Genomic DNA, 57,671 nt, shown 5'->3' with positions numbered 1-57,671 from the left:
AGACCACGACCATTAAAGGCGTTGAAGCGAACCTGTCCATTGCTAAACTGATCATTTGACAGGGTAACAATCGTGTTTTTGTTATAGGCACCTACAACCCGTGAATTCCAGGAGAAACTACCGGTCTGGATTACATCGCCACCAAAGGATAGTTCAAACCCGCTATTACGCATCGACCCAACGTTGGCCAGAATCGAGTTGGTAAAGTACGTAATACCATCCGAAGGTACAGAGTACGGATAGAGCATGTCTTTGGTCAACTTATTATAGTACTCAAGCGTACCAGAGAAGCGACCACCGATCAATTGGAAGTCCAAACCAACATTCGATGTAGTCAGTACTTCCCACTTCAGGTTTGGATTCGCGTTCTGCGTAATGCCATAGCCTGGCAGGAAGTCACCCAGCGTACCATCGTAGTAGGTACCTTTCTGGCCATACAACTGAATGGAGTTGTAGGCAGCAATACCTTCCGAGTTACCTGTTTGTCCGTAACCAACACGAAGTTTCAGGAAGTTGAGGGTGTTGCTCTTCGGAAAAAAGGACTCGTTGGTAATGGTCCAGCCTGCACCCACCGATGGGAACACACCCCATTTGTTATTAGAACCAAATTTAGAACTACCATCCCGGCGAACTGTAGCCGTCACGTTGTACTTGTCATTCAGATTCAACGTAGCACGACCAAAGAAGGAAATCAACTTCGAGTTATTGCGGTATGAGTTAGCATAGTTGTTAGCAGGGCTAACCAGCGTACCTGAGCCTAGACCCAGGTTGCTATAATTGATATCAGGCGTCACAAAACCACTGTTGGCTGCACGAAAGCCGTCATTATCAAAGTTCTGATATGAATAACCCGCTAATACCGAGTAGTTGCTGTTCTGGCTTCCAAATCCTTTGGTATAGTTAGCCGTCAATTCCAGCAATTTCGTATTCTTCTCCTCAAAACTCCGGCTAGCACGACCATTATTAGCGGCAAAGGCTTTGATAGCTGGATTGGTGTAGAAGTTATTGACGGTGTTATCCCGCTGTATCTGACCATTAACACCCAGTGTCAGTCCGTCCAGCACCTCGTAGCGCAGGTTCATACCACCCTGCAAATACCGCTGTACACCGTTGTTGATAACGTTCTCCAGCATAGCAACCGGGTTGAAGAGGTCAAAACTACCACCAACCTCATAATACGACCCGTCAGCATTGCGGACAGGCAATGTTGGCAGGAACGTAACGGCGCGGCCGATGATGCCACTGTCATACTTTTTGTTTGTTTCGGAGTATGACAGATTATACTGAATGTTCAGTCGGTTGTCGAATGCCTTCTGATCGAGGTTAATACGACCTGTTATACGATCCAGACCAGTATTTTTGATGATACCTTTCTGATCAATATAGTTGAGTGAACCACGATAGCTGAACGTTGGTGAACCACCTGCAATAGAAAGATCATGATTATTGACGGTTCCGTTCTGTGTAACTTCCTTCGTCCAGTCGGTATTGTAATTTCCAGCGGGGAAACGCTGTAAATCACTTAATGCCGAAGCTCCTTTAATTTGAGTAACGGCATCCCGATAACCTTGTGCGTCCAGCATTTCATATTGACTGGATATGGTCGATACACCAATGTAATTATTAAATGATACAGTCGTTTTGCCCGACTTACCGCGTTTGGTAGTAATCAGGATAACGCCGTTAGCAGCCCGTGAACCATATATAGCAGCAGCAGAGGCATCTTTCAATACGTCCATCGACTCAATGTCGGAGGGTGAAATGGTGTTGATGGGAACACCAATCATCCCATCCACTACATAAAGTGGATCGCTACCACCAGCCAGCGAGGTATAACCACGCAAACGAACCGTTGGCTGTTGGTTAGGATCGCCCGAAGGAGCGGTGATAACCAGACCAGCTACTTTACCCTGAATAGCCTGAAGCGGGTTGGGGTTAACCCCAGCATTAAAATCTTTCGCGGTAACCTGTACCACTGACCCCGTCAGATCTTTCCGTTTGGCAGTACCATAACCTACCACCACGACTTCTTCCAGTGCTTTTGTGTCGTCAGACAGTTTCACATCGACAGCCGATTGGTTACCAACCGGAATTTCCTGCGACGTAAAACCAATAAAACTAAACACCAACGTTGCATTATCAGGTACATTGGCGATGGAGTACTTGCCTTCAGCGTCAGAATTTGTACCACGTTGCGTCCCTTTAATCTGCACGCTCACCCCAGGTAGCCCTGACCCGGTGGGGTCAGTTACTCGACCCGTTACGGTACGTCCCTGCGCCCAGGCTGCTGAGTTGCTCAGCAACATTGCCATCACCAGCATAGATAGGAAGTAAGAAAGCCCCTTCCAACCAGACTGCTGGGGTTGAGATAACTCAACCTGACCTACGTAACCACTAGTGTGGTTGAATTTGTAGGATTTGTCCATCATAGGTTTCCAATAAAAGTTAAACATATATTAGGTTCGATAGTCGAGTTGAGTAGGCTATACTTCTCATATAAATAGGTGAAATTTTAACCTATAAGTCACTGATTGTGACTTAATCGTAGTATCCTGCTGAGAATTTATAGCATGTAAACTCGAACTAGTTAGCAAATTACATCATGTTATTGCCAAAATACAAGAAACCTTAGGTTAAAATCTGATAAGTGTCTGTCAATATCGAGTCATAATATTTGTTAATTACCGATAATATATTGAATTATTTAAATTTGTTGTAGAATCATATAAATCTTAAAGTATTGATAATTAATGTTTTAAAATAGAGTTAATCGTGTCACATTTATAGATTTTTGGATGAGAATTCATGCCATTTCCAACGACTTTACCTAAAATATTGTAGTCAAATACACCTATTTTTGTGCCATATATTTATTTCCTGGCTCTGCCGAGTGTTTTTGCAATATCTATGAGAGCGGAATCATTAAAAAAATTGGCTAGCCAATTGGCTGGTGACTTATTTGACGACAATACGTACCGGACGCTCTACGCTACGGATGCTTCAGCTTATCGGGAAGTGCCTACAGCCGTAGTTATCCCTAAAACTCTGGATGATTTAAAGACATTAATTGCCTTTGCTCAGGAGCACAAAACATCACTTATTCCGCGAACAGCCGGTACGTCGTTAGCCGGTCAGGTCGTTGGTAGTGGTATCGTGGTCGACGTTTCCAGGCACTTTACGAAGATACTGGAAGTCAACCCCGAAGAGCGCTGGGTACGTGTGCAGCCCGGCGTTGTGCGTGATGAACTAAATCAATTTTTGAAACCGTACGGCCTTTATTTTGGTCCCGAAACGTCGACAGCCAATCGGGCCATGATCGGTGGAATGGTCGGAAATAATTCGTGTGGTTCTAACTCAGTCGTGTACCGTGCTACACGTGAACATACGATTGCGGTTAAAGCTTTATTATCAGACGGTTCTGAAGTCGAATTTGGGCCAACAAGTGGCTGGGATTTCACAAAGCAGGTAAGCGAGGCAAGCCGCAGAAATGGTTCTGCTACGTTAGCGGATAAGATTCTGCTGAAAACAAACGCCATTCTATCGAATCCGGCTAATCAGGAAGAGATACGTCGGAATTTTCCCAAAAAGACGATTGAACGACGTAACACGGGTTATGCGCTTGATACGTTGCTTGACATGGCTCCTTTTACCTCTGAGGGCGAGCCGTTTAATATGGCCAAATTCATTGCGGGCTCTGAAGGTACACTTTGTTTCCTGACTGAAATCAAGCTGAATATAGTACCGCTGCCTCCGAAAGAAAGCGGGCTTGTGTGTGTTCATTGTCACTCCATCGATGAAGCGCTACGTGCTACGTTGGTTGCCTTGAAATACAAGCCTTACGCCGTTGAACTGATCGACGATATCATTCTGGAGCGGGCCGATACAAATCCGGAGCAACGGAAAAACAGTTTCTTCGTCCAGAAAACACCTACCGACCATTTCCCGATTATTCTGGTCGTTGACCTCTCTCGCGATACGCGCGCTGAGATTGAAGCGCTTACGGCTGCAATGGTTGCCGAGATGCAGGAGGCTGGTATGGGTTACCACTATCCGTTGCTGTTTGGCGAGGATTCTAAAAAAATCTGGACGCTACGTAAAGCCGGTCTTGGTCTGTTGGGTAATCTCCCCGGCGACGAAAAAGCGGTGGCCGTTATTGAAGATACGGCAGTGGACGTAGTAGATTTGCCCGACTTTATTCGGGATTTCAACGAGATTTTGCAAAAGAACAACATGCATGCCGTTCACTACGCTCACGCCGGTTCGGGTGAATTGCATCTGCGACCAATTCTTAATCTGAAAACGGCTGAAGGCCATCGACAATACCGACTCATTGCCGAAGAAATTGCTACGTTGGTAAAAAAATACGACGGTTCATTGTCGGGTGAGCATGGTGACGGGCGTTTACGAGGTGAGTTTATTCCGCAGATGGTGGGCGCGCACAACTATGAGTTGATGCGGCAAATCAAGCATACCTGGGACCCAAACGGCATTTTCAATCCGGGTAAAATTGTCGAAACGCCACCCATGGATACGTTTCTGCGGTATGAGGCTGGTCAGCAGACGCCGACATTTCAAACGTATTTCCGCTACAAAGACCAGACCGTGCTGCAACACGCTGAACAATGCAACGGCTCAGGCGACTGCCGAAAAACGGAGGCATCGGGCGGAACTATGTGCCCCAGCTACATGGCTACCCGTAACGAAAAAGACACAACTCGCGCGCGGGCCAATATTCTGCGGGAAATGTTGACACGTTCCCCGAAAGAAAACCGCTTTGATCACCAGGAAATCAAGGAAGTTTACGATTTGTGTCTGTCGTGCAAAGCCTGCAAAAGCGAATGCCCTTCGAACGTCGACGTAGCAAAACTCAAAGCTGAGTTTCTCCAGCATTATTATGACGCCAATGGCGTGCCGATACGTTCCTGGCTCATTGCCAACTTTGCCCGGCTGTCGAGTATCGCTTCTTTTGTTCCCTGGGCCTGGAACGGTATATTGGGTACGCCCGCTCTCCGACGTATCGCCAACCGTGTTGTCGGATTTCACCCCGAACGTAGTATGCCGTCAATGGGTAGTACTACGTTAAAGCGTTGGGCTGGTAGTAGAAAGCAGAAGTCAAATTCTGCTACGTCCCGTACACTGCTTTTGTTCTGCGATGAGTTTACGAATTTTAACGACGTAGAAGTCGGGCAAAAAGCCATTCAGTTGTTTGAGCGATTAGGATACGATGTCGTTATCCCCGAGCATGGTGAGAGTGGCCGGGCGGCTCTGTCAAAAGGTATGTTGACTTATGCCAAAACGCTGGCCGAACGTAACGTGAAGCTTTTGAAGGACGTAGTGACTGCCGAGACGCCACTGGTTGGTTTGGAGCCATCGGCCATTCTGACGTTCCGGGATGAGTACCCGGATTTGGTTGATGAGTCACTGGTTGCCGACGCAAGACGTATCGCTGATCACGCATTAACGTTCGAGGAATTTATCAGTCGCGAGATGGAGGCTGGGCGTATTCGAACTGATCAGTTCACAACGGATACCCGACTCGTTAAACTGCATAGTCATTGCCAACAGAAAGCTGTTTCATCGCAGGTGCCCGGTAAAAAGGCGTTATCCCTTCCTAAGAATTATAACGTTCAACTGATTCCATCAGGCTGTTGCGGCATGGCTGGTTCATTTGGCTATGAAGCGGAGCATTATGACGTATCAATGAAGGTAGGCGAATTAGTGCTGTTCCCAACCGTACGCCAACAGCCCGACGACGTATTGATTGCGGCCCCTGGTACGTCCTGTCGGCATCAGATTAAAGATGGTACGCATCGAGCTGCCAAACACCCCGCTGAAATTTTATTCGAAGCATTGGCATAACGTAACTTTTTCGCCAAGTGATTTCCCAGAGCGATAAGACGCCTGAACTCGCTACTTTTGAGTAGCCCAGTTTACTGGGAAGAGGTCACTGGTAAATACACCCAGAAAACGGACCCTTCGCCAAGCTTACTGGTGGCCGTAATATAACCGCCGTGATTGTTGACCACCTGCTGACAGATGGCTAGCCCGATGCCCGTTCCTGAATACTGATGCTTACCGTGCAGGCGCTGAAAGATCTGAAATATTCGCTCTACATGCTGCTCATCAAACCCAATGCCCTCATCGCAGATACTGATCTGGTGGAACATGGTTGATGTACTTTTGGGTTTAAAGCCCACAGGTAAGGCACTTTTAGCCACTTGTTCACTGCTGACTTCTACCTTAGGCGGTTGATTGGGGCGACTAAACTTGAGGGCATTTGAGAGAAGATTCTGAAATAGCTGCCCTAGCTGCCCGGCATCCCCGTTAACGATGGGTAAGGGCCCGACGTCTACCTGAGCATTTGCCTGGCTAACTGACCAGTCGAGCATGGTCAATACATCTGTAACTACACTTGCCAGCGAGACTGGACTGAATGATTGCTGATTGGCTGATAGGCGGGAATAATCCAGCAAATCTTTAATCAGTCTGGACATACGGGTGCTTGCACTGCTGATGCGCTGGAGATAATCAATGTTGCTTGGGCTTAACTTGCCCTCCAGATCGGTAGCCAGTAGCGTACTAAACGACTGAATTTTACGCAGAGGCTCCTGTAAATCATGGCTAGCGATGTAGGCGAACTGTTGCAGATTGTCGTTAGAGCGATTCAACTCGTCAATCTTGTTCTCAAGCTGAAACTGCAACTGTCTCAGATTGGTAAAATCAGTAAAGTGGATCACTACCTCCTCATCCAGCTTAAAGGTACTCATCAAATTGTATAAATCGAGCCCGTCTTTGTCGTAGTGAATTTCAAAGGTAAGCGGTTGGCCCGTTTTATAGGTTTCTACTGGCTTGGTAAAGCTGGCCGTTTCGAAATAGCCAGGGAAAACCTCGCCCACCCTTTTGCCTTGCAGCCCCTGAGGTGTAGTGTTGGCATAAAAGGCATAAGCCTGGTTGGTGAGCTGAAAGCGAAAGTCGATGATTTCGCCGTTTTCAAAAATGGGCTTTAATACCTGCAATGGTTCTTTAAACAAATTGATGATGGTTTGCAGATATTGGTTAGCCTCTGCTACTTCCACCAGTTGCCGCTCATTGGTCACATCTTCAACCGTGTGAATAATAAAAACAATTTCTCCATCACTGTCTATTACCGGCTTATTGACTGGCCGCCAGGAACGCCACTCTAATACGCCAGTTTGGATATTAGGCCATTGGTGATGCTGATCGGTCATGAAATGGATTTGTTTTGTCTGTACGACCTGTGTCAGCGATTGCAGGAGTTGTTCAGAAATGCCCTGATTGTTCTTTTGCTTGAAGTATGCCTTGAACAGGCCGTTTCCTACCAGAAAATCGCGTTGAATACCCAAAGCAGCCAAGTAGTCGTCTGAGACGGCCGCAATTGTAAAAGAGGGATCAGGCAACAGAATCAGATGCTTGCCCGGCATCGCATTAATCAGTGGCAAATGGAAGGCTAAGCCACTACTATTAGTTGAGGATTTACGCATCAGCAACTGCCTTTCATTAATAGGTTCTACTATTCATTCTGTGTAGACTTACAGGACGCTGAGGACGCTGTCCATACTCATCTTGGCCCTAAATTATGGATAAGTTCGTATTTTAAGAAACGTTTATACAGGCATGAACGGCCAATAGAAGCACTGCGTACGAAGGCAGTAATGGCAACTGGTATTTTGGCTGATCAGTATCTGCTGCCCATGCAATCACTGCATTATCACCAAACTAGTGCTGAACCTGTTTAAGCTTTTGTTTAGATAGGTTTTTGTCATTCTGACGCAGAAAGAATGACAAAACAGTCATTTTTGATCTATTCTCGAAAGTTTAAACAGGTTCATTACGTCTTCAATGACTAAGTCATATTACTGTCGTGGGTGGGCATGGTACTGGCCGGAATATCTACCGATGGCTGCTTACATTGCTCAAATGCAAATAAAAGTGACAGAATAACGACTACATTATAAACCCACCTCATTGAAAGCATTTTTCTTTTTGTTGTACCTAACGTTGTACCAAAGTGATATCTAGAATAGAAGAAGCCGACCAATATCTCTATTAATCGGCTCATTGTCAATTGGTTAACTTTGAGCGGGAAATGGGTCTCGAACCCACGGCCTGCAGCTTGGGAAGCTGCCGCTCTACCAACTGAGCTACTCCCGCATAACGAAACAAATTTGAACGATTTACATCGAAATGTCAAGTCCTTAAACGATTTATAGCGTTACAAGCAATTGCTCAATTTGTTGATAAACGTAATCTAACTGCTCGTCGCTGGTGCAATAAGGTGGAATCAGATACAATACGTTCCCCAGTGGGCGCATCAGTATACCTCGTTCCAGAAGAAAGGTATACGCTACGTCGCGAATACTGTTAAAATAAGATGTTTGCTCACCAGCTTTCAAATCAAAGGCGAGTAATGAGCCTCGTTGCCTGATATTTTCAACAGTTGGATACGTAGTAAGTCGTTGAGCGAAGTCGGCGTTACGTTGCGCAATACGTTGAATACTATGTTGCGTATCGTTACTTAACAGCAAATCCATACTGGCGAGCGCAGCCGCACAGGCAAGCGGATTAGCCGTAAACGAATGCCCATGGAAAAGGGTTTTAAACTTATTGTCAGACAGAAACGCGTCGTAAATGGCTTGCGTACAGGTTGTTACGCCCAATGCCATTGTGCCTCCCGTAAGCCCTTTGGATAGGCACATCAGATCAGGTTTTTCCCGCAAATAATCGGAAGCAAACAGTCGACCCGTTCGACCGAAGCCGGTCATCACTTCATCCGCAATAATCAGTACGTTGTGGCGACGAGCTATCTGGATGAGTTTATCCAACGTATCAGGCGAATACATATTCATACCGCCTGCTCCCTGGACGAGCGGTTCAATAATCAAAGCTGCTACGTTGTCCGTTAAAAGCTTTTCAGCTTGCGCCAATACGTCGGATTCCTGATGGGCCGATGGAAATGGCAAGTAATCTACATCGAATAGAAAAGGAACGAACGGAGCCGTAAACGCACTACGTCCTCCCACCGCCATCGCTCCGAACGTATCACCGTGGTAGGCGTTTTCCAGCGCCACTACGTTCTGACGGGGTTTGCCGAGATTGTGCCAATATTGAAACGCCATTTTCAGAGCAACCTCAACAGCAGTAGACCCGTTATCGGAATAAAATACTTTCGCCTGATTCACTGGTAAAATTTCCAGCAAACGCTCAGCTAGTTCGACGGCAGGTTGGTGGGTGAAATCCGCAAAAATGACGTGTTCTAGCGTTCGTAACTGTTCCGATACGCGCTCGGCAATGTAGGGATGAGCGTGCCCATGCAAATTGACCCACCACGATGAAATCATATCCAGATACGTACGGCCATCAGCACCATACAAAATAGAGCCCTCACCACGTACAATAGGAGTTGGTAGTGGGGCCAACTGCATTTGCGTGAATGGATGCCAGATAACCGCCCGATCACGCTCTGCTAAATCACTCATAATTAGTAATGAATAAGGCTTAATGGATAATGAGAAATGGGTGGGTAAGTAAACACATTATACAGTTTTCAGTATACTCCCCCACTTGCCTTGCGCCCGCATCACCTGCTCTACTACGTCGCGGACGGCTCCCTGACCACCATTTTTCGGTGAGATGTACCGGCTAATAGCCTGAATTTCATCGGCCGCATCGGCAGGACAGGCACTCAATACATTGGGTCGGCTCATGATGGGATAATCGGGGAGGTCGTCGCCTATGTAGAGTATTTCGGATTCGTTGAGACCGTCGCGTGTTACGTAGCCAAGGTAGGCATTCACTTTCTGATCGATGGGGCCGCCCATGAAAATATCTTTTACATTCATGTTTGTCAGCCAGTTACGCACGCCTTCTGCATTGGATGACGAGACGATGCCAACGCGAAAACCTGCCTGCAATGCCTGCTCAATCGCAAACATATCGCGGATATTTATAGTCCGAAAACGCTCGCCCGACGCCAGGAGATGGACATCGCCATTGGTCAATACGCCGTCGACATCGAAAATAAATGTCCTGATTCGGCTAAATTGTTCATGTGTTGCTGCCATGCTGCAAGTTTAACGAAAACCGCCCGACAGTTCCGTATTTTTGCCTGATGAATCCTTCTTCCGACCAGCTTCCAGTGGCATTGCCAACCGCCTTTCAAAAGCAAATGCAGGCGCAATTACCCGACGATTTCTCCCAATTTCAGCAGGCATTAATGGAATTGACTCCTGTCAGTATTCGGCTGAACCCGAGCAAGCCTGCGTTTGATACGTCTGACTTAATTCCTGTTCCCTGGTGCCCCGAAGGGTTCTATTTGCCTGAACGCCCGAACTTCACGCTCGATCCACTGTTTCAGGCTGGGGCGTACTACGTTCAGGAAGCTTCTTCTATGTTGTTGAGCGAAGCGTTACGTCAAACCGTCAGGCTGGATCGGCCGCTACGTGTGCTGGATTTATGCGCGGCTCCCGGCGGGAAGAGTACGTTACTGGCGTCGATGCTGTCTCCTGATAGTCTGCTGATTTGCAATGAAGTAATTCGAAGTCGGGTGTCGGTGCTACGTGAAAATCTGGACAAATGGGGCTATCCGAACGTAGTGATTAGTAACCACGATCCGAACGAACTGGATAAATTGGCGGGCTTTTTCGACGTAGTGGTGGTCGATGCGCCCTGTTCGGGTGAGGGGTTGTTTCGGAAAGATCCGTCAGCGGTTCAGGAATGGTCGGAAGACAACGTAGCGCTTTGCTCGGCTCGTCAGAAACGCATTCTGAGCGCGGCCGCTCCGTTGCTCGATGAAGGCGGTATTTTGATTTACAGTACCTGTACGTATAACGACGCCGAAAATACCGACAACGTCCGATTCCTGTCAGAAAACGGCTTTCGAAATCGACCGCTTAGCTTTCCGGCTGACTGGAACGTAGTGGAAAAGGAAGTGGATGGGGCGGTTGGATATCAGTGTTATCCGCATCGGGTGCGTGGTGAAGGCTTTTTTATCAGTGTTTTCAAGAAAACAGCTTTCACGGCTTCTGTAAAGGTTGATGCCCGTACGTTTCGGAGCATCCGCGCACTACGTCCCCGTGAAACGACATCCGCATCTGGCTGGCTTCAGAATCCAACCGATTTTTCGTTCTGGGAAAAACCAAATGGCGACGTAATGGCTTTACCGAAATCGCTCGAAAAAACGTTTCTGTTTTTAGACAGTACGTTGCGCCAGAAAGGTTTCGGTCTGGAAATGGGTCAGTTCAAAGGCCAGGATTTTATCCCGTCGCACGCGCTGGCGCTTAGTACGTCGGTTCGAAAAGATTTACCGGCTTTGGAACTCAATAAAGAAGACGCGCTACGTTACTTTAAAAAAGAAAATTTAGTGCCCGATGAAATCGTTAAAGGTTGGTTAACAGTTCGATATAGAGGCTTGAATTTAGGCTGGGTAAAAGGCGTGGGTAATCGGGTAAATAATTATCTGCCAAAAGACTGGCGAATCAGAATGGATATCAAAGAATACTCATGAAACGCGTTTGGGTTATTATCGGGCTGTTGATAGCGGTTATGGCTGTGGGGTACATGCTTGGTCCGATGGTTAAATCAGATCCGGTTCAGGATGAGCTGGTTACGGTTGATACTGACTTGTTACGACTCGAACAACGTATCGGTGATGCTGAGCGGGCGGCTAACCTGCGTCCTGACAACGAAGCCCGGATTGTCTGGGCCGATACCTTGCGAAAAGTAAAAACGCCTTACAGCATCATTTATCTGCCCGGTTTTTCGGCAAGCTGGGCCGAGGGCGATCCGATTCACAAACAAATTGCGCGTCATTTTGGCTGTAATCTCTATCTGGCACGTACTGCCGAACATGGAGTCAATTCGCCCGATGCAATGAAAAATATAACGCCTTCCAATTATGCCGCTTCGGCCGAACGTGCGCTGGCAGTCGGAAAAGCCCTGGGCGAGAAGGTTATCGTAATGGGTACATCGGCGGGAGGTATGCTGGCGCTTTATCTGGCGGCCCGCCATCCCGAGATAGAAGGATTGGTACTGTATTCACCCTGCATTGCCGTGGCTAATCCCGCGTTACGTCTGGTAACTGGCCCCTGGGGGCAACAAATTATTGATCAGGTTTTTCCGGACAAACACATTGCCAATACGTATTATAGTGGCCAACGGGCGGTGTATTGGCTACCCAAATACCACACGAACGGCCTGCTCACGCTGCAAACCATGATTGATCGGTACATGACGCCTGAGCAGTTTCAGAAAGTAAAGCAGCCCGTTTTCATGGGTTATTATTACAAAGACGAAGACAATCAGGATAAAGTTGTGTCGGTAGAAGCTATGCTCACGATGTATGATCAGTTGGGTACGTCGGAACGTACTAAACAAAAGCTGGCCTTTCCGAATGCAGACGCACATGTCATTGCTTCCCACTTCACTTCCAAGGATTTGCCGGGCGTTTACCGGTCCACCGAAAACTTTCTTGCTAACGTAATGAAACTGCCTGCAGCCTCAGCTCCTTCAAGCCCGGTAGTCCTTCGCCCAAAAAAATAAGCTAACTTTGGGAAGATTTAGTGAAGAGTGATAAACGATGACCGGGCCGCCGGAGCGGTGATGAATGGGCCGACGCAAACTCGTTCATCACTCATCGTTTATCATTCATCATTTTCCATTACCCATTAAAAAACATGGCCTACGGATTATTGAACGGAAAACGGGGCATCATTTCCGGTGCCTTAGACGACAAATCGATTGCCTGGAAAGTCGCTCTGAAAGCGAAAGAAGAAGGCGCTATTTTTACCCTTACCAATGCTCCCATTGCCATGCGGATGGGCGCGATCAATCAACTGGCGGAACAGTGTAATGCCGAAATCATTCCGGCAGATGCTACGTCCGTTGAAGACCTCGAAAATTTGTTCACCAAGTCGCAGGAAGTGCTGGGCGGCAAAGTTGATTTTGTGTTGCACAGTATCGGGATGAGTCCCAATGTCCGGAAAGGGAAAGCCTACGCGGACCTGAACTATGAATGGTACAAGCAAAGCGTCGATATTTCGGCGATGTCGCTGCACAAAATGTTGCAGACTGCCTATAAACTCGACGCCATCAGCGAATGGGGTTCTGTAGTAGCGCTCACCTACATGGCGGCTCAGCGCACATTCCCTTTCTACAATGACATGGCCGATGCAAAAGCTTTACTCGAATCGGTGGCGCGTAGCTTTGGTTACCACTACGGTAAATACCGGAACGTACGAGTTAATACAGTATCGCAGTCGCCTACACCTACGAAAGCAGGTAGTGGTATTGGTGGTTTTGATAAATTCTTCGAATTCGCTGAAAAAATGGCTCCGCTGGGTAATGCTACCGCCGACCAGTGCGCCGATTACGTCGTTACGTTATTCTCAGACTTTACCCGCATGGTGACGATGCAGAACCTGTTCCACGATGGCGGTTTCTCGATGACCGGTATTTCGGAAGAGGTAATGGGCTTGTTGGCGAAAGAGTAAGATATGTACCAGCGAGTGTGTTCAGTGAAGAGTGTCCTGTAGAACATTACCCAGAATAATGGTTTACAGGACACTCTTCACTGAACACGCTCGCTCATTCATAAGCTATTCGTCTGATTCACTTTCAGTTTCCTGCTTTTGTGCTTGCTTTTTTTCTGTTTACCCCACCAGATAATAAAACCAGTAATCGGTAAACTGCCGCCAATCAGGCTGGCAAAAAAAGCCAGCATCTTCCCCGGAAGTCCTAAAACCGAGCCGATGTGAATATCATAGGTCATTCGGCGCAGTTGATTACCGAATGTATCTTCCGAAAATTTCTGGCCGTAAATTTTGTCTTTGGGCAGTTCTTTGAGTGTGAACTGGTCATGTATATAGCCCTGATTATCGTAAATAACACCAGCCGACGGATAAACCGTTATAATGATAACAGCTTTATGGTCAGTTGAATCCGGGAAGGATATATAAAAACCTTTTGAATCGGGATGCTTCTTAGCAGCTTGCTGCCAGACCAAATCAACGGCCTGAGCGGGTGTATAGGGACGTAGCGTTTGCAACGTATCAGAATTGAACGTACCGTAACCAGGAAACGGCGTTCCACCTGACGTAATCCAGTAAACACCTTTCCCGAACCAGTCAAGGCCGTATACCATGCCCGTCATAGCAATGGCCGCTACCACCAGCAGTGAATAAAAGCCAAGTACGTTATGTAAATCATAATTAACCCGTTTAGCCGACCCAGTCCACTTGATGGCGAAGCTCCGTTGGCGCATGCTTTTCGTCCACTTATGCGGCCACCACAACACCAGCCCCGTAATCAGCGTAAAGACAAAGATTAACGTACTGTAATTGACTATGGGACGACCAATTTTATAAGGAAGCCATAAAAAACGGTGCCCTTCCAAAATCCATTCGAAAAAATCCCCTTCGGCCGCTTTGGGGTCAGTTTTACGGATAACTTCGCCTGTGTACGGATGGATTTTCAGGGCGGGAGTTTCGCTTCTTTGTCCACCTAAGTTGACGTTTATGGTTCTTCCCTGATGATATTCAGCCGAACCAACACGCTTCCCCGGAAATTCCTTATCGACAATCGTCATGATCTGAGAAGGCTGAATAACCGGCTTTTGTTGATACGCTACGTTCGTTTCAGGGTCAAGGAACGTACTGGTTATTTCCTCCTGAAATACCCAGATACAACCTGTCAGGCAGACAAGAATTACGACGATACCGGTTACCAGACCCAGCCATAGATGTAGCCAGGCCGAAATTCGGTAAAAACGGGATCGGGAAAATTCTTTTCGTTTGGAAACCATAAGTAAATGGCGAAAGAGCGAATTAACTTACTCGTTCGTTCACTCTTTCGTTCAATTACGCTTACTGTACCTTGAAGATACCGCCCACAAACGACGCCTGAACTTCAGCACCTTTTTTGGCCGTAGCCGTTGGTACGTCAATCTGGTAGATGAACGTAGCACCGTCGGCCCCTGTGATGGGGTAATAAACTTTGCTGCCATCGATCAGCACCGGGAAACTCCGTCCACCATTACCATTGTGAACCAACGATGCGGCTGTTCCTGTCTCTGGTTTAACGTCCGTAATTTTCTGGTTTACTACGTCGATGATGGCCATTTTCAGTGATTTGTCTCCCCAGCGGTCGTCTGCCGTCTGGGTAGCTATGGTGCTGATAGTCGCGAATACCAAACCGTTGCCGATGTACTTCATGTGCGAGATTTTGCCTCCCAATTTGTCCGTATTGAAGAAATAAGTCTGATCGAAAACCGTTTCGCCATTTTTGATACGTAGGAAACCGCCGGGTTTGGTCGACTTACTGTAGCCGTTCGAGATGTTGCTGGAAGACATCGAATAGATATCGCCACTTTCCGTTTTGAACAAACCGTTTTTGGTTTGCCAGGCGCCCGTTGGGCCAGTACGTGTATCGGTAATCAGTTTTTCAAACTTGATTTCGGGATACGTATAAACCGCTACGTAGTTTGTGTCGGTATGATTGGTATTAAACAAAGCATCGAAATGCAGATTTGACACAAACAATTGATTACCACGTACCACCATGCCTGAATAAACTGGGTTGTCGCCACCAGCTACCAGCGGAGCCAATGGGGTCGATAGGTTTTTGGTGATCGCTTTCGAGTTGATATCCACAAAGTACCAGCGGGCGCTGTTGCCGTTGGCTTTCGAAGGGTATTCCAGCGCCAGCATCTGGTTGTTGTCGACCTGCTGTATATCGTCAGCCGCCCGATCGAAAGTTGCTGTGCCACTGACATTTAGTTGACCATTGGCATCCTGAGTAACACCGTTTACGTTAGCCTGCTCAAAGCCTCCAATTGCAAATACGGTGTTGTTTCCCTGCGAAAAATCCCGGTAGCCCGCCAGTGTCAGGCCATTACCCACTGGAGAAATTTTGCCAGTCAATAAATCCGTGGCTTTTACTACGTAGTTGGTCGTGGTTCCGTTTGACGTAACGCCCATGCCTAATACATACGAGGTTTGTCCCGGTGTAGGGTCTGTTGTATTGGTTTTACTACACGATAGCGCAGCAAAGGCAAAACCTGTCGCAAGAGCCGCATTAATTAATTGTTTACGCATTATCTGATTGTATTAATTGAAAAAAGACGATTTAGTTACTGATGAAATACCGGAACTTGACGGAGAACGAGCGTCCCGGCTTCTGGAGCCGGTAGGAGTCATAGAGCAGATTGTCGGTGAAATTCCGGCACTCCAGGGCAAGATTGTATTTGCCATTCGCCAGCGAATAAGCTGCCGACAGGTTGTGGGCAACCTGCGTGGGGATGATGTATCGTTGATTGAATGCGCTTTCACCCAACTCCGCAAAGACCAGATAATATTTCTCCACGTAATTCATATTGTATGCGAGCGTTAGCACCCGGTTAGGTTGGGTCGGTAGGTTCAGGCCAACGTTCGCGTTGCCGAACAAATACGGCAGGTTGGGAAGCCGAAAATTATACGTAATGTTTCGGGTAACGCCCCCCGTGAAACCACTACTCTGTTCAAATTCCTGTTTGTCAATAATGCTCTGATACGTACCGTTGACCGATACGAATAACCGCTTTTTGAAATAGTAAGCGAGTTCAGCCTCAATGCCCGTCGTTCTGACTTTGCCTCTGTTCTGATTCTGCCGTTGAGCCCCAGAAACGGATTGATCAAGGCGAATAAAGTCTTTCGTCAGTCGATAAATAAGACCGGTTTCGGCTGTAATCCGGTGGTCTTTTTCAGCCGGAGTAGCATAGTGGGCACCCAAGTTAATGTTGTCACTTTTTTCTGGTTTCAAACCCACACTGTACACGACAAAAACGCCATCGCCAAAAATTTCGCTACCCTCGGGCATGCGATAGGCATGTTCATAAGAGCCTTTCACCTGAATCGTGGGATGTAGAAAATAAGCCGTTGCCAGTCCATATCCGGGGTTGGAATAGTTGAACGTAGTGGCTTCGTAGCGCTCCTGTGCTGTAAACGCATCGACCTGCTGATAACCAACGGCCTTCATGGCAAAGAATTTACCGAAAACCGAGGTTGTAAACTTGTTGTGAATATCCAGATTCCAGGCCAGCCCCAGTGCATTCTTGGCTAAATCAGATGGAAATCGGTTGCCGATGGCATCTGGGTTCTCCGGATCGTACGACGAACGGTGAAAGTTTGTTCCTACGTAATTCAGCGCCAGTGTCTGCTGACCGTCGATGCGGTACGTCAGGTTCGCCGTAAGCAACCCTTCATGATCTTTATTCTGATTCCGAGTGCGGCTACGCTCTCCACCAACACTACTAGTACTCGATGCCGGATTGACTTTGAACTGGCCTAACCAGTTGTACTCGCGAGCTGTAGTATCGATGAGCGTGAACCGGGTCATGTTGTAAGCAGCATATAGATTCAGATCCAGCCCGTTTAGCCAGAGGTCTTTTTTCTTATATTTTACGGTTGGAATCAGCGTGCGCGTGTGGCTGGTGATGGCGCCGAAAACACGCTCCATAACTACGCCGGTCTGTACGTCTTTGTCATTACCTGACGCAATCAGCCCAATCAGCAGTCGGTCAGCAAATGGTTTGTTGGTTACGCCAGCTTCCAGTTGCATGGTGGCTGACTGGTAGTCATCGTGATAACGACGTACCCACTGGTCAGGACCGAAGTTGCTCGTTGCCAGATTTTTGATGGGCACCAGCACGCGGTACTTGTTGTCCGAATAATTGAAGAACGTATTGGCCCGAACGGTAAAACCGGTTTTGGCATTTGTGTAGGCGCCATTTAGGGCGACTCGGTGCGTATTGAACGAACCGAACGAATAGCTGGCGTCCAGATAGTTGGGATTGCGCCGACTGACAATATTGACTGCTCCGCCCAGGGCATCGGTACCCAGGCTCACCGGCAGTACGCCTTTGTAAACCTCAATACGTTCAGCCGCGTTGGCGGGGAAATTATTCAGTGTTAGCGAGGATCCGAAGTTGTCAATTGGAATTCCATCCAGAAAAAACTTGACCTGATTTCCCGAGAAGCCGTTCAACGAAAAATTAAAGTTGGACCCCAGCCCACCTTCTTCCCGAATACGGATTCCCGTCGTCGTATTCAAGACCTGATTAAGATCGCGGTTCAGTCCGTAAACGGTTTTCAGATCAATGGCGTTGACTGCAAAGCCCTGCTCGTTAATCTGCCGGACTTCATTTTTACCCCGAACTACCACTTCACCCAGATCACCGTCGGGTAGCAAAACTAGATTTTTCAACTCCGTATTACGTCCGGCAGTAATGACTATAGAACGCTCGATCCTTTTTAAACCTACTTTACTGACTACTATCGTATACTGGCCCGCTGGTGCAGATAGGGTGAAGGAACCGGTCGTATCGGACGTAGCATTATAGTTTGTATTAGCCAGCATAACTGTGGCAAATGCTACGGGTACTTTATCCTGAGTAATAAGCTGGCCACTGATTTGCCCCGAACCGGGTTGCGCGAAAAGGGGTTGTTGCAAGGCCAACAGCCAGAAAAACAGCCAATTAAGTTTGTGATAGGAACAGGTAAAAAAACGTAATGCCATTCTGTGTTTACCTATTCGTCCGACTACGTAATGCCACAAGACAAATGCTACCTTCTTATTCGTCAAGGCATTTTGTACAACAGCCCTGTTCATAATTGAGCGCATTTCCGGGAAAGAAATCAGAAAATAGGTCTTAGTGCCTATTTAGACTAATTTTAATTAGCAAAATTAGCGACGATTCCGAAAAAAGCCAAAAGAGACGTGACTATTTGTGGCCTAATAGAAGATAGTAAGACGGGAAATAACCCATTGAATAGGTTAAATGCCTTACGGTCAGATATTTAGAATATTATTATTATTTCATATATATTATTAATAATTGGAAAGGTTGAAATTTAGCTTTCAATATAGATTGGCTACGCTATTTTCAAAGCCTGCGTATGTATTGGTGGGAAACCGTTACGTTACCCAGGATTAAGATTTCTTTATTTTAGTCGAAAAGGAATTTGCTAAACCGACCCATTGGTATCATCTCCTGTCTGTTTAGCACTATAACGAATGGGCAGCCGAACGCGAAATAAAGTGCCCCGGCCTGTAATACTTTCAATTTCCAGACTAGCCTTCAATAGTTCACACAATCGCTTAACGATCTGTAAACCAATTCCTTCTCCCTGATTGGCCTGATGCCCCATTACACGCAGTTCTTCGCTTGGAGGAATAGTTGGTACGTTGATAGGCAAAACGGCCACTGGCTCAGCGGCATCAACAGACAATACACTGGTTGCTTCGACGGTTGGCTTGAGTAGATCACCAAATACAGTGGCTAGTGCAGAAGGCAAGCCCGGTCCCGAATCCTGAATGCTTACGATCCAGCGGGCATCATTTTCCAACGCCCAGGAAATCGATATAAACCCAGTAGATGTGTATTTTAAGGCGTTCAGCAGTAGATTCTGAATGATACGTTGCAGTTTGACAGGATCAGTTTCAGCGAGTAGGGAGGCCGGCCCCTCGGCTCGGAGTAATAATTTCCGCTCAGCAGCAAGCGCCTGTCCACTTTGGACTATCTCGTGCAGGAAGGGTGCTACGTCCATAGTCTTAAACTGAAGTTTTTCTTCACCCGCTTCCAGGCGAGAAAGGTCCATTAAGTTCGTCAGCATTGTCTCAACGCTCGCCAGATTACGGCTTAACATGTCCAAATACTGCTCCCGTTGCTCTTCTGAAAGGCCCTCCAGCTTTAACATGTAGGCCGCTCCGTTAATAATACCTAATCCTCCTTGCAGGTCATGAGCAGATGTTCGCAGTATCGTGATTCGCTCCTGGGATAAGGCCGTCATTTTATCGACAGCCTGCTGAAGGGCAGCCGACCGTTGAGTGGCTTCCAATCGCTGCAAATCGTCGTACTTAACAACGCTACCCTCCATGGCCTCCTGCATGATCTGGGAAATCTGCTGGTTGACATCCAGTAAGAGGTGAGCATCTGTTTGGGGGAAAAGGGCCTGAAATCGTTTAAGCTCAGTATACAGAATCTGCGTTAAGTGGGCGACTTCCCGCATAGTATCGATTAAGGAAAACGATTTTTGCCAGCGATGCAGACCGTGCGCCTGGGCGGTCAGAGCTGGGTCAGCCTCAGGAGCTTTTCCCAGCAATCGTGCTTCCAGAATGTCTAAAATCAGCGGGAGCAGGTTGTTAAATTCTTCGCGGCTTAACGATAGCCCTTTAGATAACGTAGCATCTCCCTGACAAGCTGTTCGCCAACTGTTTAGAACGGTTTCCCGTTGCGCGAATAAATAGGCGGTAATAGCTGATAAGGATTGAGGGTTGTCAGCGTAAGAGGACTCCATGCGTGTATATCCGGTCTTTACTGGTTTTTTGCTTTTTCTGAAATCGAGAACAATAGGATAATCATCAGACCTCCAGTAGATTAATGCTGCTCATTTTTCATAAACTAATAAGGAAATGACTTGTTCGTAGATCATTTAATGTACAAAGCATTTGCCTTCGCTCATCGATTTCTTCGGCTTGTAAACGCTCAATAGCGAATAGAACAAAACGGTATGTTTAAGAACATCCTATTAGCCAGTTATGAAGTAACGAACATGAATGGTTGTGAGGTTGTGGGCAGTATTAGAAGCGTCAATAGACGACGTACCGTTCCCTTACTTCCACTCCTCTACTGCCGATAAATAGTAATAAGGTTGAGTTTATAGAAAGTGCGATAAGACCTAAAACCATGCTTAAGTAAATCGATAAAATACGTATGAAACTCAAGGCTATTGTTGAGCAGATTCAACACGAAAGTAAAGTCGTACAGGGTGAGGCTACCAAGGATATGACCTATGAAAGCCACCATACGTATCTGGACGAATCGGCGGCTAAAGAAGCATTTGCCAACTCGGTAGCTAAACTCCTGAATGTGAACGGCTGGTCGGACCTTTCCAGCCTTGCCTCCGATTTTGCACTGTATGATTCAATCGGTCGGCAAAAACACGCTGGGCCCGTTGAGATCGACGATTTTATCCAGATTGGCTTACCCGGTCCAACACCCGAAAATTGGGTACGTGTTATTTCTCTGTCAAGAAGCGACAATCTGGCTGAATTCACGGTTCAACCCTGCCCGGACCCGTTGGCCAGTAAGCCAGACCAGATTGACCATTTTTTCGCGGAACAGGCACGTAGCACATTTCGGGTCAAATTATCGGGCAATACAATCAGTGCGTTTGAAATTGGGCAACATGAATCCATCAATAATCAACAACCTCAGGCTGGAGAGCGAGGGTTCATCAACACAATCATCGCCGAAGCAGGCTGGTTGTTTTATCAAAAAATTCAGTGGAAACTTCTAACCGATTACCTGGTTCACCTGTAAATCTATGGACCACTTTCTCCAGTTTATTTGCGGTTTCGTAACCAATGTATAGGCAATCCCGACACTAATAACAGTAATATAAATGGGCAATTTAACGTAACGACCAATGGGCAGTAAATCCTACAATAGTCCGACTTACTGGCAACCCTTTACCAAAACGGAAAAAACATCTCAATGGGTAGCCGGCCTTGATGAACAATTAAAACACACTAAGAATCGCAGTAAGCTGCCCATGCAACTCGAAAAAGGGGAGCTTAGCGTTTGCTTAACTGATACGTCATTCTGGCTTGTCTACTCCTTTCACAAAGCAGGTCATCTGGCGGTTCGAACCTGCTTTGATCCCCAGTCGATTAAAGGCTATACGGTTGGCACATCAAGTAAGACCAAGGTAGAATATCTGGTTGAAGGAGCCTCGGGGCAATATACTATTACCATCGAAATCCCGGAGAGCGACGTTCCGCTACTACGTTATATTACTACGTTAGTCCCTGAGTTACCGTTTACCATTCAGGCCTTTCCCCGGGATGTGTATATATTGGATAAAGACTATAAACCTACGACAACTCAGGGAATGGTCTATGTTACTCAGAGCGGGCCAACCGCCGGCCTGGCTTATCTGTCCATAACAAAACCGCTGGAAGGTTCGCTGCTCTATTTTCAAAACCTGACATCCCTCAATGATTTCTGCCAGACCACCCAAAGCGACCCTTCCGGTACGGTAAGCGTCCAATGGCCAGAGGTAGGCTTCGCTTTACCAACTACGCAGGAACCTCTACCCGCCGGGAAAGAAATAACGCTTTCAGACGCCCTCCTTTTCGTGAGCGACGTAGTACCCCAAAGCGAATTTGAAGCTGCTGATCAGTTTCTGGAGGCAATAGCCAGTATTTATCACCAATTGCCCAAGCCGAAAACGGAGTATTATCATTGGCCCAAAACGGCTAAACAAACGATTGAAGCCTTAAGCGAATCCACGCACTGCGGACGCACGATTCAGAAGCAATATTACCTCAACGCTTACGTCGATGCCATTCGGAAACCACCCGAAAGTATGGTGCAACTGACGATTCTGGTACCGCTCTGGGAGTATCAACACTGGGCAGATGAAGCGGTGCCTCTGGTCCAACGATTGCAACAGAACCTGCCTTCGTTTTATAATGACAACCAGCAAACAATCGTGCGTTGGTTGCCTGCCGGTACGTTCACCGAGGATAAGGAAGAACGTAGCGAGGAGCAGGATCCTACTAAAATAGACTCCTGGTATTTGCTCCATACGCTGATGAATCTGGGCCGACTGGCCGATCAGGGCCATCAACAGGCTAAAGAATTACTGTTCGACTCGCTGGAATTTGTCATTAAAGCGGCCCACCATTTTAAGTATGACTGGCCGGTATTTTACGACATACGGACGCTGGAGGTCGTAAAAGCCGAAACAGATACTGGCAAAGGAGGTGAACTGGATGTAGCCGGATTATATACCCATGTGATGCTTCAGGCGTATGATTTTACCCGGGAAAAGCGATATCTGGATGAAGCCATTACGTCGGCTGAACGGCTGCGAGGGAAAGGCTTCGAGCTTCTCTATCAGAGTAATATCACCATTATGAGTGCGCTGACACTGGCGAAACTCTGGAAAATTACAAGTAATCGATTGTATTTCGATTTGAGTCGGCTGGGGCTGGCTAATGTCATTGCCCGGTTGTGGATCTGGGACTGCCAGTTCGGTTTTGGCCAGCAGCGAAGTACCTTCCTGGGTGTTGCTCCGCTACGTGACGCCCCCTATCTGGCGGCTTATGAAGAAGGTGAAATTATAGCCACCATGCTTAGTTACCTCAAGGAGGTAGGGCGGGATGTTCCCGAGTCCATCCGGCTATTCTTCGCCGAATACATGAAATACCTTCTTCACCGGGGACGGTATTATTTCCCGCAGGAACTCCCGGCTGAGGCCGTTTGTCAGGAACCCAAGGAAGGACGTATCGTACCAGACTTACCCATTCCCCTTGAAGACATGCCAACTGGCTGGAAACAGGCTGGAGCGGTAGGGCAGGAGGTTTATGGTGGGGCATTGGCCTATATCCTGGCGACCTATGCCTACAAGCGGTTTGATAACGTACCGGTTATTATTTACTGCGAATATCCTATTGAACAGGCTGAATATCAGATAACAGGGAAAGAGAGTGGTTATGCTGTTTTGCGTTTGGGTGGTACGTCTGCCTATCGCTGTCGGATACAGCTCCTGGCGAAAGGGCGGCAGCTGCCCCACGTTAAGCTCTTTGATGAAGATGATAGTGCCAGCAAACCGTTTACCCCCAGTGCGCAGGATAAACACTTTCAGGAATATGAAGTAAGGGGAGACACGCGGCTTCGGGTAGAATGGGCGAAAAAGCTATGAGTCAACTCGAATACCATAGACAAACTAACAGACAACGTTATGGAACAACCAAACATACACACTGCCGTCGAATCATTGGTCGACAAACGGATTTTGATAACCGGCGGCACCACCGGTATTGGCCGGGCAATTGCCCTTTTGCTGGGTTCGTATGGAGCCAGCATCGTTACGTTCGGCCGTCATCAGGAGCAACTGGATGAGGTTCTTGCGGTTATTCGGCGAAATGGTGGCCGGGCGGAGGGATGTGTGGCAGATAGTGCTAGTGCGGAGGATATTCAGCGGGTTTTTCAACTCGTTGACCAAACGCTGGGCGGACTGGATATTCTTATCAATTGTGCTGCGCTTGGTGGTGAGTCGATTGATGAGATGGCCGATGCCGACTGGCGTTACGTTATCGAAACCAACCTGATTGGGTATCTGGCAACGACCAAAGAAGCCCTGAACCGTATGAAACCCAACAAACGCGGTCATATTGTGCTGGTTGGATCGATGAGCGCCGATGTGCGGGAAGAAGGCAGTTCCATATATGTAGCAACTAAGTCGGGCATTCAGGGATTTGCCGAAAGCCTTCGGAAAGAGGTCAATCCGCTGGGAATCAAAATTAGTCTGGTCGAGCCGGGGGCGGTGGGTTCGGATATGCAGGAAACCACACCCGAAGAAGAGCGCGAACAGCAGCAAAAAGGCGAAATGCTACGTGCCGAAGATATTGCCGTTTGTGTGCAGTACATTCTGACCCAGCCGCTACGTTGCGATGTCGTGTCCGTGCAGATACGTCCACATTTACAACTCATTTAATCATTGATGGATGGTTTTTCCCGTAGATAAACTCATTTTTTCGCCCAATGATATTGACCTTCAGTTCTCACCGCTACGTCAGTCCATTCAGGTTGATACGTATGTACTGGGCGCATTCAACCCTGGATTGGCGCGGTTACCTAACGGGAATCTGCTCATTATGATTCGCGTGGCCGAAGCCCTCAATCGGCCTATTATCGGAGAGGTCATTCATGCTATTCGCTGGGATGCGGATGCTGGTTATCAACTCGATACGTATCCGCTCAGTAGTGTGAATGCGGCTGATCCGCGTAAGTTTCAGTTGCTGGGAAATCCTTATAAAGTGATGGCGCTTACGTCGCTGTCGTGGCTATTGCCGGTAGAGCTGACTCCTGATGGAACCAGCGTAATACAGATTCACTACGACAAAATTATCGCTCCCCAGCGGACGTATCAGGAGTATGGGGTGGAAGATGCACGTATCACAAAAATTGACGATACGTATTATATGACTACCTGTTCGGTGAGTTCAGAGCGGCACTCAACGACACTTTATACCTCAACCGATGGGCTCACTTATAAACTGGAAGGCATCATTCTCGACCATCAGAACAAGGACATGGTGTTTTTTGAAGGCAAAATCGACGGGAATTTTTTCGTCCTTACTCGCCCCTTAGGCGATTTGTATTTCGCCACTCCGCCAGGTAGTCCGTACTATGCCGGACCCACCATTAACCTTGCCCAATCGCCCGATGGGCTGCATTGGAAACCGCTGGATGAACCGTTTATCCGCGCCCGAAAAGGCACAGCTTCGACAATGAAACTGGGCGGTGGTACGCAACCGATTCTGACTGACCACGGGTGGCTGATGCTTTACCACGGGGTTGAGTTGCAGGGGCTGGTCGGTATTTATCGCACGTTCTGGGCGTTACTGGATGCGCAGAATCCAAGCCAGATTCTGCATCTGGAAGATACAGTACCGGTACTCGAAGCGAACCCGTCTCTAACCGAACCTATTAAAGATCAGTTGTATCTATCTGATGTGGTCTTTACTACCGGCCTTGTCGATATGGGTGATTACTACGTTGTTGCCTCAGGCGAATGTGATCTGGCGTGCCGTATCACCCACATTCCTAAATCTGTTTTTGCGTTGGGAACGTAACGTCTGGTTTTTCTTTAAAGTACACCTGATTTCTCAACGTAATGCTTAAAAAATACCCCTTACTGCTCGTTTTCGCGATTACCTTATTTGACATCATTGTCGGAAATGGTTTAGGCGCTTTGGTTGCCGACTACGTTATAAACTTACCCGCCAAACCCATCATGCTGACGGGCGGAATCGCCGTTACGTTGGCTATTCAATTGGCGTTCTCACCCGCCATCGGTCAATGGTCCGACAAGCGTGGCCGACGACCGGCGGTCATTGCCACGACAATAGTCTCCCTCTTTACTTCGCTACTGCTGTTACCGCTACAAACCTGGGGATACGTATTGAACCGATGTTTCAAAGGCGTAACGAATGGCCTGGATTCGGTGATGCGTTCGTCGGTGTCGGACCTTACAGAAAAAGATGAATTTCTTAAATATTCAGGTCTTCTGAGTTTCATTATCGGCGCGGGACCAATCATAGGGGCAATGGGAACTGGCTGGCTGATGCTGGTCTACAGTGGCGGGCGAATTAGCCCTTTACCTACGGTCATTCTGTTGCTGGCGTTGGGCCTTTTGAACATCGGACTGGCTTTCTTTTTTAAAGAAACGAATCCGAAAAAAGAGCCGGTTGAGGTCAAGGAATTGGCCCAAAAAGCAGCTAATTCTCTGAAAGTTGTTACGTTGTGGAAACAACTCACGGCTGCCGACAAGGAATTGCCGGGTGTGAAACTGGTTTTCATCCTGAATATGATCGCTACGTTGGGGATGGGATACTACGCTTATTTTGTTGCGTTTCTGACCGAGAGTGATCTGATGATGACACCGCGTGAAACAGCCTGGTTCTTTCTGTACTTTGGATGTATTGCGATACTGGCAAATATCATTTTCTTTACGTTTATTGCTCACCGTGTCAACAAACGAAAAGTCATTATTTTTCTGGCGCTGCTTAGCGTTGGATTACAGGTACTTTACACCTTTTCGGAGTCATCCATGACGCTGCTCTACGTAGTGGCGGGCGTAGACGCACTGACCGTTTCAATTATCACCGGGCTCACCGGAAGCCTACTTTCCATTATGGTTAAAGAGGGTGGTGGTCAGGGCGAAATGTTCGGTAATATTCAGGCGTTGGGAGGGCTAGCCAGCTTCGTATCTGCTTTAATGAATAGTCTGCTATCGGGTGTAAGTACGATAGCTCCGTTTATCTTTTGTGCCATTAGTATGGCCGCCGTTGCCATCTGGACTATACGTCTGCCCGAAGCGGCTAAAAAATTCACCGATCGAAAAACGTTTGGTTAATCGTACTGAACGATACGTTATTTCAGCTTTGAGATTATTAATAAAACAGAACGTAGCAGTTTCCTGGCTGCTACGTTCTGTTTTGTTGATTGGTAAAGGCTTTAATACTCGTACTTAATTCCCATTTTCTTGGCCATATCGGAAAACACCTGCGGATCAAAATCATCAGCACCCGGTGCATTGAGCTGAGGCTCTTCCTCTAAATCAGGAACTGGATAACCCGGAATAGCGCCTTCGATTACTACGCACTCCTGACCATCATCAGGATGCGGTCCATTCCAGATCAGTCCTGCCTGCTTATAATCTTCCTGACTGAACGTGTACAACTGCAAATGCAGTTTTTGTTCCATAAACTTTTTGGCTTCGGGAAACGCATTATTACTCAAATCCGGGATCGGCAAAAGTTTGGTGACTTCCACGCCCGTTAGCTTTTCCAGGGCTTTGGCGTAAGCTACGATGTGCAGGCCACCACGTACCAGCAAATAACCCACCATTGTGCGGGCCGTTGGGTCTGTTACCATTTCATAAGCGCGCATTTTGTTGCCTCGGGCGCCACATTCCAGAAAGAAATTGTGAAGCAGGTCCAGTTTCAGATTTCCGCTGCTAAACACATTCTGGCCGTTCCAGAAATTACCCATTGAATCGACCGGTAAAGCTCCCTGTCCACTGGCAATATAATGATACGTATTGCGGGCATTAACGGCATCAGCAAGTGGGCCAGGAACAGGATCATGACCTCGTTTGGTAACGCCTGTCAGCAGCAGATTGATCGCGTAGGAAACCACCTCGATATGACCATATTCTTCACCTGCGATACTGGCAATCACATCATAGAAAGGACGAATTTTCTTACGACCCCGAAAGTTAAACGACTGAAAGGTGTAGTTCATCAGCGTAGACATTTCGCCGAACTTCCCCCCCAATAATTCCTGAATAGCTGCGGCATCATTGGCCGATGGGTTTTTGGGTGTAGGCAACTCAATTGGAAGCCGATCCATCTTTAAAATCATAACCGTATGGTTTAAGTTAGAACCCGAAACACTTGTTCACTAACCCAACCCACGGCTGCGGAGCATAGTTAGAAATGAGCTGTAGCCAACGAGGTAACGGGCCTTCGCTTCGAAGATCAGCTGATTCGTACTGGATACAACAGAGAAATTTTCTGTCCTGGAAAGGGGGGTACTTCCATTCTAACCAATTAATTTCCAATTCGCATAGTAACTATGTGTTCTCAATTTTGCTGCCTGACAGCAATAACCTGTTTGGTAGGTATACTACAAGCGTTAGTCATTTTACCATTAAGCTATCCTTATGCAGTACGTACGCCGTTTTGCCCTTTCCTTTTTGCTTTTAGCTACTCTCAGCCAACTACAGGCCCAAAATGCGAAAGAGGCAAATTATGACGAATCAAAAGTTCCTGCCTATACCTTACCCGACATACTGAAAACAACTACGAATCAGGACATTCGGACTAAGGCAAACTGGGAAAAAATAAGACGGCCTGAAATCATTAAACTGTTTGAAGACAATGTATACGGGCAAATGCCCAAAACCTTCGACCGCCTTACCTACTCCATAAAAAGGGAAGATGCCAATGCTATGGCTGGCAAAGCAACTTTAAAAGAGGTTCTGATTGAGGTGGTCCATCACAATCAGTCCGTAAAGATTAATCTGGTACTTTTTGTGCCGACCAAGCGAAAGGGGCCAACGCCGGCTTTTCTGCTGATAAACAATCGGGGCAAAGACAATACGGACCCCACCCGGGTGCATAAAAGTGAATTCTGGCCGGCCGAAATGGTCATTGATAGTGGGTATGCTATTGCCGCTTTCCATGTTAGCGATCTGGCTCCTGATGACACGGTTCAGTACGTCAACGGAGTGCTTCAGCTTTACCCAGAGCAATTAACCGCCAATAACGGCATGCGGGCCATTGGCGCCTGGGCCTGGGGAGCTAGCCGGGTACTGGATTATTTGGAGAAAGATGCAACGATAGACGCCAAAAAAGTGGCTATCGTTGGGCACTCCCGGGGTGGAAAAGCTTCTCTGTGGGCGGCTGCCGAAGACCAGCGGTTTGCGATGTGTCTTTCCAATTGTTCGGGGAATACAGGGGCAGCCTTATCACACAGGCGTTTTGGCGAAACCATTAATCGAATCAATACTGTTTTTCCGCACTGGTTTGCCAGGAAATACAAAAAATTCAATAACAACGAAGACGCTTTGCCTCTGGATCAGCATATGCTGCTGGCATCCATTGCGCCAAGGCCGTTGTATGTGACCAATGCGTCGAAAGACCTTTGGGCTGATCCTACAGGAACATTTTTGTCGTTAAAATATGCCCAGAAGGCTTATTCCTTATACGGTGTTGAAGCGAATTTACCGGTCAGTCCGCCAGCTATAAACCAGCCCATTAGTAAATCGCCACTTGGCTATCATAATCGGGAAGGTGAGCATAACTTAACAGCCTACGACTGGAGCAATTTTATACAATTTGCCAAGGTACATTACAAAAAATAAGCAGCCTTTACGTTTAATCAACTGATTGCAGCGGCATAGTATATTTCCACTGGGCTTCCAGCAGGGCATCTGCATAGGGCTGATGGAGCACTCGGCTAAACGGCTGAGCGGCTGAATCTGTATCCCAAAGACCAGAGTGGTGCCAATGATCCAGATGATCCCAATCAGGGCGATCAATAATTGGATATAGGCAGACGCCCCATAACGGCACCTCCGCCTGAATAACAGCAGCGCATTCCTGAGCAATCATGGAAATCCATTGCGGGCGATGTTCGCCAGAATGACTCGTTTCGGTTAGGGCAATTGGTTTTTTATAGCGCCTGTAGGCTTTCATCAGGAGTTTACGGAGAGGCAGCCAACGAGGGTCGGGAATAGGATCGCCCCAGGGCAGGAAACTATTATAATCCAGTACCCACTGATTGTTATAGTAGTAATTATAACCCAGTATATCCAGATAGTCCGGTGAGCCTCCTAGTTCGGGAGCGATGTATCCGGCCAGCATATCAACGGCCTGAAACTGATTTTCATCGGTAACAGCTGCATCTATAATCTGTTCCGGAGTAGCGCCAAGGGGGGGGACAATCTGAACAAGCGGTTCTGTCGTCAGAATGCGGACGGTAGGATCAATTTCACGCATGGCCGCCACCCCTTCAATATAGGCTCGCATCAACCCCAGTTTGACTTCCCAACCCTGACGAGTGCAATACGGAGCCGTACCCCGAACATCGCCACCCAGCCAGGAAATGAAACTCACTTCGTTGATAGGCGTAACAATCAGGGCTTCATCGGGATAACGGTCGCGATAGTACTGCACAAAAGACCGACACAGGGCCGCAAACCGTCGGGCAAACATAGGGTGAAGTGGCGTCAGGTCGTCAGGAAAGCCGAAATGACATAGGTCCCATACCTGTTGAATTTCCAGACGATGACCAGCGGCAAGCATCTCCTCAACTGGCCGCCAATTATACTGGTATGCCCTCTTTTCAACCTGACTCCACCGAATTCCTTCACGTACGGTTCGAATATTGAATGGACTGAGTCGCTGGTAATCAGCTTCAATTTCCTGAAAATGTCCCGTAACGGTTAATAAATCGACTCGATTACCGAAACAGTTCAGTTGATCTGTACACTCGAAACCCGCCCACCAGAAGGATTGAAATGGATTTGAACGTAACGAATTTTCCATAAACGACAGTTAACGTATCACTCTTTGGTATGAACTGTTAACTGCTTACGGATGAAAGCTGTTACGTTATCGGGCGCTTCCCACGGCAATAAATGACCGACACCGGCGACGAAATCTAACGTAGCAGTTCGCAGATAGGGCTTCGTTAACGTAGTATGTACGTGGGTCGGAATAGCGGTATCGGCCGTACCAGCCAGAATCGCCACCGGAACTGAAATAGCAATTACCTGAGATGAAATATCTTCTTTGCTTCCTACAGTAAGCCAGGATCGCCAGGCGATTTGATCGGAACGTAGATTATCGGTAATGATTTGCTGCTTTGCCCGTTCCGGAAGCGGAACTGACGTAATCTGGGTGAACGTTTTTTCAGCGGCCGACCGCTGGCCGTGCGTTTCAAGTAAATTTTGCCGGTCAGCGTCAGCAATTGGTTCAGGTACAGGGGGCGAGGGTGATAAAAGCAATAGATTCTGAAGACGGGTTGGCTGACGACTGGCGACTGCCAAAGCCACTTTTCCGCCCATGGAATGACCGATTAGTACGAACGTATCAATTCCCAGTAAAATCAGTAAGGCCATAATGTCATCGGCCATTGTATTAACTGAATAATCACCAGGAGGAGCGGCAGAGTCGCCATGTCCGCGCAGGTCTACAGCGACACAGCGGTATTGATTCGCCAACTGATTCATTACGTTTGTCCATTCCAGCGCTGAGCCGCCGAAATAATGTAAAAACACCAGCGTTAGCGGACCGTTGCCTAACTCAATTACGTTGAGCTGAATATTATTGACAGAATAGTGCACAGACAATCGATTTACGTAGCAACTTTTAATCGGGCAGGTTGCTCCGTAATCGCCAGCATTTCGGCGTGGGGCACAATCGTGATCTGACCAAATTCTTTCAGAACCGTTTTATAAGCTTCGGCAACAGGCCGGGGCTTGCGGTTTAAGTCATAAAGCCCACAGGCGTTTACGTGGTTATTGACCTCTTTCAACTGGGAGTCCCAGTCTATCTGATCGATAAGGCTATACCAGGTAAATCCAACTACCGGTACACCATTCTGACGCATACGTAGCACGCTGGCCCATTGTTTTAGCAGCCAAACCGGAGCTATATCAGCTTCAAAGACGTTTGTTTCTGTATGCATAACGGGCATTCGGTAGCGCTCATAGTAATCTTTGGTGATTTCGTACCAGCCTAATACGTCCATAGAAGTCTGAATCGATCCATCGGGTAACTTGATCCGTTCGTTACGTCCGTAATAATCGTTGCCCATGATCTGATAACCAGGAGGTTTGCCTGCCATAAACCATTCATATTCTTTACGCGTCAGGCCATTGTCCATCATGTACATGGCAACGGATGCAGACGGCGGATTAGCGTATAACAAATCAAGGGATAAAAAACGCAGTTCGTTTTCCAACATGATTTCCGGAGAAGGGTTCGCCAGGAGCTCATGCGTGAATTCGGCGCTTTCACTTTGTACGATTACACAATCATTACGTCGTTGGGCAATCTGCTGGTTGCCCATAATACTGGCGGCTACGCAATGCTTAAGCGCCGTTACAAACCCTTTGTCGGTTTTGAGCTGCTCATTCCAGGAGCCTTCCTTCGCGCTCAATCGGGCTGTTACGTAAATTTCATTGACGGGCGTATAAAAACGTACCCACGGATATCGTTCGGCGACGGCTCCGGCATATTCCGCAAAATGAACGGGCAAATCAGGATTCTGAAAGTCGCCAATCCAGTCGGGAACGCCGAAATGCATTAGATCCAGGATTGGGATTATGTTCAATCGCTTGATTTCGGCCATCGCTTCATCCGCAAAACTCCAGTCGAATTTCCCGGGTGCCTGATGAATGCTGTAGTACGGTAGGCCATAACGTAGTACGTTCAATCCCAGCTCCTTTACCAGCCCCAGGTCTTCTTTCCAGCGGTCATAGTGGCCGCATTCCCGGAGCAAGTCCCGACGTACATTGCCATGCTGGATAGTTGGGTAGGAGCATTCGATGCCGGTGGCGAACATAAAGTTGCTGGCACTGTCGATGGGTAGTCCACTACCGTCCTTTCCAGCCGCTCCACCGAATTGATCGCCTGCATAATTGCCATCACCAAATTGTTTTTTGATACGTTCTAAAAATCCTTTTTGATTCATAACGTTGCTACAGGCGTTTGTTATTGGTTAGGAAACGATCGGCCGTACGGAGTGATAAAGCCATGATTGTCAGCGCCGGATTGACACTCAGCGCACTAGGAAAAGTTGAGTTGTCGCTGATGTACAGGTTCGGAATGTCGAATGACTGCCCATCAGGGTTAACCACGGCCGTAGTCGGATTCATACCCATGCGACAGGTGCCGATAACATGCGCGTTACGTGGATATGCCCAAACGTTTTTTGCTCCGGCGGCTTCCCAGATTGCCCGCATCAACGTATCAGCATGGGCCGTCATGCGTTTTTCGTTTTCGCCATTCGAAAAGTAGATACGGGGTTTTGGCAGCCCCCGACTGTCTTTCTCACCTGACAATTCCAGATAATTATGCGCGGCAGGCAGGCAATCGCCCAGTATGTTGATACCCGCTACGTGGTTGTAAGCCAGCGCGGCCTTTTTCAAATCCTGCCCCCACGTACCTAACGCGCGGGTCATCTGAGTGAGATACGTAACAGGCATGACGCCAATGGATTGCAGCAGGTAGCCACCGGCAAAATCAGCCTGCTGCGGACGATGGGTATCTTCCGAAATAATTGCTCCAGGGATGCCTTTAAAGGGACGTACTGCTTCATCGAATTCACCCCAAATCTGCAAGCCGGGATGCGCCATCAGATTACGCCCCACTTGACCGCTGCTGTTCGCCAGTTCATTCAGCAGAAGTAGTCGGGGTGTTTCCACCGCTCCGGCGCAGAGAAATACGTAGCGACAGCGCTGCCGCTCTTCCTGCCCATTTCGACTGTAAACAACGTCGCTGATACGTCCTGACGGATCTTTAATCAGTTGTGTGACGAAACTCTCCGGTCGAATTTGGGCTCCGTAACGTAGCGCCAACGGAATATACGTAACGTCCATACTAGCTTTCGCCCCGATGGTACAACCCGCCTGACAAAAGCCCCGATTCGTACAGGCGTGCCGATACCCAACACCTTCCTGGTAATACTCAGCCGATAAAGCTGCATTGGCCGCCGGAGAGGTTCGAATTCCTAGTTGTTTACATCCTTTCTGCATGAGCATACCCGCCCCATTAATGGGCAAAGGGCCTAACGGATAAGCTCGTTTGCGAGCAGGTCCCCAGGGGTAAGGAGATGGACCAGAAACGCCCAGGAGCTGTTCAACCTCCTCGTAATAAGACTCCAGTTGATCGAAGCCCCAGGGCCAGTCTTCGCCAACGCCGAACTCGCTACGTAACATAAGGTCGTCGGGTTGGGCGCGCGGGGTATAAGCCGTATAATGCAGCGTTGAGCCACCGACGCCGGTACCTGAATTATTGCTGCCAAACGGAAGCGGATTTTCGCCCGCGCTCAGTCGTTCATCAGTCCAGAATAACGTTTCCTGTGCCTTTTCGTCGGTAGCAAAATCTTTTGCCGGATTCCAGTATCGACCAGCTTCCAGCGCAACAACCTTCAATCCCGCAGCCGCCAGCCGGGCCAGCAACGGAGCGCCACCAGCACCCGTTCCAATTACGACGGCATCGACGGGTGTAGGTTGTTTGTTATAGTGCATAAGCCTTTATTTGCTACGTTCAGGTTCGCGTTCTTCTCGTTGATCGAGCCCGATACGTTGCCAACCCGGTACGTCGGCCATGCCTACGTAACCAATTTCCTCCTGAGCCAGCGGATGGCTGTAATAGTGGTAGGTCGATTCGGCTAGTAATTCTTCAAAGAATCGGTCAGCGCGTAGTTTTTTCCAGCTTTCGCCCGGTGCTTTGGCCTGTTGAACGGCTCGAAGTACTTGATCCTGATACGTATCCGAAAGTTGTTGAAAGGGTTGCCCAAACAGCTTTTGAGCGGCTTCATCAATACCGGCCAGCCCTAATTGATACGTATCTTCATCGATGGGCATATCGTCGTATCGCCACCCATCCGATTTGCCCTGCGCTAGCCGGGAATCAATTCCACCTGCTACGTCGATGGCTCTGTGATGCTCAGATTGAGGAATCAGCCGGTCGCAAATGGTGCGGAGGAGGTTCAACTCATAGTTCGAGAAAAACTGTGGTGGCTGAGTTTCGGTCGTAAGTCGTTCTGTCAGCGCACGTCGGGTAGCGTCGGTTACCTGATCGGTTGCCATCAGCGCACGAACAGTACCTACAGGATAAGCTATTTCCATAAACAGTTAGAAAAACGTTAGCCCAGCTTCCCGCCGGTTACTTCAACGATGCTACCTGTCATGAAACTGCCTTCGCTGGAAGCTAGTAATACGTAGGCAGGCGCTATTTCTTCTGGCTGTCCAGGACGTGCCAGTGCAACTTCATGACCAAAGTTTTTCACTTCTTCTTCTGGCATCGTTCCGGGAATATTAGGCGTCCATACCGGCCCCGGCGCAACGCAGTTTACCCGAATATTTCGTTTACCCAACTGAATTGCCAGTGATTTGGTAAAGGCATGAATCGCACCCTTGGATGCGGTGTAATCCAGCAGAATAGGGTTACCGGTGATGCCTACAATACTACCTGTATTCACAATGGCATCGCCGTCGTGTAGATGGGGCAAAACGGCTTTTGCCATGAAGAAATAACCGAAAATATTCGTCTCGAACGTCCGGCGAAATTGCTCTTCGGTGATATCTTCAATCGATTCCTGCGCCATCTGATAAGCGGCATTGTTCACCAGAATATTCAGTTTTCCGTAATGGTCGACGGTTTGCTTTACCGCATCCTGACAGGCAGCCGCGCTCCGAACATCGGCCTGAATGACCAGGCAGGAACGTCCTTTGCTTTCCACAAGCTGTTGGGTAATGTTGGCGTCATCGGTATTTTCGTTATACACAATAGCCACATTTGCCCCTTCCATGGCAAATGCAATAGCTACGGCGCGACCGATTCCAGAATCTGCACCCGTAATGAGCGCAATTTTATCCGTCAGTTTTCCGGCGGGTTTATAATTCGATAGATTGGAATCGGGGGCGGGGTCCATATCGGACTGGCGCGCGGGATAAGGCAGTTTCTGTCCCGGTATTTCCTCCGATTTGGGGCGAAACTCAGTGGTTGTTTCCATAACGTCGTTGAGCTACGACCGCTAAAAGTTGCTGCGGGTTCGTAAGTTCAGTAAACCGCTGTATAATGCTTTTGTTAGCACGTGCCATTCCTATTTACGTGCGTAGTCATTCAACAATGGCTCAATTTGATAGTTATGAGGTAAGCGACTCTTTGCGCGATTGAGCTTTTATGCAGTCTACGATTGATTCACCCATTACTCAACCCGTTCATAAACGTGCACTTTTTGACTTATTCCCACCCGATCCTGACTTACAGGTTTCGGTCATCATACCTGTTAAGAATGAGGCCGATTCGCTGGAGAATACATTGAACGCGCTACGTTGCCAGAAAGATCTGGATGGAGCGTCCCTGCCAAAACAGAGCTATGAAGTATTGATTTTACTCAATAATTGTACAGATCAATCGGGGCAGATTACTCGGTCATATCAGCTACGTTACCCAGATTTCAGGTTATTGGTCGCTACAGTTCAGTTGCCTGTAGAGATGGCTAATGTGGGAACAGCTCGTCGATTATTAATGGATGAAGCCTGTAATCGCTTTTGCCAGCTTGATCGACCAACGGGTATTATTGCTTCCACTGATGGCGATACGTTTGTTGATAGTCAGTGGATTGCTCAGATATGTACTGAAATTGACCAGGGCTGCGACGTAGTGGGTGGCCGAATTTTAACGCAGCCGGATGATACACCTGTTCGACTTAATCATCTTCGAAATGTTACGTATCGCTCCCTTATCGCCCGACTTGAATCGCTGCTTGATCCGCTTCCATTCGATCCCTGGCCCCGACATTTTCAGCACTTTGGCGCCAGCATCGCCCTGACCTGCGCTATGTATAAGCGCGTGGGAGGCTTACCACCCGTTGCCTGTCTGGAAGACGAAGCGCTGTACAGGGCGCTGGAACGTATTGACGCCCGGATTCGACAAAGTCCGCTGGTACGTGTTACTACGTCTTCACGAACCCAGGGCCGGGTAGCCATAGGCTTTTCGGAGCAGCTACGTTACTGGGAAGTGCTCAATAAGACACATCAACACCAATTGGTCGAATGCGCAGAGACGGTTGTTCACCGCATTCGGGCCCGGCACCGACTTCGGCTTTACTGGCAGCAACGGCATACGCAACCTCCTTTCTGCTTACAGGCGATTGCTGCGAATTTAGCCCTTGACTATTCTTGTCTGCAATCTCAACTGGACCAAAGCCATTATTTTGGCCAGTTTTGGGAGTACGTTGACGCCTGTCTCACCAACAATGGCTGGGCGAACCGCTGGCAACCAGTTCCGATTACCGAAGCCATCTCTCAACTTCGGTTGTTGGTAAATACGCTGGAAAAGAACGTAGCAGCCGCTTCAGTCGATTAACAAGAACACTGGCTAAGCTCTCTAGCGTCAGCAATACGTTGTAAGTGCATTCGTTAACCTATTTGCCAATTCAGTATTCACGTACTACGTTTCAGCCTTCTTCTGAAATAAATCCAGTCGATACGTAGCGGCTCGTTTATGGGTCAGGTGTGCAAGAGGGCCACCGGACTGGGTACATTCCATAAAGAAATCATGAACCTGATCGCCCGTGAGCGGATAATCATGAACGAAAGGTGTCCAGTGAACAAGCAATAGCTGTCCGCCGGGAATCAGGTGGTCAATAAGCAGCTGACGAACCCGCGCCAAATCAGGTAAGGCAAAATAATACCCCACTTCCGACAGCAAAATCAAATCGAACGTATTGGCCGGAAACTCATCGGGAATACGCATTAGCCGGATCGTTACGTCTGGATTATTCGCTAAGCGTTTCCGGGCAGCCTCCAAAGGCAATTCACTCGCATCGACGGCTAACAACTGTTGGCAACGAGCCGCCAGTTGTTCAGTCAACACACCAATAGAACAGCCTATTTCGAAAGCAGACTGATACTGGCTTTTGGGTAAAGCTGCCAACGTATCTCGGTATTTTTCCTGCTCATACACACTACTGGAAAACGACCAGGGATCTGCATTGGCCTGGTACACAGCATCAAAATAAGTTTTATCTAAACTTGGAAGGGGTGTCGGCATACTATTTCAGTTGTTTAAAATTCAGTAGGCATATCGGCCCTTGTTTCCAGAAACAGTTCGCGGGGTTTTTCAAAATGACGTAGTAACTCCGGCGATAAATAAAAACCTGTTGGGTCGTCATCAATTAATCGGCTCACCTGCGAGCGGTGAGCCGCAATTGCTTGATTTCGCTGCTCCAGTACGCTATCGATGGGTACGCTCCAGACCATTATTTCGTCGGGTGAAGGCATGGCTGCCGGATCGCCCAACTCCCATAACCAAATCAAATATTCCAAAACCCTTGGTTTACAGCTACATTGCCGCAGCGCTTCGTGGCCAATTTGCCAGCACGCCCGATGATCGGGATGAGGGTCTCGGCGCCAGGGCATAAAAACCGTCGAGGGTTTATGCAGATCAATCAGAGCCGCCATCTGCATAGCTGTTTCGCTGAAACCGGCGGCTTCCTGCGTGGGCACCTGACGGTCGCGATAGCGCAGGAACGTACTGGATTCTGGATCAATAGTCAACCTTTGCAGTGCTTCCCGCGCTTCTGACTCGCGAAGGTCACGTAGCCGGTCGGCTGGATAAGCCGTCGAATTTGGATGCGACATAGTACCGTCGCTGACAAACACAACATGGACAGCATAACCTTCGGCCCGCAACTGAGCCAACGTACCACCACAACCCAGCGATTCGTCGTCAGGGTGCGGGGCTATCACAAATGATGAGCCAATGGTCCGAAGGTCGGGCAATGGCACGGCCAGCGCTTCCAACCACGTAGCACGATCATTACCAGAGTTCATGTGCGGAAGCTGGGTTATTGAACGCAAACTTCCCGATATCAAGCAACGTAGCATCGGGTGCGGGTTGACGTAGGTAATGGGTTAAATCCCGATGAAGTCGCTCAAAAGCGTGCGGACGTAGCAGTCCTCTAGCCCCCACGCTGCGTTCGGCCAGTGGCATCAATCGAAGGCAGATTTCCTCAATGGCCGTTCGAGTCATGTTGGTATAAGCCACAATTTTTTGCGCGTCGGTTCCATCAGCCAGCCAGCGGTCCATACGATCACCAGCCGCATTAAGCCACTGATTACCTGACTCAAGCAGGTAGGTCATTTCGGCCAGTCGCGCCTGTTGAAATACGTCGTCTGTGCGATTTAAATCTCTCAAATATTGACGCGTTTCGTCATAAATGGCTTCAACCCCGCCCAACTGAACGGCCGCAAACCGGATGGCCCCTCCACTAAAGTAAGGCTGACGCAGATAATCGCCGGGTTGCCCAAATAAATCGGCTTCTGTTAATTCGACACCCGTGAAATCAAGTTTAAAACTGGCCGATGCCCGCATTCCCAGTGGTTGCCAGAACTGACTGTCCTGCCTAATGGCAGAAACATGTTCAGTAGGAACAATCGCCATTTGCCAACCCCTCGGGCGACGTACCGACTGCAAATCGCCGGTGATTAATGGCCGCTGAATCCAGCCTGCTCCAGAACAAAAGGTTTTCGAGCCTTTAACGGAGAAAGTCGTATCGTTCGGAGAACTGGTTTCGACAAATGACACGCCGTCGCCCTCCTGCGTGTTCCAGACGCTAAACAGGCAATGTTGCTCAGTTACGTCGGTATACCAGCGATTCTGCTGTTCTGGAGTTGCGTATAAGTGAATCAGGTAGAGCGCATTAATATGTCCTTCATAGACTCGGCCAACCGCCAGATTGGCCGAACCGATACGTTTGAGTAGTTGCAGTAGACGCGCTGTTTGGCCCCGTTTGAAATCAAGTGCCTGGCCTGGTAACGTAGCACGCAACAAACCAGCATTGGCCAGCAACCGAAAGGCTTCTTCAGGAAATGCCCCATCTGCATCGGTGTCGGCGGCCAGGTGACGAATCTGCTTTAACAATGGATCTACTACATATGGGTCGTCAATCGAGGAATTTATCGACGGATTGGAAAGAGCTGAGTCCTGAATTTTCATATCCGTTATAAAGCATCAGAGCGCCTAATTGTTTTGTGCCTTACGGCCCTTATCCTTACTAAAAAGTCGATTAAAAAGGCCGCCAGCTAACTATTTACCAATTCGACGGGAATACGATGTTTTCTGTATTCAGATGAATAACAAACTCGTTCATACTCGGTTCTTAGGGTCGTAGCCTATTCTGGCTCGCCAGCTATTTTTCAGTCTGTTTTTTTATTATTCAACGTATGTCTCAATTTCAACCCATCCCTAACTCCGATTACGGAGATGCTGCAAATACACACCTGGTTGCTCAAAACGCCGTTAGTTTATCGACTGACAGAATAACCGATTTACTCTGTTTTTCACACCTTCGCTGGAATTTCGTTTATCAGCGACCCCAGCATTTGTTAAGTCGTGCCAGCCAGCAGTGGCGTGTCTGGTTTATCGAAGAACCTATCTATGGAGATACTGAACACGTTGTCTTTCAGCCTATTCACGAAAAGCTAATTGTGATCACTCCTCACCTGAAGCATGGTACTAGCCCCGATGAAGCTGTTGCTCAACAGCGGGAAGCCTTGGATCAACTCATAAGTCAGTATGCTATTCAGGATTTTATCGCCTGGTATTATACACCTATGGCGTTGACATTCAGCGAACACCTCCATCCACGAGTTACGATTTACGACTGCATGGATGAACTGTCGGCCTTTTTAGGAGCGCCCGCTAATTTGCTGGATCTGGAAAAAGAATTATTGAAACGGGCTAATCTGGTGTTTACAGGCGGTTTAAGTTTGTTTGAAGCCAAGCAGCACAGACATCCAAACGTGTTTGCGTTTCCAAGCAGTATCGACTTCGCCCATTTTGAGCCTGCCCGGCACGACCTCCCCATGCCCGCTGATCTGGCCACTGTTCCTGAACCAAGGATTGGCTTTTGTGGTGTAATCGACGAACGGATGAATATTGATCTGCTACGTATCGTATCTCAGCGTCGACCTGACTGGCAGTTCGTGATGTTGGGCCCCGTTGTGAAAATTGATCCAGCTACGTTGCCCCAATCTTCTAATATTCATTATCTGGGCTTTAAAGATCATAAGGAACTCCCCACCTATTTTAGCCACTGGGATGTTGCTATCATGCCTTTTGCGATCAACGAGGCCACCCGATATATTAGTCCGACCAAAACACCAGAGTACCTGGCGGCAGGCTTACCAGTGGTGTCGACCCCGATTCATGACGTAGTAAATACCTACGGCGATTGGGCAACCGTTCAGATTGCCCAATCAGCGCAGCAATTTGAAGAAGCGATTGCCCGTGCACTTACCGATGAGAATTCCTGGGAAGATGTCGATAACTTTCTCTTAGCCAATTCCTGGGATACAACCTGGATGGGAATGAATCGACTCATTCAGGTTCAATTAGCCCTCGTCTTTCAGTAACATTAGGCCGATAAAGGCTGTATCTGAACAAAACATGAATAGGTGGACGTAGCAGTTTTCCCCGGTTGTTTTCTCAGAACTTAATTTCCTGCGTCAGATACGTAGCACGGTCATCTCCATTGATGCGGATGGTGGCTGTTAAGGGTTTCGATGCCCAATTGACGGTAATCAGGCCGTAGTTGAGCTTGGAAACCATATCGCCAACGCGGTAGTGATTCGGTTCTTCGTGCGGGGCCGATACGTGCGTAAGACCGCTGCTGGTAATATCGTATAGTTCATACCCTAATCCTGGTACGCTCACCTTCGACACTTCGGCCATGTGCCGGTCGCCACTGATGAAAAAAGCGCCTTTCGGTTTGGTTTTGCCGATAATGTCCAGAAGTCGCTGGCGGGACGTCGGGAAATTGGCCCATTTTTCGTACACATGCTGGTCGGGAAGAACCTGAATGCCACTACCGATGATATGCACATCGGCGTCGGAATTGGTTAGTTGGCTCTCCAGCCATTTCCATTGCGTTTCGCCCAAAATATCGCCCGTTGGGTCGGGTACGTTCTTTTTGTCTTCTTTCTTCAACGGATCACGGAAATAACGGGCATCCAGCAAAATTACTTTTACCCGTTTTCCTGCCGGGCCAAACGTATGCGACGAATAAGCGCCTTCCTGCTTACGTAGTGGATTGTCGGTCGGTACGTCCAGAAAGTCGAGCATAACTTGCTGACTCTCTCTTCGTTTTGGATACTCTTTGCCGCCGTCGTTTACGCCATAATCGTGGTCATCCCACACGCCAATAATTTTCGCCGATTGACGTAGTTGCTGATACACCGGATTCGATTTCTGTAGTGCGTATTTGGCACGTAGCGTATCCATACTTTCCGAATCACCGTAAATATTATCGCCGAGCCAAATCCACAGGTCAGGTTTTTGAGCCACTACGTCGTCCCACAGGGGCTGCGGCAAACTCTGCTTACTACACGAACCAAAAGCAATATTGGTAACCGCTTTCCCGTCCTGTGTTGCCGACGTAGCGTTTTTCGACGTACTGCAACTGATAAATACGAGGCTGCCAAGAAGAAAAAGTGCGGAAAAGTATTTCATAAGAATTGGGGTTGTTCGGCTGTAAAAGTAAAAATGCTACGTCGTTTTTCCACAGATTTCGAGATTTGTTAACTTTACCACCCTGAAAGTTCGCATCACATACCACTCCTAATTGCCGAACGTAGCTGCTGATACGTAGTACGTGTTTCGGCCCTCGCTGCTTTACCTGAAGCAGCCAATTCATTCTATTTTCAAAAGCGAATTAGTTTATTCGGTAGCAATAGGCTCCGACAGCCAGAGCCTGTCGGAGCCTTCAAACACATTAATTATGAAACAAGAGTCTCTAAATAAATCCATTATACGTGATTTCTATCGGCGGGCCGTCGCACAGGGCGATATTGCTTTTGCAGATGAACTTATTTCTGAAGATTACATCCAGCATAGTCTAGTAGTAAAACCAGGAAAAGCAGGGTTGTTGGAAGCCCTAGCAATGATGAAGCAAATGCCTAAACCGGCTAGTTCATCACCTCCTTTTATGCGACTTCTGGCAGAGGGCGATTACGTTATTACCAATATGAGTTTCGATTGGGGCGGACGTCAGAAAGCGGTACTTGATTTGTACCGGTTAGAGGGTGGGAAAATTGTTGAGCACTGGGACGCCATGCAGGACCAATCTGATACAAGCCTGAATGGAAACGCGCTCATGGACGGACCAATGCCCCTTGACGATGACACTCTAACGGCTGATAATAAAGCAATTGTAAAAGCTTTCTATCAGCAGGTTCTTGTGAAAAGAGACTTTAGCGTACTGCCCGATTTTGTGGCGCATAACCTCATTCAGCACCGATCCGACATAGCTAATGGTCTTGATGGACTATCAATGTATTGGCAACAACAGTCGGAGTCACTGACGATTGGTAACGTAGCACGAATCATTGGGGAAGCTGATTTCGTAGTGATTCAGTACGAAAGCAGACAGGGAAAGAAAATCACTACGTTCTATGACATTTTCCGTTTGAGTAACGGAAAAATTGTGGAGCAGTGGGGTTTGCACCAGGTTGCTACGTTGTGAATTTAGAACTCGCTCAAATTCGATAATACTTGCTGGCTTTGCCATTAACACGAAGCCAGCAAGTATTACGGGTTATGCCAGCTTAACGCCCAGACTTTCGGCTATGAGGGTAAAAACGAATGCCGTTACAAGAATAATCCCCAAGACTATAAACGGCCCGTACCAGGTTACTCCGCCTTGCTGACTGATTAAATCCGTCAGTCGTTCCTGTGAAGCGCCTGAATTTTCGGCCAGAATGCGGTTTACCCGGCGTGTTGCGTGATTGACATACAGGCGATTGCTGATAAAACCGACGAGCAGGTTAATTAGTATTGTTACGATAGCAGAAGAGTTACCAGCCTGATTTTTGGGAGGGAAGATCAACTCTTCTGCCAGGTTTTCAGCGAAAATAATGACTGCTGTAATGAAAGCTTGCCCGTACATTTTCCGGTACCCCATCCAGAGAACACCTGCCAGAAAAGCCGCGCCATTAAACTGTACTTTGCCTGTTTCTATCTCTTCGGATGCCTGAACGTAGTACTCTGCCTGGGGGCCAAAGAAGTAGGGGAGGTATGGATTCATGGGGTTTTATAGTTAGCTTTTACGCAGCGAGGACAGAGATTCATAGAGAAAAATTAAAACTCTGGGAATCTCTGTGTCTTCTCCGTGCATCGCTGCGTAACAACTGTTCACATTAGTTCGTCAAAGGTAACGCTTACGTAATACATTCCGCCGATACGTGCCAGTCCGTAGCCCTGAACGTAGTAGTTATTGAGCAGATTGGTACCCCCAACTTTTACCACCGATTTAAACTGAGGTAGTTTGTAGGAAACCTGGGCATCTACAGTACTCCAGGAAGGTAGCCAGACATCACCAGCCGTAATGCCCTGTTCGTACCACATCGTCCCCGTCCAGCGATAGGACAACGTAGCACCGAGCCGGTCGGTGATTCGGGAGTTTGCCAGACTGAGATTATAGCGATTTTCGGGGGTATTAAAGAAATTCCGGCCTTTTTGAACGACTTCCGGGTTGCTCATTTTCCGTTTTATAATCGGTTGACCAGCGTTGTCGTTCACTACGTTTCCCTGGGCGTCACGTAGCGTTATGGAGCCAACCTGGTGAACGTAATTGCCACTCAGGATGAATCCGTGTCCAATGCTATAATCGAGTCCGACGCAGACGCCATCGACAAACAACTCGTTCTGGCTGTTGGCATTAATTTGCAGGGTTCGGAAGGCATTCGTAGCAAAATCGCTAACCTGGCCGCTATTAAATTGGTAATACGTTTGGGCGGCAATAAAATGGGTGTATTTGCTATGAAAGTAGAATGCATCGATGAACAACCGATTCTGAATCTGCGATTTATACCCTACTTCCCAAGTTTGTATTTTCTCCGTAGTGAACGTAGTGGGCTGAAATGCACGACTGCGTAACTGGGCTTCTGTTATTAGTTTGGTTGCAAAATCCCGTACGTCACTTTCCAGATAAGCGGGTCTGCGCGTTAAGTCGGCGGCTGCGCTTGCTATCGCCAATCCGCCAACCTCGCCACTACGTCCCGCTGCCGGTACCAAAAATAATTGGCCCGGTGCCGGATTCCGGAAAGCCGTTTGCCAGGAAGCCCGAAAATGATGTGTGCCAAGACTTGCAACCGCCGACGCTCGTGGGGTAAAACCTCCGCTCAGATATTGGTTCTTGTCGTAACGTAGCGCCAGGGTTGGTTTTACGGTAACGGTGGAACTGATACGTAACTCTTTGGATGCCTGCACATAAGCGCCGTATTCGTTAATGGTGTACTCCGAACCGTCGCTTTTTAACGTAATGGCCGTGCCTCCCGTGTTGAGGCCGTAGTGCCGAACGCTTCCGCCGACAATTACTTCGGCCACCTGCACAATATCGGTCAGATTATACATCCCTTCATAATGCCACAAGGTCGAATTATCGCGGAACCGCGTTCCTCGGGCACCCTGAAACCCGGCTAACGTATCCGTATTATACGTATTGGCAAAAGCATCGCGCACGGCATTGAATCGGGACGTACCGGGCAGATACCGATTGCGGTCGGCGGTGAGACGAGACTCGCCAACGCTCACTTTGTTTTCGATGAAAGCCAGGCCAAATTCAGTGGCCCATTGCCCGATTGATTTCCAACTATTGTTGATGGCAGTAGCTGTTTGGCCAATACTCCAGGCTTCGGCCTGCTGCTGGGTGGTGTAGGCCCGCAGAAAAAAGTGTTTGCCTTTCAATTCCGCCTTGAACTGATGTCGCTGGTAATTTGGAAAGTACTCCCGATAGCTGGCTGTGCGAATAAAATTACCATTGCCATAATACCAACCCAGCGAAGCCTCCATATCGCCCGGAAGTTTGTAATGGAGTGATACGTTCGCCCGATTGTTGAACACCTTGCCATCGTTGCCCACTACGTCCAGTTCGGTGTAGCCAGTGCGGGTTACCAGTCGATTCTGTAAGGGCAGATTGGCGTAGTTTGCCGGAAACGTGAAGGCCCCACCCGAATTGATGTCGTCTCCGTATACGTTTACGCCGTCGTACTGAAAATTCGTGTTTGGGTTGTTATTGCGTTGATAACCAATGCTCGTTGCTTGTCCACCACGGGCGGGATCGGTGGCGAAAAAGTTGGCACGGGCGCGGGTCGAACGGTCGTTGTAGTCGTCGGCAATGAAATCGGTACCCATGAATCGCTGGAAATTCACTTTCAGGGCAAAGCGCGTTCCGAACTGGCGTGCGTATCGAATGGCAACATCGCCGAATGGTTTGGGCGACATACCCGCTTTCGCTACGTTATTGACGCCACCCTTGAGCTGAACACTCAGTCCGCGATACGTAAACGGGTTCTTGCTGGAAGTGAGCATCAATCCCTGAAGCGCATCAGGGCCATAGAGAGCCGACGAAGCTCCCGGAATGAGTTCAATATCCGCTACGTCTAAGTCCGAGATGCCCGCTACGTTCCCAAAACCGAATCCCAATCCGGGCGAACGGTTGTCCATGCCATCGGTCAGCTGCAAAAATCGGTTGTTGTTATTTGCCCCGAACCCGCGCAAATTGATGGATTTGAACGTAATACTCTGAGTCAGTACGTCGACCCCTTTTACGTTTTGAAGCGCATCGAACGGGCTGTACGCGGGCGACTGCTGAAACTGTCGGGTACTGAGCTTCTCGACCGACACCGATGCGCGCTGAATTTCTTCGGGAATCCGACTGGCGGCAGTAACGAATTCGTCGGTCAGGATTGGTTCTTTGTTGAGCCTCACAACGATATTCCGGAAATTACTACCAACTACTGCTACGTCTTTACGCTCATACCCCACAAACGATGCGCTGACTGTGAGTGGTACCTCGCCCGGCGCCTGTAGTGTGAACCGGCCATCAGTACCTGTGGTCGTACCGGTATTCGTGCCTTTCACGAGGATGGTTACGCCCGCCAGTGGCTGCTCGTTGGCGTCGGTAACAATGCCGGCCAGGTTGGCCTGCGCCTGCGCCAGCGATGTAGCCAGTAAAAAAAAGGCAAAAAATAGAATAAGTTTCTTCATAGTTGGGTTGCAAAAGTTGAGTAAACGGTAGGGTGAGTGAAAACAACAAAGAATAACCAATTGAAAATCAAAATGTTATTTTTTGATATCGTTTCGTTCTTCCGTTAAACGTATATACGACCGGAAAGTAATTACTAATACGCTAAAAACAGCAAAGCTGTTTACGTTGTTGGGTACAAACGCAAACAGCTTTTGGGAAAAAGTATAGAAAATCGGGTACTACGTTCAGTTTACGCGACCGGCCAGATTTGCTTCGGGAACCTCGATAAGTTTACCGGTTTTAACGTCGTAGATGTAGCCGTAAACAACAATATCGTTTGGCACCAGCGGATGACTTTTGATACGTTGTACGTCTTCCGTTACGCTGTCAGCTAAGTTCGTAAACGTCAGAAAGGAAACAAATTTGGCTTCATCCGAGCCGCCTTCTTCCGTTACGTTGCGCCAGCCGCTGGCATCGACAGTGGCTGTTTTCAGGCTTTTTTTCAGCAGACCACGGATAATGTCGTCGGTGAAAAGCTCCATACCGCAATCTGTGTGGTGAATCACAAACCACTCGTTCGTGCCCAATAACTTGTGCGAAATAATGAGCGAACGTATCGCATCGTCGCTGGCACGGCCACCCGCGTTACGTATTACGTGCGCGTCGCCTTCGGCAAGACCGGCGTATTTAGCGGGATCAAGGCGGGCGTCCATACAGGTCAAAATGGCAAAATGACGACCCGGCGGCAGCGGTAACTCGCCCTTATCGCCGAACCCGTTCACGTAAGCTTCATTAGCACTCAGCACTTCCTGTAGTACCTGACTCTGATCTTGTGTTGCCATGACGTTTTGTTGATTTATGGTTGATTGAAGTACTCTTTAAAAAAGTTGCGCTGACAACTGCGGTTCATGCTACGTTCCGCAGGTTGTCAGCGCAAAGAGGTCGGTTAAGGATTTAGGTACATTCCCCTTTTATTAACTTAGAATACGTAGCGCAACGTAACGCCGTAGGTACGTGGATCAGCGACGATTCCGGCATAGTGACCAGCGCTTCCCGGAGCGGCCAGCAATTGTTCGTAATAGTCCGTGTTGAGCAGGTTCCGTCCCCAGACAAAGAAGGAAATTCCGGTTGACGCTCTAAAACCAATTCGACCGTTGACCAATGTATATCCGTCGATGTTTAAATACTGAGAAGGTGATGGACTTGATGAAAACGAGGAACGCGAGAAAACATCAAGTCCTACAAAGAAATTACCTTTATAACCAATCAGATTGCCTTTTGCCGTTACCTCACCACCTACTGAACCAGCCCATTTGGAAATACCCGGCAGCGCTCCGCCCGAAACATCCTTAAAAGCTTGTTCGCCACCGGTTTCTTCGAGTGGAACGGGCGCATTTTTGAATGATACGTATTTGCCATCCGTATAGGCGACAGATCCATTGAGCGTAAAGTTGTTCGTCAAACGTATATTGCCATCCACTTCAAGGCCCGTCACGCGAACTTTCTCGGCATTTGCCAGATAACCTCTGTTTACCCCAGGTTCAGGCGTTTGTACCTGGGTTTGGTAATCCTTGATGTCAGAGTTAAAATACACGATGTTCAGGGTAGAGGTGGGCGTAGGTTTGGTTTTAATACCAAATTCATAATGCGTCACGTGCTCTGGTTTCACCCGCGCCAAATCGAGTAATACCTGGCCGTTAGCCGTTGGCAATCCACCGATATTTACCCCAACAGGCTTGTAGCTTACGGAGTAGGTTCCGAACGCATTGAAACGCTCGCTGGCTCTGTATTGCAGGGTAAGTTGACCCGAAAAATTATCTTCTACTGCATCGATATCAAACGCCTGATTGGTGTAAACGCCATTTTTTAACGCGATCAAAGCAGCATCGGTCGTTTGCAAACCGCCGTACGTTTCGCGTTTGTAGTTGGCGATTTTCTTGTCGTAGTTATAGCGGATGCCCGGTAATACGTGTAGTTTATCCGATATTGCCCAGTCGACCTGGCCGAAAACGGCTAAACCTGTACTCCGAATTCGGTTGGTAGTGCGGATGCCGAAGTTATCAAACAGACCGGGGGTTTTCCAGAGGGCGCTGGTTGAGCTTTGGGCAAAACGCCATTGGGCAGAACCGGCTTCTTCAGTCTGTACGGGGTCGGATTTAAGGTCCTGCCAAAGGCCAAACAGGCCAATAACACCGCTTACATTTGACGAGATTTTTCCCGAATAACGTATTTCCTGCGACCATTGATCGTGCACCGAGTTACCAGCCGAAATGGTGAAAACGGGTAAGCCGATATAATCGCGATCGTTCAGCGGCCCCCATTTCCAGTAACGCCATGCAGTCGTTGAGGTTAACGTACCATTACCGATTTTTATGTCGGCGTTTAAGGATACTCCGCCTAGCTTGTTATCCGCTTTTGAAGGCGTATCCAGGTCAACGACACGTTCAAACGCACTTGAGTAGGGAAGTTTGTAATTCAAATCGGCAATAATGGCGTTGAACTGACGATAAGCAGCCCGTTTTGTCGTAACAACCCCAGCAACTGGATAGCCATATCCATTCGGTTTCTGATCAGAAACATCGCCGATGATCGTAATCTTTACGTTGTCGGAGGGGGTATACAAGAGTTGACCCCGCACACCAATGTTATTAATGTCGTTGATGGGAAGTTGGGTATGCACATTGTAGAACGTACCGTTACGTTGCGTACCCGTAAACGACACCCGAGCCGCCAGTTTCTTGCTCAGAGGGCCAGTCAGCGACCCCTTGGCCTGAATGAACCCGTAATTGCCATAACTCAATTCAAAACTTCCGCCCGGCGTAAACGCAGCGGGGCGCGTCGTGATGTTGAAGGCGCCAGCCGTTGTGTTTTTTCCATACAGCGTTCCTTGTGGACCACGTAACACTTCAACCTGTTCAATATCAATGAAATCGAGTGCCGTAGCCGCCGGACGAGCGTAGTAAACGCCATCAACGTAGAAGCCGACGCCGGGATCAATACCGTCGTTGGTCAAGCCAAACGTAGAGCCAAGGCCACGAATGTTTAACGTAGTATTCCGGGCATTCGACGCATATAACTGTACGGTAGGCACCAGTTCTTTTAATCGGTTTACGTTAAATGCACCCGCGTCTTCAGCCCGGCTGCCACTGACAATCGAAATCGGAATCGGTACGTTCTGCGATGACTCTGACCGACGCCGGGAGGTAATCACTACGTCGTCTAGCTGATTAGCGGCTTCTTCAAGTGGAATCTCTACGTTATTGTCGCTCAAAACAACTTCTTTCGTCTGATAGCCGACAAACGAAATAACTACCGTAAAAGGCAGTTTTTGGGCAGTAATCAAATTGAATTGTCCATTTACATCTGTTGTAGATCCGTTGGTGATGCCTTTGATGGTTACCGTCGCGCCAATTAACAGTTCCCTGGTGCGTGCATCGACTACTTTGCCCGATATGGTTGAGTTAATAACAGGGGCATTTTGGGCAGATAAAAAGCGGGGTAAGAGAATTAACCCTAAAAAAAATGCTGTCTTGAAAACTTGTGTCATTTGTTGTAATGGTTGGTGTTAATTTTAGAGCTGTCTGTGGGCAGCCTTTTCTTGATATAGAGTGGTTTTGCGGCTGATTCTGCGTCAACAGTATGGTCTCATAAACTGCCTGTACGGTTTCATACACGAATTGATTTGTAATTCTCCCTATACTCCCGGTTGTAGATAGACTAGTACTATTTATAGTCTATTGATTTAATAGGTTATGCAAAACAGAACTTTCTTTTAATGACTTCCAACTAAAAGGATAAAAAAATTACTCTATCTAGTTGATTTTCTTGGTAAAAGAGAAACGTAACAGAGAATAAGCCAAAATAGGTAGGTGGCTAACGAATGGCCAGTGAGCTGGCTTCAACTATGGCATCGAAGTTGATACATACTCAAAGAAGGATTTACTGTTGGAAAAGGCAGGGAGAACTGTACACACTTTGAAAGTAGATTCTGTTCTTAGCGGTTACGTACCAGGAATAGTTAAATAGTAACTTTTAATATCTTTTTAATGTAAATTTAATGAAGCCTTATATTTGCCGAGTAAAATTTTAAAATTTACCCGCTTATTTTTCAATTCCGATTCCAGAACTGACTTTCTAAAAGGACCCCCTCTATTGACTATCCCGTAAAGATGCTTAAGTCATTGATTTACAATTGCATTTTTATTGCTATCCTTACTATTGCTACGTTTCTGTTGGGTGAAATTGTTCTACGTGCCTATAATTATTTTGCCCATTCGCATATCTTCTACGATGATTCCTACAATCGCTACAGAGGTAAGCCGCATGTTATGCTGTATGGCTACAAGCTAAATGCTGGTGGATTTAATGATGGCGAATTTACCAGTAAGCCAGGCGATTACAGAATCATTGGACTGGGCGATTCGTTTGCCTTCGGGATTGTTCCTCAGGGCAATACGTATCTAACTAAGCTGGAGACTAAGCTCAACCAGCAGCTTAGACCTGTCAGTCTGTTTAATATGGGAATTTCGCAGACGAACCCGACAGATTATTATAGTATTCTCACAAATGAAGGAGCACACCTGAAACCTGATTTAGTGCTGCTGTCTTTTTTTGTGGGTAATGATTTCGATATTATCAAAAAGCGATGGTTCTTCCGCCACTCGTATATGCTGACGGCGCTGAATTACATTGCCAAAGTGACCTGGAAAGTCAATGATTTTGCTGGACATCAACCCTATTGCGATAGCTGTCAGACGTTTCAGCGATCCGAATATCTTCGAATCGAAAAAGATAGAATGGATGCCTGGAAATATCACATGCCGGATTCTGGCGCGGTAACCAGACCTCAAAATGGCTTCTTCGACCAAACGATTGCTACGTTGATTCGGACCCGCGACTACTGTAAACAGCGGGGAATAACGTTTATGGTCGTCATTATTCCAGATGAGATGCAGATTGACGATACGTTGCGACGGGATATGATCGAGGCTTTTTATAAAGATACCGGCAAACTGCCTTACAACGTAATGACACCCACCCGCTTGCTCACGCAGCAATTGCAGGCAAATCAGATTGCTTACATCGATTTGTATGAGCCGATGAGAAAAGCGGTTCAGGAAGGCAAACAGTTATACAAACCTTCCGATTCGCACTGGAACATGGCTGGAAATGAATTTGCCGCCCAACTGCTAGCCGATTCGCTGGCAAAGGTTATACCGAAGAAGTAAGGGACCACCCCCAAGCCAGCTTAGGGGTGGTAATTTTACGCAGCCCGGCTGCTTTGTGGGCGACGTAGTATAGTAGAGCGTATAGCCTGTGCGTTAGCTTCTTCAATGACCTGCTCCGACACCATACCGAGGTGATTGGCCCGTTTCAGTACGTAATCGAAAGGCATATTGAAATAGTTGGCAACTTCGCTGCGGAAACTATCGGGAAAGCGCGTCAGGCGAAGGCCAAAAAACTTCCGTACCTCCATTTCTGGCAGCATGGCGGCCAGCGCAACACGTTCGGCTTCGGCCAGAAGTTCTTTCCGAACCGGATATAAATGATCCAGACCCACAGAAGCGGCCAGAATCGTTAAAAACAGATTTTTATACATGGCCGATAATTCGGCAGGCAGAATAACCCAGCCCTGCTCGCGAAATTTTGCCGAGAAACCAGTCAAACCCTGCTCTCCCCGGATTTCACCGGCAATAAATTCATCGGGAAACTGAAGGCGCTCATCGGTTTTCTGAAGCCTGAAAACCACCGCTTCAACCGGGCTTTTCTGGAAAAGCAGATTCTTCGGAATGGCACGTGTTGCTTCCCACTGATCGGTCATGCGCATGAACAGCCCTTCATTAACTGGCAGATTATCGGGATTGCCAAGGCTAACCAGCATCCGACGATATGCCGCCAGAAAATCAATCTGCATTTGATTCGGATTCGAGCGTCCTTTTTTCATAGGTATTGAGTAGCCAGACGTAGTGTGAAGACTAGTAGTTGGCTCATTAGTAAAGTTGCTGTTGAAAATTTGGGGAGGTAAATATACGTAATAAATGACTGATTACAAAGCTGTAAACGCAATTAATAGGGGTTTGTTAACGAAAAAATAAAGAGAAATCACGCGCTGTCATGCTACGTATGTTGTGGCCTGTAAAATACCTCTTTTCTAATGCTATTGTGGCTTTTTAATTCGATTGAACCAGAGAGTTTGTAACTTGCCTGACTGCCAGAAGTGACGAATTTTCAGGCATACCTGTTTCGATAACTAAATTGCCCAATGAACGCCTTTCATCAACGGTATATCAACGATTCGGAGTTGCCAGAAAATCGGCAGACCGACAATCTGCTGGGAGCTATTTTCGAGTCGGCGCCCGTTTGTATCGTTTCATATCGGGCGTTACGTAACGATGCGCATGAAATCATTGATTTTAAGCCGTTGCTGTTGAATGAACGAGCCGTAACTACCTGCGGTCGAAGCCGTCAGGAAATTATGGACGCTACGTTGCTGGAATTGTTTCCGCCATTGCAGGGAAGCGCACTGCTGACGGATTATCTGACCACAACGCAATCGGGCGAGCCCCAACGTAACGATTATTACATACCACCGTTTGGCGGCTGGTTCGACGTATCGGTAAACCGGATTGGTCCCGATGAGATAGCCGCCATCTTTATCGACATCACTGCGCGCAAAGAAGCCGAACTCCAAATGCGCCAACAGGCCGACTTGCTCACTCAAATCAGCCAGTCGATGCAAATGGCGGTTTCGGGTCATCTGCCCGTTCGGGATGAGCAGGGTCGAATTATAGATTTCCAGTATACGTATTTTAACGAGAAAGCAAAAGCCTGGCTTCCAGTCGATTGGCGACAGGTAGTCGGCCAGACGGTACGTACAATGGCTTTTTCGAAGAACTCCGACCAGACGATTGCCCGCATGGCCAGCGTTGTCGAAACGGGCGAGCCTGTTCAGTTCGATGTCATAACGCCCGATGGGCGAGTGTTCTTCAATATCGTAGCACGTTCGGGCGAGGGTACCGTTTCAACTTTTATCGACGTAACGGCGCAACGCCAGGCCGAGGAGAATTTGCGGGAATTAAAAAGTGTTTCGGAGCGACAAACGTCCCTGTTACAAAGTATTCTGGATGCCTCGCTGACGGCTATTGCCTGTTATGACGCGGTTTGCGATGAGCAGGGTATTGTTACCGATTTTCAATATACGTTGGCCAATCAGACTACGTTAGCGATCATGAACAGGACGCCTGATGAGCTTTATGGCAAAACCATCTGTGAAGTGAATCCGGCTTTGCAGGGAAGTGGCGTTGTGGAAGAATACATTCGTGTTTACGAAACGGGCCAGCCAGTCGTAATGGAACGGGAAAACAAAGGACGATATTACTACGTATCACTGGTTAAATTTGGCGATGGAGTTCTTACGTCGTCCATCGACATCACCGAAAGCCAGAATTACCGCAGTCAACTCGAAACCGCTAACGTAGCACTCCAGCAAAGCAACAGTAATTTACAGAGTTTTGCCTACGTAGCGAGCCACGATTTGCAGGAACCTCTGCGTAAAATCAAAGCGTTTGGCGACTTGATCTTGAATGAGTACAGCGCTCAATTGCCCGAACATGGGCAGGATATGCTACGTCGGATGCAGTCGGCAGCCGAACGAATGAGTGGACTGATACGTGATTTGCTGGCTCTATCACGACTAACTACGCAGAAACGAAACTTTGCTCCCGTCAATCTGGAAAATCTGGTTAACGAAATTTTGAGCGACCTCGAAACGACCGTAGCCGAAACCGGTGCTTCAGTGTCCGTTGGCGTTTTACCGACTGTGCAGGGCGATGCGCTTCAGCTCCGGCAACTGTTTCAGAATCTGCTGTCGAATGCCCTGAAATTTCGACGATCAGAACAGCCTTCTTCGATTCAGGTTGAATCCAGCCGAGTACGGGCGCGCGATATTCAACCGGTTTTACTTACCGCTACGCCCGTCAATGATGCAAATTCAGTAGATGCTACGTCTGCAGGCAACCCCATACCCGACCCGCTTAAGCAGTACTACGTACTAACGGTTACTGACAACGGCATCGGCTTTGATTCCAGTCGTCATGGCGAAACCATCTTCGGGGCTTTTCAGCGCCTGCACGGACGTAGCGGTACGTTCTCGGGCACTGGCATCGGGCTGGCTATTGCTAAAAAAGTGGTCGAGAACCATAACGGAGCCATTGTTGCCCACAGCCATGAAGGCGAAGGCGCTCGGTTTAGTGTTTACCTGCCCATCCGTTCATAACGCTTTAGTTCTTGACGTGCTCTTTAATGAAATACCAAAGGCGCTACGTTCACAGCGTAATGCTTTTCTGCATGCTTAGTGAACGTAGCGCCCTATATGGTAAAAAACAATTTATGCCAGGAATGGCGCTGCAATGGCTAGTACGGCTTCTTTCGTTAGCGGCTCGTCATAGGATTCAGTCGCTCGCTCAAAACCAACACCACCTAGTTGGGCCGTATTTACGCCTGCTTGAATTACGTTATCGTCACCGGCATAGATAGCCGCTGGAACGCCCGGCGTGCCAGGGTTATTGCCTGTAATCCAGCCGCGTGCGCCATTCAGATAGCGCACTTTGGCGGCATGCAATGCTTCGACCGAGTGAATACGTAACGCCGTTGTCAGCACATCCGGGAAGGGCATCAAACGAGGAGCCTGTCCTTTATAAGCCCGAACGCCCGTATCTTCAAAAGCCTGCGATACCTTCAGAAACGTACTGTAATTCGAAAAGACGTCCGGGAATGCTCCTTTTGCTGTAAAATCGAAGTTAGGTTTCGAAATGGCGGCTCCACCCAGCGCTGTTTTAAGCACCATTACGTGGGCATTTTCGTGCAGCGCTATTTGCTGAAACGTTTGCTGGCCTTCCATGCCCATAATCAGGTTAGAACCCAGCGCACGGTTATAAAACTCAGCCTCCAGGTATTCGAGCGTTAAGGCGAAATTCAATACGTCGACTACAGTTGCGTTACCCTGTGCGTAGGCTTTGTTTAGAACCGCCCCAAAAGCTACTGGAGCAATACCCGCTGCGGCTTTTTTCAGGAAATTATGAAATACGTGGCGACGTGATACGTGCTCAATACGTTCGAACACATCAGCGTCCACATTTTCTAATTCATTAAGTATGTTTTGTAGATTCATGATTTCTGAAGGGTTTATGCCATACGGGCATTTTTGCCATTGATGGTTTCCTGAATATAAGGTCTTGCCAGCGCTAGTACTTCTTCTGGCGTACGGGCCTCACCCAGCCCCGTATCTTTGCTGACAATATCATTGCCGGCAAAATAGGCGGTCATTGGTCCCAGCAACTCGCTTAGAATGGCTACGTGACGAGCTTCCATCGACACAATTTTGCCAGCCAGTGCCAGATTGTCCGGGTTTTTAAGCAATCTACCCGAACCGTTATAGGCCGACGTACCAATGGCCTCGAATGTACGGGCCGTCAGCAAAACCGACGTGCGGTTGTTGAAGTTGACACTGCTGAAATTAGGGGTAAGGTTTGGGATGGCCGCGCTGCCCAGTAACGTTCTATAGAGTTCGCGGTGATTGATTTCGTGATCGCGCATCTCAGTCAGAACCGCTCTTTCGTAACCGTTCATGTTGGCATAAGGGGTCATCATGACCTGGGTATAAAAGGCCGATTCCAACTGTTCCAGCGCGTAAGCAAAGTTCAGAACCGTAGTGTCATTATAACCGATATCGCCCAGATCGATTGTGTCACCAAGTCTGCCTGAACCCTGTTGCGTTGGGTCAACGAGTTCGGTATGACAGGCACTCAGTATCACACCGGCGGCAGCCGAGGTTCCGAGGTAGCGCATGAAGTTTCGTCGACCGACACCTGTTAATTGCGTGTCAGTCGGGTCGTGAGGTAGTTTTTCCATTGAACCGATAAATGTTGAGTGAAAATTCTTCCGGCCATCGGAAGAGTCTCAGACATTACAGTTCAGGAAATAACATTGTTAAAAAGAGCCAGTGGAAAGGAAGTTTTACAGATAATTATTGAGGAAGTGGGCCACGGAGGTGTTTCGGTGTGGCTTGTAACGAATAGAATTGACTTGCTGGAGATGACCTTGTAACTGGCCATTAAGCGGTATTTCAATAGTGATCGCCCGTTGCCTTACTGGCCTTAACCTCGGGAGCTAGACTGAAGTTAAGGTACTAGTGTCAATTATTTGGTAGGAAGGTCAGGCCGTCTAGCATATTAAGGCGGCCTGATTTGATTTACAACTGGTACATATTACTCACTATTGAGGAATCAGAACGAACTCTGGAGAAATCCTCGCTGAGAATGTTCCTTAAGCGCAGATACGAACTCGTGAAAGACGAATGTCCGAACGATTCAGTTGACGCTGCATTTCCGTAAAAACAAAATCAATTGCTTCATCAGGATCACGCGCAGAGACCGAAAGATCTTTATCCAGACTGATATTTTTTTTTGACTCGTCGATTACATCAAAGACAACTCGAATTAAGTGTTTGTGTCGAGAAACCATAATAAAATCTCATTTAGAGGGCAAATTGATTGGGTATTCAGACAGGCAGCCTGACCATTGCCCTCAAAGATAAAGATAATTATGATTCAACTATATTATATATGCCAAGATTGTATCATATTATTTCAGTAACAAGTCGATAGCGAGGACGATTTGATCGATTACTTTTTGAACCTGTTTAGGGTTTCTTCTTTTTAGGGATCTTGCGAAAGAAAATGATAAAGAAGGCCATAAAATGCAGCGCCTT

At 47.9% G+C, this 57,671-nt stretch carries 41 protein-coding genes and 1 tRNA gene (1 of these 42 running past the window's edge); 15 read left to right on the top strand and 27 right to left on the bottom strand.

What is annotated here, in order from left to right; all coding sequences use genetic code 11:
- Window positions 1-2,429, bottom strand: the 5' portion of a protein-coding gene (locus IC229_RS17660; protein ID WP_190888335.1) for a SusC/RagA family TonB-linked outer membrane protein. 709 nt of this gene lie to the left of the window's left edge; the window shows 2,429 of its 3,138 coding nt (coding positions 1-2,429); its start codon is at window positions 2,427-2,429; its stop codon lies beyond the left edge, outside the window.
- A 478-nt stretch (window positions 2,430-2,907) separates the two neighbouring features.
- Here IC229_RS17660 and IC229_RS17655 point away from each other — a divergent pair, with 478 nt between their 5' ends.
- Window positions 2,908-5,859: an FAD-binding and (Fe-S)-binding domain-containing protein gene (locus IC229_RS17655; RefSeq protein WP_190888334.1), complete on the top strand. Its 2,952-nt coding sequence runs from the start codon at window positions 2,908-2,910 to the stop codon at window positions 5,857-5,859.
- A gap of 71 nt (window positions 5,860-5,930) precedes the next feature.
- Here the strand turns inward: IC229_RS17655 and IC229_RS17650 are convergent, their stop codons facing one another.
- The 4 genes from IC229_RS17650 to IC229_RS17635 all read right to left on the bottom strand — a co-directional run bounded on the left by IC229_RS17650 (window position 5,931) and on the right by IC229_RS17635 (window position 10,082).
- Window positions 5,931-7,502: a sensor histidine kinase gene (locus IC229_RS17650; protein ID WP_190888333.1), complete on the bottom strand. Its 1,572-nt coding sequence runs from the start codon at window positions 7,500-7,502 to the stop codon at window positions 5,931-5,933.
- 597 nt (window positions 7,503-8,099) lie between these two features.
- Window positions 8,100-8,172 (bottom strand) — tRNA-Gly (locus tag IC229_RS17645).
- Window positions 8,173-8,225: 53 nt separating this feature from the next.
- A complete protein-coding gene (bioA, locus tag IC229_RS17640) occupies window positions 8,226-9,497 on the bottom strand; it encodes an adenosylmethionine--8-amino-7-oxononanoate transaminase (protein ID WP_190888332.1) in 1,272 nt (423 codons plus the stop codon).
- Between the two features lie 57 nt (window positions 9,498-9,554).
- The gene (locus IC229_RS17635; protein WP_190888331.1) at window positions 9,555-10,082 is read right to left on the bottom strand and encodes a KdsC family phosphatase; all 528 of its coding nucleotides are present in this window, start codon (window positions 10,080-10,082) and stop codon (window positions 9,555-9,557) included.
- Window positions 10,083-10,129: 47 nt separating this feature from the next.
- Here IC229_RS17635 and IC229_RS17630 point away from each other — a divergent pair, with 47 nt between their 5' ends.
- The 3 genes from IC229_RS17630 (at window position 10,130) to IC229_RS17620 (ending at window position 13,508) form a co-directional block, all read left to right on the top strand.
- Window positions 10,130-11,524, top strand: coding sequence for a methyltransferase RsmF C-terminal domain-like protein (locus tag IC229_RS17630; protein ID WP_190888330.1), 1,395 nt, complete (start codon window positions 10,130-10,132; stop codon window positions 11,522-11,524).
- Window positions 11,521-12,558: an alpha/beta hydrolase gene (locus tag IC229_RS17625; RefSeq protein ID WP_190888329.1), complete on the top strand. Its 1,038-nt coding sequence runs from the start codon at window positions 11,521-11,523 to the stop codon at window positions 12,556-12,558. The genes IC229_RS17630 and IC229_RS17625 overlap by 4 nt, the downstream gene beginning before the upstream one ends.
- A 134-nt stretch (window positions 12,559-12,692) precedes the next feature.
- Window positions 12,693-13,508, top strand: coding sequence for an enoyl-ACP reductase FabI (locus tag IC229_RS17620; protein ID WP_190888328.1), 816 nt, complete (start codon window positions 12,693-12,695; stop codon window positions 13,506-13,508).
- A gap of 98 nt (window positions 13,509-13,606) precedes the next feature.
- Here IC229_RS17620 and IC229_RS17615 read toward each other — a convergent pair whose 3' ends face one another.
- From IC229_RS17615 to IC229_RS17600, 4 genes are all read right to left on the bottom strand, one after another.
- Window positions 13,607-14,818 carry a PepSY-associated TM helix domain-containing protein gene (locus tag IC229_RS17615; protein ID WP_190888327.1) on the bottom strand — a complete coding sequence of 404 codons (1,212 nt, stop codon included), beginning with the start codon at window positions 14,816-14,818 and terminating at the stop codon, window positions 13,607-13,609.
- Window positions 14,819-14,879: 61 nt separating this feature from the next.
- On the bottom strand, window positions 14,880-16,109 hold the full coding sequence (locus IC229_RS17610; RefSeq protein WP_190888326.1) for a DUF4374 domain-containing protein: 1,230 nt from the start codon (window positions 16,107-16,109) through the stop codon (window positions 14,880-14,882).
- A gap of 31 nt (window positions 16,110-16,140) precedes the next feature.
- Complete coding sequence (locus IC229_RS17605; RefSeq protein ID WP_190888325.1) at window positions 16,141-18,501, bottom strand: TonB-dependent receptor; 2,361 nt, start codon at window positions 18,499-18,501, stop codon at window positions 16,141-16,143.
- Between the two features lie 515 nt (window positions 18,502-19,016).
- Window positions 19,017-20,348, bottom strand: coding sequence for a sensor histidine kinase (locus IC229_RS17600; RefSeq protein ID WP_190888324.1), 1,332 nt, complete (start codon window positions 20,346-20,348; stop codon window positions 19,017-19,019).
- A 416-nt stretch (window positions 20,349-20,764) separates the two neighbouring features.
- Here IC229_RS17600 and IC229_RS17595 point away from each other — a divergent pair, with 416 nt between their 5' ends.
- The 5 genes from IC229_RS17595 (at window position 20,765) to IC229_RS17575 (ending at window position 26,981) form a co-directional block, all read left to right on the top strand.
- Window positions 20,765-21,373, top strand: a complete 609-nt coding sequence (locus tag IC229_RS17595) for a hypothetical protein (RefSeq protein ID WP_190888323.1) — start codon at window positions 20,765-20,767, stop codon at window positions 21,371-21,373.
- Between the two features lie 106 nt (window positions 21,374-21,479).
- Entirely contained in the window at window positions 21,480-23,762 is a 2,283-nt protein-coding gene (locus IC229_RS17590) for a hypothetical protein (protein ID WP_190888322.1), read from the top strand.
- A 39-nt stretch (window positions 23,763-23,801) separates the two neighbouring features.
- The gene (locus IC229_RS17585; protein WP_190888321.1) at window positions 23,802-24,557 is read left to right on the top strand and encodes an SDR family oxidoreductase; all 756 of its coding nucleotides are present in this window, start codon (window positions 23,802-23,804) and stop codon (window positions 24,555-24,557) included.
- A 10-nt stretch (window positions 24,558-24,567) separates the two neighbouring features.
- Window positions 24,568-25,698: a glycoside hydrolase family 130 protein gene (locus IC229_RS17580; protein ID WP_190888320.1), complete on the top strand. Its 1,131-nt coding sequence runs from the start codon at window positions 24,568-24,570 to the stop codon at window positions 25,696-25,698.
- A 41-nt stretch (window positions 25,699-25,739) separates the two neighbouring features.
- Entirely contained in the window at window positions 25,740-26,981 is a 1,242-nt protein-coding gene (locus IC229_RS17575; protein ID WP_190888319.1) for an MFS transporter, read from the top strand.
- A gap of 101 nt (window positions 26,982-27,082) precedes the next feature.
- On the opposite strand, the gene IC229_RS17570 is transcribed toward IC229_RS17575, so the two are convergent.
- Window positions 27,083-27,991 (bottom strand): manganese catalase family protein, encoded by a 909-nt coding sequence (locus tag IC229_RS17570; protein WP_190888318.1) that lies wholly within the window; start codon window positions 27,989-27,991, stop codon window positions 27,083-27,085.
- A gap of 301 nt (window positions 27,992-28,292) precedes the next feature.
- Between IC229_RS17570 and IC229_RS17565 the strand changes: the two genes are divergently transcribed.
- Entirely contained in the window at window positions 28,293-29,495 is a 1,203-nt protein-coding gene (locus IC229_RS17565) for a glucuronyl esterase domain-containing protein (protein WP_190888317.1), read from the top strand.
- Between the two features lie 13 nt (window positions 29,496-29,508).
- On the opposite strand, the gene IC229_RS17560 is transcribed toward IC229_RS17565, so the two are convergent.
- From IC229_RS17560 to IC229_RS17535, 6 genes are read right to left on the bottom strand one after another with little or no spacing between them, the layout of a single operon-like run.
- On the bottom strand, window positions 29,509-30,681 hold the full coding sequence (locus IC229_RS17560; RefSeq protein WP_190888316.1) for an amine oxidase: 1,173 nt from the start codon (window positions 30,679-30,681) through the stop codon (window positions 29,509-29,511).
- A 17-nt stretch (window positions 30,682-30,698) separates the two neighbouring features.
- The gene (locus tag IC229_RS17555) at window positions 30,699-31,481 is read right to left on the bottom strand and encodes an alpha/beta fold hydrolase (RefSeq protein ID WP_190888315.1); all 783 of its coding nucleotides are present in this window, start codon (window positions 31,479-31,481) and stop codon (window positions 30,699-30,701) included.
- Between the two features lie 11 nt (window positions 31,482-31,492).
- The gene (locus tag IC229_RS17550; RefSeq protein WP_190888314.1) at window positions 31,493-32,833 is read right to left on the bottom strand and encodes a family 1 glycosylhydrolase; all 1,341 of its coding nucleotides are present in this window, start codon (window positions 32,831-32,833) and stop codon (window positions 31,493-31,495) included.
- 7 nt (window positions 32,834-32,840) lie between these two features.
- Window positions 32,841-34,391, bottom strand: a complete 1,551-nt coding sequence (locus IC229_RS17545; RefSeq protein WP_190888313.1) for a GMC family oxidoreductase — start codon at window positions 34,389-34,391, stop codon at window positions 32,841-32,843.
- A 6-nt stretch (window positions 34,392-34,397) separates the two neighbouring features.
- Window positions 34,398-34,994, bottom strand: coding sequence for a gluconate 2-dehydrogenase subunit 3 family protein (locus tag IC229_RS17540; RefSeq protein ID WP_190888312.1), 597 nt, complete (start codon window positions 34,992-34,994; stop codon window positions 34,398-34,400).
- A gap of 17 nt (window positions 34,995-35,011) precedes the next feature.
- The gene (locus tag IC229_RS17535) at window positions 35,012-35,881 is read right to left on the bottom strand and encodes an SDR family oxidoreductase (RefSeq protein ID WP_190888311.1); all 870 of its coding nucleotides are present in this window, start codon (window positions 35,879-35,881) and stop codon (window positions 35,012-35,014) included.
- 170 nt (window positions 35,882-36,051) lie between these two features.
- Here IC229_RS17535 and IC229_RS17530 point away from each other — a divergent pair, with 170 nt between their 5' ends.
- The gene (locus IC229_RS17530) at window positions 36,052-37,239 is read left to right on the top strand and encodes a glycosyltransferase family 2 protein (RefSeq protein WP_190888310.1); all 1,188 of its coding nucleotides are present in this window, start codon (window positions 36,052-36,054) and stop codon (window positions 37,237-37,239) included.
- Window positions 37,240-37,323: 84 nt separating this feature from the next.
- Here the strand turns inward: IC229_RS17530 and IC229_RS17525 are convergent, their stop codons facing one another.
- Genes IC229_RS17525 through IC229_RS17515 form a run of 3 tightly spaced genes read right to left on the bottom strand, consistent with a single transcriptional unit; the run spans window position 37,324 to window position 39,873 of the window.
- Entirely contained in the window at window positions 37,324-37,926 is a 603-nt protein-coding gene (locus IC229_RS17525; protein ID WP_190888309.1) for a class I SAM-dependent methyltransferase, read from the bottom strand.
- A gap of 14 nt (window positions 37,927-37,940) precedes the next feature.
- On the bottom strand, window positions 37,941-38,708 hold the full coding sequence (locus IC229_RS17520) for a PIG-L deacetylase family protein (protein WP_190888308.1): 768 nt from the start codon (window positions 38,706-38,708) through the stop codon (window positions 37,941-37,943).
- Window positions 38,695-39,873 (bottom strand): acyl-CoA dehydrogenase family protein, encoded by a 1,179-nt coding sequence (locus IC229_RS17515; protein ID WP_190888307.1) that lies wholly within the window; start codon window positions 39,871-39,873, stop codon window positions 38,695-38,697. Before IC229_RS17515 ends, IC229_RS17520 begins: the two co-directional genes overlap by 14 nt.
- A 227-nt stretch (window positions 39,874-40,100) precedes the next feature.
- Between IC229_RS17515 and IC229_RS17510 the strand changes: the two genes are divergently transcribed.
- Window positions 40,101-41,291, top strand: coding sequence for a glycosyltransferase (locus IC229_RS17510; RefSeq protein ID WP_190888306.1), 1,191 nt, complete (start codon window positions 40,101-40,103; stop codon window positions 41,289-41,291).
- 73 nt (window positions 41,292-41,364) lie between these two features.
- On the opposite strand, the gene IC229_RS17505 is transcribed toward IC229_RS17510, so the two are convergent.
- Entirely contained in the window at window positions 41,365-42,387 is a 1,023-nt protein-coding gene (locus tag IC229_RS17505; RefSeq protein ID WP_190888305.1) for an alkaline phosphatase D family protein, read from the bottom strand.
- A gap of 268 nt (window positions 42,388-42,655) precedes the next feature.
- On the opposite strand from IC229_RS17505, the gene IC229_RS17500 reads away from it, so the two are divergent.
- Window positions 42,656-43,399, top strand: coding sequence for a nuclear transport factor 2 family protein (locus IC229_RS17500; protein ID WP_190888304.1), 744 nt, complete (start codon window positions 42,656-42,658; stop codon window positions 43,397-43,399).
- Window positions 43,400-43,471: 72 nt separating this feature from the next.
- Here the strand turns inward: IC229_RS17500 and IC229_RS17495 are convergent, their stop codons facing one another.
- The 4 genes from IC229_RS17495 to IC229_RS17480 all read right to left on the bottom strand — a co-directional run bounded on the left by IC229_RS17495 (window position 43,472) and on the right by IC229_RS17480 (window position 50,450).
- Window positions 43,472-43,960: a DUF2628 domain-containing protein gene (locus IC229_RS17495; RefSeq protein ID WP_190888303.1), complete on the bottom strand. Its 489-nt coding sequence runs from the start codon at window positions 43,958-43,960 to the stop codon at window positions 43,472-43,474.
- 107 nt (window positions 43,961-44,067) lie between these two features.
- Window positions 44,068-46,923 (bottom strand): TonB-dependent receptor domain-containing protein, encoded by a 2,856-nt coding sequence (locus tag IC229_RS17490; RefSeq protein ID WP_190888302.1) that lies wholly within the window; start codon window positions 46,921-46,923, stop codon window positions 44,068-44,070.
- Window positions 46,924-47,148: 225 nt separating this feature from the next.
- Window positions 47,149-47,745, bottom strand: a complete 597-nt coding sequence (locus IC229_RS17485; RefSeq protein ID WP_190888301.1) for a beta-class carbonic anhydrase — start codon at window positions 47,743-47,745, stop codon at window positions 47,149-47,151.
- A gap of 137 nt (window positions 47,746-47,882) precedes the next feature.
- On the bottom strand, window positions 47,883-50,450 hold the full coding sequence (locus tag IC229_RS17480) for a TonB-dependent receptor (RefSeq protein WP_190888300.1): 2,568 nt from the start codon (window positions 50,448-50,450) through the stop codon (window positions 47,883-47,885).
- 622 nt (window positions 50,451-51,072) lie between these two features.
- Here IC229_RS17480 and IC229_RS17475 point away from each other — a divergent pair.
- The gene (locus IC229_RS17475; RefSeq protein WP_190888299.1) at window positions 51,073-52,131 is read left to right on the top strand and encodes an alginate O-acetyltransferase AlgX-related protein; all 1,059 of its coding nucleotides are present in this window, start codon (window positions 51,073-51,075) and stop codon (window positions 52,129-52,131) included.
- A 35-nt stretch (window positions 52,132-52,166) separates the two neighbouring features.
- On the opposite strand, the gene IC229_RS17470 is transcribed toward IC229_RS17475, so the two are convergent.
- Window positions 52,167-52,847, bottom strand: a complete 681-nt coding sequence (locus tag IC229_RS17470) for a hypothetical protein (protein WP_190888298.1) — start codon at window positions 52,845-52,847, stop codon at window positions 52,167-52,169.
- 318 nt (window positions 52,848-53,165) lie between these two features.
- On the opposite strand from IC229_RS17470, the gene IC229_RS17465 reads away from it, so the two are divergent.
- Entirely contained in the window at window positions 53,166-55,178 is a 2,013-nt protein-coding gene (locus IC229_RS17465; protein ID WP_190888297.1) for an ATP-binding protein, read from the top strand.
- A 111-nt stretch (window positions 55,179-55,289) separates the two neighbouring features.
- Here IC229_RS17465 and IC229_RS17460 read toward each other — a convergent pair whose 3' ends face one another.
- Together IC229_RS17460 and IC229_RS17455 are read right to left on the bottom strand one after the other, a co-directional pair.
- Window positions 55,290-56,072 (bottom strand): ferritin-like domain-containing protein, encoded by a 783-nt coding sequence (locus tag IC229_RS17460; RefSeq protein ID WP_190888296.1) that lies wholly within the window; start codon window positions 56,070-56,072, stop codon window positions 55,290-55,292.
- A 14-nt stretch (window positions 56,073-56,086) separates the two neighbouring features.
- Window positions 56,087-56,812, bottom strand: coding sequence for a ferritin-like domain-containing protein (locus IC229_RS17455; protein WP_190888295.1), 726 nt, complete (start codon window positions 56,810-56,812; stop codon window positions 56,087-56,089).
- Window positions 56,813-57,671 lie beyond the last annotated feature (859 nt).

This window comes from Spirosoma profusum (assembly GCF_014699005.1).
Classification (GTDB): domain Bacteria; phylum Bacteroidota; class Bacteroidia; order Cytophagales; family Spirosomataceae; genus Spirosoma; species Spirosoma profusum.
This window is presented reverse-complemented; position numbering and strand designations above follow the sequence as displayed.

Bases quoted from the DNA above. Each gene is read 5' to 3' on its own strand.
- IC229_RS17655 (WP_190888334.1), top strand. From the start codon at position 2,908: ATGAGAGCGGAATCATTAAAAAAATTGGCTAGCCAATTGGCTGGTGAC.
- IC229_RS17650 (WP_190888333.1), bottom strand. From the start codon at position 7,502: ATGCGTAAATCCTCAACTAATAGTAGTGGCTTAGCCTTCCATTTGCCA.
- bioA (WP_190888332.1), bottom strand. From the start codon at position 9,497: ATGAGTGATTTAGCAGAGCGTGATCGGGCGGTTATCTGGCATCCATTC.
- IC229_RS17635 (WP_190888331.1), bottom strand. From the start codon at position 10,082: ATGGCAGCAACACATGAACAATTTAGCCGAATCAGGACATTTATTTTC.
- IC229_RS17630 (WP_190888330.1), top strand. From the start codon at position 10,130: ATGAATCCTTCTTCCGACCAGCTTCCAGTGGCATTGCCAACCGCCTTT.
- IC229_RS17625 (WP_190888329.1), top strand. From the start codon at position 11,521: ATGAAACGCGTTTGGGTTATTATCGGGCTGTTGATAGCGGTTATGGCT.
- IC229_RS17620 (WP_190888328.1), top strand. From the start codon at position 12,693: ATGGCCTACGGATTATTGAACGGAAAACGGGGCATCATTTCCGGTGCC.
- IC229_RS17615 (WP_190888327.1), bottom strand. From the start codon at position 14,818: ATGGTTTCCAAACGAAAAGAATTTTCCCGATCCCGTTTTTACCGAATT.
- IC229_RS17610 (WP_190888326.1), bottom strand. From the start codon at position 16,109: ATGCGTAAACAATTAATTAATGCGGCTCTTGCGACAGGTTTTGCCTTT.
- IC229_RS17600 (WP_190888324.1), bottom strand. From the start codon at position 20,348: ATGGAGTCCTCTTACGCTGACAACCCTCAATCCTTATCAGCTATTACC.
- IC229_RS17595 (WP_190888323.1), top strand. From the start codon at position 20,765: ATGAAACTCAAGGCTATTGTTGAGCAGATTCAACACGAAAGTAAAGTC.
- IC229_RS17590 (WP_190888322.1), top strand. From the start codon at position 21,480: ATGGGCAGTAAATCCTACAATAGTCCGACTTACTGGCAACCCTTTACC.
- IC229_RS17585 (WP_190888321.1), top strand. From the start codon at position 23,802: ATGGAACAACCAAACATACACACTGCCGTCGAATCATTGGTCGACAAA.
- IC229_RS17580 (WP_190888320.1), top strand. From the start codon at position 24,568: ATGGTTTTTCCCGTAGATAAACTCATTTTTTCGCCCAATGATATTGAC.
- IC229_RS17575 (WP_190888319.1), top strand. From the start codon at position 25,740: ATGCTTAAAAAATACCCCTTACTGCTCGTTTTCGCGATTACCTTATTT.
- IC229_RS17570 (WP_190888318.1), bottom strand. From the start codon at position 27,991: ATGATTTTAAAGATGGATCGGCTTCCAATTGAGTTGCCTACACCCAAA.
- IC229_RS17565 (WP_190888317.1), top strand. From the start codon at position 28,293: ATGCAGTACGTACGCCGTTTTGCCCTTTCCTTTTTGCTTTTAGCTACT.
- IC229_RS17560 (WP_190888316.1), bottom strand. From the start codon at position 30,681: ATGGAAAATTCGTTACGTTCAAATCCATTTCAATCCTTCTGGTGGGCG.
- IC229_RS17550 (WP_190888314.1), bottom strand. From the start codon at position 32,833: ATGAATCAAAAAGGATTTTTAGAACGTATCAAAAAACAATTTGGTGAT.
- IC229_RS17545 (WP_190888313.1), bottom strand. From the start codon at position 34,391: ATGCACTATAACAAACAACCTACACCCGTCGATGCCGTCGTAATTGGA.
- IC229_RS17540 (WP_190888312.1), bottom strand. From the start codon at position 34,994: ATGGAAATAGCTTATCCTGTAGGTACTGTTCGTGCGCTGATGGCAACC.
- IC229_RS17535 (WP_190888311.1), bottom strand. From the start codon at position 35,881: ATGGAAACAACCACTGAGTTTCGCCCCAAATCGGAGGAAATACCGGGA.
- IC229_RS17530 (WP_190888310.1), top strand. From the start codon at position 36,052: ATGCAGTCTACGATTGATTCACCCATTACTCAACCCGTTCATAAACGT.
- IC229_RS17525 (WP_190888309.1), bottom strand. From the start codon at position 37,926: ATGCCGACACCCCTTCCAAGTTTAGATAAAACTTATTTTGATGCTGTG.
- IC229_RS17520 (WP_190888308.1), bottom strand. From the start codon at position 38,708: ATGAACTCTGGTAATGATCGTGCTACGTGGTTGGAAGCGCTGGCCGTG.
- IC229_RS17515 (WP_190888307.1), bottom strand. From the start codon at position 39,873: ATGAAAATTCAGGACTCAGCTCTTTCCAATCCGTCGATAAATTCCTCG.
- IC229_RS17510 (WP_190888306.1), top strand. From the start codon at position 40,101: ATGTCTCAATTTCAACCCATCCCTAACTCCGATTACGGAGATGCTGCA.
- IC229_RS17505 (WP_190888305.1), bottom strand. From the start codon at position 42,387: ATGAAATACTTTTCCGCACTTTTTCTTCTTGGCAGCCTCGTATTTATC.
- IC229_RS17500 (WP_190888304.1), top strand. From the start codon at position 42,656: ATGAAACAAGAGTCTCTAAATAAATCCATTATACGTGATTTCTATCGG.
- IC229_RS17495 (WP_190888303.1), bottom strand. From the start codon at position 43,960: ATGAATCCATACCTCCCCTACTTCTTTGGCCCCCAGGCAGAGTACTAC.
- IC229_RS17490 (WP_190888302.1), bottom strand. From the start codon at position 46,923: ATGAAGAAACTTATTCTATTTTTTGCCTTTTTTTTACTGGCTACATCG.
- IC229_RS17485 (WP_190888301.1), bottom strand. From the start codon at position 47,745: ATGGCAACACAAGATCAGAGTCAGGTACTACAGGAAGTGCTGAGTGCT.
- IC229_RS17480 (WP_190888300.1), bottom strand. From the start codon at position 50,450: ATGACACAAGTTTTCAAGACAGCATTTTTTTTAGGGTTAATTCTCTTA.
- IC229_RS17475 (WP_190888299.1), top strand. From the start codon at position 51,073: ATGCTTAAGTCATTGATTTACAATTGCATTTTTATTGCTATCCTTACT.
- IC229_RS17470 (WP_190888298.1), bottom strand. From the start codon at position 52,847: ATGAAAAAAGGACGCTCGAATCCGAATCAAATGCAGATTGATTTTCTG.
- IC229_RS17465 (WP_190888297.1), top strand. From the start codon at position 53,166: ATGAACGCCTTTCATCAACGGTATATCAACGATTCGGAGTTGCCAGAA.
- IC229_RS17460 (WP_190888296.1), bottom strand. From the start codon at position 56,072: ATGAATCTACAAAACATACTTAATGAATTAGAAAATGTGGACGCTGAT.
- IC229_RS17455 (WP_190888295.1), bottom strand. From the start codon at position 56,812: ATGGAAAAACTACCTCACGACCCGACTGACACGCAATTAACAGGTGTC.